Here is a 41,136-nt window from a genome sequence, read left to right as displayed (position 1 = left end):
GAAATACGAGTGGCTGCCATTCCAATCGTTTACACCTACCGAACTTGAGGAGGCTATCGATGAAATCGGCGCTGGTTTTGGCTCTCAATACCAATTTACTTTCTGCTAAGCACTTACACATGTCCGTCATTCCGGCATACACGCAGGACACATGGGGATCGCCGGAATCCGCGACCGCACGAATGCAGACGACCCGCTTCCCGGCGGGCATGACGGCCTTTATGTATAAAGGCATGCATTAAAGAGCGTTGATTGGGCTGAGCTACGAAGACTTGTAAGCACACACGGCGTATCTTTTGGGGCCTGAATTAACGGGTCGTTTTGAAAATGGCATGCGATGCGTGCGTATAAATATTGAGGAATCAATGATAAAGATCAGCATCCTTTACCCAAACACTCCAGATAGCCGGTTCGACATGCGTTATTATGTCGATACACATATGCCAATGTCTATTGAACTCTTGAGCGCTCATCCAGGTTTCAAAGGGGTTACCGTCGAACACGGTATCAGCGGCGCCATACCAGGTAGCGAACCCGCCTATATCGCAATGTGCCATTTCTTGTTCGACTCGCCGGAAGACTTCATGGACGCTTTCACTCCCCACGCCGCAGCGCTCCAGGGCGATATGCCAAACTACACCACTATCGAGCCGGTTATTCAATTTAATGAAGTCGTCATCTCGATAGCCGGATAAAGCAGCACGCGTACCTTACGGCCACTGATGCCGTGAACCGGCATCGGTACCGGCTTTCTCTTGCTTTTGTAAACAATAGGCATAGAACCGTTTCAGCAGCGCATTCGCCGACTCGGTATGATCGATCCCAGCCTTTATTGCGTCGACATACCTACCCTCTTGGCGCAACGCGTCCGCATGTTTTCTGACATATGCGTGCATGATGTCTGCCGTGAATTCGGGATGAAATTGGACGCCCCAGGCGCTGTCGCCCAGACGAAACGCATGATGGGCTTCATATGGATTTCCTGCCAGCCGGAGCGCACTTGCCGGCAGCCGGGTCACCGTTTGCGCATGGGTCACATGCGCGGTAAACGTTTCCGGCAAATGGCCCAAGAGAAAATCCTTCCTGCCCTCATCGGTCAAGTTGATCGCGACGGTGCCGATTTCACGCCCTTCGGGATGATAATCCACCCCTCCCCCCATCGCCTGCGCCAATAGTTGATGCCCGAAACACACACCCAGCAACGGAATATTGCGCTCAACGGCCTGCGCTATCCAGGAAGCCAACGACCGCATCCAGTCCGTTTGATCGGTGACCATGGCGGGCGACCCAGTAATGATCACGCCCGCTAAACTATGCAACGGAGGCAAAGTCTCTCCCGCCATCGCGTCGATGACGGGAACTTCGGCAGCGGTCAAGCCGCAGCCGTCGATCATCCAGTCTTCAAAGTCGCCAAATTGTTGTTGCACGGCAGGGAAGGTCGAGCCTGTTTTGATGATGACGAATGTTTTCATGAGAGGTTGGAGAGAATAAATTTCAATATACTTTGTCAGAATAAAGTAACGCATTGTAACTGTTCGCGGCAAAAGGGAGCCCCTCCGTAGATGGCTTTTGGCGTTTCGCGCTGAAGAAAAGTTACAACTTATTTCGCCTTATAATAAGCCTTGCCACGTGAATCAAGAACTCAAATGAAAGCGTTCAAATCTTTATATGGACTTCCAAAGATAATTATCCTGGCCTTGCTGTCGGCATTGCCGATAGGAAATTCCGGACTCGCTGCCGCCGATATGCAATCGACGACAGCTGAAATCACGGCATCTTCCGATAGGGTTCAGGCTGCCGTCGATCTCGAGGTATTCGTCCGCGAAGGCTGCCCCCATTGCGTTAAGGCCGAAGAGTTCCTGTCCGCTTTGTCGGCCGAACGGCCGGATGTGCGGATTTCGATGCGCGATGTCAGCCGGGATGCCCTCGCGCTCGAACGCCTAAAGCAATTGTCAACCGCTCAAGGCCTTAACAAATTAAGTGTGCCGGCCTTTTATATCAACGGACAGTTGATTATCGGCTTTTCGGAAGATGCTAACACGGGAAACCAGATCCGGGCCGAGCTGGATCGGGCTAAGCACGCAAAACAAGCCCCCGTTGCCACCCCCGAGAGCTGCATCGTTGATAAAAACCAGACTTGCGAAAGCGAAACGCCCTCACCTTCCGGGCCGGAAAAGTTTGAAGTCGCGCTATTCGGCCATACCCTTTCGCTCGAACAGGTTGGCCTGCCGATGTTTACGCTGGCGATGGGCTTGCTCGACGGCTTCAACCCATGTTCGATGTGGGTGCTGATTCTGATGATTTCGCTGCTCGCGCCGATGCAAAACCGCTGGCGCATGCTCGCGGTCGCCGGAACCTTTATCGCGGTGGAAGGTGTCGCCTATCTCGTGTTCATGGCGGCCTGGCTCAATCTGTTCCTGCTCGTCGGTCTTTCCCGCGCCTCGGAGATCATCATCGCGGCCCTTGCGATACTTGCCGGCGCGATCCATATCAAGGATTTCCCGGCCTATGGACGCGGGATTTCGCTGTCGATACCCCAAAAATCAAAACCCGGCATCTATGTCCAAATGCGCCATATACTGCAAGCCGAAAATCTGCTTGGCGCGATGATCGGCGCAGTGATTCTGGCCATCCTGGTGCAGATCGTCGAATTTCTCTGTACTTCGGGCTTTCCCGCGCTTTATACCCGCATCCTGACTTTGCAGCAACTGAGCGGTTTTAGCTACTACGGCTATCTGTTGCTGTACAATGCGGCCTACATGCTTGACGATGTCATCGTACTCGGCATCGGTGTTTTCACCCTCAGCCAAAGGCGGCTTCAGGAGAACGAAGGCCGTTGGCTCAAGCTGATCAGCGGCGCGGTCATGGTCGGCCTGGGCGTCTATTTGTTGGCAATACGGCATCCGGGTTAATCAACAATTAGACAACAGAAGGGACAATTTTAGCTACTCCCCTCCTTGCCCTCATGCTGTTTCAAAAATATATCTTGACACCACTGAATAAGAAGTCCATACTGCTCTCGGCTTGAAAAGAAGATTTACCCTCTGTTTACCATTTCGACGTTTCTCTCGTAGTTTCTCGTCCTGTTTTTCATTTAGTAAGTTCCAATTTTACCAGCTAGACCCGCCTCATAAAGGCTTTACAAACAATATTTAATATTTACAGGACTTACTATGTCTACACTGACTACCGGCACCGTTAAATGGTTTAACTCTGAAAAAGGCTTCGGCTTTATCGAACAGAGCTCAGGCCCCGATGTTTTCGTTCACTTCAGAAGCATCGTCAACGCAGGCGGCTACAAAAGCCTGGATGAAGGCCAAAAAGTCGAATTCAGCGTAACCCGCGGCCCTAAAGGCCCACAAGCGGAAAACGTAAAAGTCATCTAAGTTGACTTTACTGGCTGCGATCGCAATTGCGGCGCAGCCAGTCTTTTAATACCAATAAAATCCCGCCTTAAATATTAGTCAACTGATTTAATAGACTAATGAACTCCTCCTTCCATTAACGATCAGAGCTGTTGAACGTAATATAAACCAACGTTCACGTTCGAATCTCAGGTTTCACACCTAAGCTCGCCCTATAGAGCATAGGCATGCCCAACGGTTAACTTGGAGTCATGTGACAGATGAAAAAACTCAGATTCAGTGTCGAGAGAGAACTGCAACATCAGGGAATCTGTGATGCGTCAGGGGCCGTTGTCCTCGATGAACAGCATTTTGCAGTTGCGAATGATGAAGACAATATCCTGAAAATCTATCGCTCGGACCATTCGGGTAGGCCCGTTGCTGGAATTTCCGGCAGGGATCTTAACGACTACTTTGATAACAATCCCAAAATCAAGGAAGTCGATATCGAAGCCGCGACCCAAATGGACGGCATAATCTACTGGATGACTTCTCATGGCAGAAATAAAGACGGTCAACTGGAACCGGAACGCCGGCAATTCTTTGCCAATAAATTATCCAAAGACGATGGCGACCCGCGCTTCAAACAAATCGGGCATTCCTATACGCGGCTCGTCGAAGACATGTTGCGGGATGAACGCTTGCAACGCTATCACCTTGAAGCTGCAGAACAACTACCGCCTAAAGCAAAAGGCGGGCTAAACATAGAAGGACTCGCCGCAACCCCCAATAACAAAGCGCTATTGATTGGTTTTCGCAATCCCATTCCTGACGGCAAGGCCATTCTTTTGCCCCTGACCAATCCCCTGGAATTGATTAAAGAAAAAAATGCCCATGCCATTTTTGGCAATCCCATAGAACTGGATTTAAATGGCCTTGGCATCCGGAGCCTCGAATACTGGGAAAGTCAGAATCGCTTCATCATCGTTGCCGGCGCTTATGATGGCAGCGATCAATTTGCTCTTTACCAGTGGTCAGGGCTGGAAAATGAAAATCCCGAACGGATTGAAGTCACCGGCTGGCCATCCGATTTTCGCCCGGAAAGTGTTTTGTTTTATCCGCATCGAGACAATCAATTTCAGCTTCTGAGCGATGATGGCTCGATCAAGAGAAATGCAGGAACGCCTTGCAAGGACATCAAGGATAAAGATCACCCGCTGAAATATTTCAGGAGCCTTTGGATTCGCATTGATGAAATTTAGGCCATTTCCGTGAATGATTATCTCCACCCGCCGGTCGGGTTTTGCAAACCCGACCGTTACATTTCGTCTCCTTTGCCATCGCGCAAGGCACAAAACGTAAGCAACGGGGTTGGAAACCCCGTCGCGCCCATAGAACAGCCATTCCTGCCAAACCGGCGATATTGCCTATACATATAACTACAACCCATCAACTCCCTATCAACAAACGGTAAAACTTAAATATTTACCTGATCCTAGTTATAGTGGTTTTTATGATCTGGTGCTTTCGTGGCGTACAAATCACTGGGAAATGGATTGGTCTTACGGAATAGGCGGATGGCAAATGATATCTGGTAGCAAGTAGCCTTGATTCCGCTACGCTTCATCAAGCCCATAGGGCGGGTTAAACTCGCGCACGCATTGACTTTGAAATTACCCGGAGATTTCCGCGCGTTGGAACCCGCCTTCGGGAAAGCCAATTACTCCAAATCTCGTTCCTATGTACCCACTGGATCCACCCATTCCAAATGGATATTGCCCCAAGCAAGTAGCCTCGATGTAGCCATGCGGAATCGAGGAAAATCGAAGCCGCAAATCCCTCGATTCCGCTGCGCTTCATCGAGGCTACTCATTGGCCGGAGTCAACCTCGATGAAAATAAAACCGATGGAGACGATGAATTTCGTTGTTGATCAAGAATGGTGCAGTCGTTGGGTCAAGTTTTCATTGCAGCGCTTCCACTTGCACTATTGATCCGGCCCCATGAAGTTTCAAACTCCGTTCGGGCTGAGATTCGACGCCCCGGATGAACTGGCCTTTCGACAGGCTCAAGGCGAACGGCCTCAAACTTTTAAGGGCCGGATCAATAATGCTCGTCTGGGAATTGCGCCGTAGGGCAATTTTTTACTTTTCCATCGTTTTGATAAAAGCATTGGCTTCATTAATGGACTTTTCCATGGCGGCAATCAGGTTTGAAACATCCGTTTTTATTGAACCCAATTCGGTTTTCAGAGAAGCAATGGCCTGGGCATTGAGGTTATGCTTCATAAACATCACTTGATCCTTAAAAACCGCCAGAATCGGTTCGATTTTTGATTCGGCGCTCTTCATGGCCTTAATCAATTGCTGGTATTGGATTTTGGTTTCATTGAGCTTGTTTTGACTGCTGCGCTTGAGAGACGCGCTGCTGTATTGCGTGATTTCGTTTTCCCATTCACTGAACAAGGCCTCCGAGACATCTTCGATTTCACTGATGCGGTACCTGACTTCATCCGCTTTTTTAACGCTGGCCTCGTATTCGCTATTGAGTTTATTGTAAGTCGCCTCCAGATCGCCGCCCTTGAAATTGGTGACCGCTGTAAACTGCTCCAGGGCGGATTTGAATTGTTCCTTTGTTTCTTCCTGCGTATCGCGCGCCTTCTCAACCCGATGAACCATCACTTCCCGTTTAGGGATTCCTATTTTCTCCAGGCCGCTGTAATACAGGCTGGAACAGGCGCTCAGGCTAAAAATCAAAGAGAAAGATACGATCGGCAAGTAGTTCATTAATATCTCCGTTGGCGGTTTTGAGGCATTATAGAATAAACCCTTAGCGCCAAGGCAGGATCGGTACGGCGGAAATACTGTTTTTCGGCGAGCCTTTTAATACGCGGTCGCTATAGACCATGTAGACCAACGTATTGCGGTTTTTATCATAGAACCTGACCACCTGCATCGACTTGAAAACCAGCGAGGTGCGTTTCTTAAAGACATCTTCGCCATCGCGGGCGCCTGATTTAATTTTCGGATCAAGATTCACCGTCCCGGTTTGATGGCAGGACAAAGAAGCATCGGAAGTGTCTTCCGCGACGCCAACGGCCCCGGAAACGCCCCCGGTTTTTGCGCGGCTAATATAACAGGTCACGCCGGCCACATCCGGATCGTCAAAGGCCTCAATGACGATTTTATTATCGGGGCCAATGAGTTTGAATTCGGTATCGACGGAGCCGATCATGTCGGCCAAGGCGGGAGTAATGCAAGCCAGTAACAATAAGCCGATAAAAATATTATTTTTCATGGGGCTATCTCCGGAATAATCAGTGAAAAAAAACTCAGCTCCGTAGCGCTTTTTCCAGCTTTTTGCATTGCCCGGCATCCAGCCACCTCTCGCACCAGACATTCAACGCGGTCGCGCTGCCTTTCATCAAATCGAATTCCCTTTTGGCTTCGCCCGGTTGCTCCTTAGGCCACCAACTGTGCACAGCGAACTGTTGGGCAATGTAATCGCGGGCTTTGGATAATTCGGCTTCTGTGATGTTTATATTTTTCGAGGCCATTGGATTCACCAACCCAATAAAATAATAAAATAGGTAAAGGGATAGTTTACACGATACGCGGATCTGATTTTTCGTCAATAGTTGTTTTATATGGGTGGGTTAGACGCGCACACGCATTGACTTTGAATTTACCCGGAGATTACCGCGCGTTGTAAGCCGCCTTCGGGAAAGCCATTACTCCAAATCTCGTTCCTGTGTACCCACTGGATCCGCCCATTCCAAATGGATATTGCCCCAAGCGGACAAAATCGTGGAAACTCGAATAAGGCCAATCGGCGACACGTTTAACCAAGCCGTGTTTGACCGGATTGTAGTGGATGTCATCGAGCGGATGCCCGCTGGAGCAGGTCCTGCATGAGCCGACGGCCGATCATGCGGTTTTGCAATGCCGGATCGACCGTGACGGGTCCCAGGCCGACAATCATTGAACGGTCGGCATCGCCTGGGGTTGCCAGGCGTATCGTCAGGTTTATCATGTGCAAGGGTAATCGTCGGAATTGATAAATTGAATCAGCTCGGCCGCGATACTGATCGCGATTTCCGCCGGCGTATGACTCTTGATCGGCAAGCCGATGGGCGCATGCAGCTTTTGCAGTGTTTGCCCGGACAATGCCTCCTTGATCGAGGCAATTTTTTACGGCTGCCTAATAGGCCAAGGTAAGGAACATTCTTTTCGGCCAGCTTCGCCAAGACCTGTGCATCGGTTCGATGGCTGTGCGTCATGATGATGACAAAAACCTCCGGGCCTTCCGGAATCATTTTATCGATCTCAGCATAAGAGATGACGATTTTTTTCCAGGCGACGCCATTGCTTTTCATCGTTTCGAGGCCTGCCCGCTCGTCGATCACGACGCTATCGAAAGACAGTAGATCGAGCACTTTCGAAAGCATCAGACTGACATGCCCGCCTCCGATGATATAAGCGCATCTGCGCAGCCCGATCACTTCCTGGTAATGCCAGTCTTCGCCGGCCTCGTAATGTGCAGATAATCCCGTCGAGCCAGCGTCGATCAATTGCAGGCCATACCTTGAAATGACGAGGCGCCTTGGCGTTCTGAGGCGGCAGCATTCGTCCAACTGTTCGAAGAGGGGTAGGTCCTGAAGCCGGCAGGGATAGACTAAAACCGTTTGTTCGCCTCCGCAGATCATGCCGGAGCCGTTGCCCGTTTCAGACGCATGATGCACAATGGAATGAATCTTCGGCTCTGTTTGTCCCCAGGCCATCGATTCCCTGACCGACTCAATCAAGCCATTTTCAATGGTCCCCCCCCCAATCGTTCCGATCACCCCGCTTGCGGTGACCGCCATTTTGGCGCCGCGTCTGCCCGGAGAACTGCCGGCACTGTCCACCACAATCAACAGCATGACCTGAGCGCCCGAAGCCAGGGCGTCGCCAATCCATTGCCAGGGTTGCGCCGGATCAACCATACAACTCCTTGCTCGAGGCGTAATAGACCGCCATGACTGACGAAAAAAGCGCACTGGCCAAAAACCGCCAGTTGAGCGGTATCAGGTTTTGGATGACGTAATTGGCCAGAAGCGCAAACGGCATGGCGTACAGAAAGGAATCCAGACCGATCGCCAACAAGCCCCAGTTGATTTCCGAACCGCGACCCGAAACCAAGTTAATCAGCGCGATATGCCGCGCGATCCACAGCGGATTGAAAAACGCTTCCGCACAGAGCATGCGCTTTATCGCATGCCATCGACCGGCATGGTCAAACTGCCGATCTATCCAGGCGAAATACGCCGGTATCTCGATCGCATAAAGCGTTCCGCCGACAAGCATCATGCCCAGCGTCCGGCTAATCTGAAATTCGCCCTCGATCGCGGCGGCAATGGCATCGCCGCCCGCATAAACCACACTGCCGTGAACCACGTTGCGCCAGCTAAGCATCGGGATGTTGTTTCTGATAGAGCGCCAACAGCACTTTTTCCGGCGTCATCGGAGCGCGGAAATCGGGCTGCCAGGCGGGAATAAACGCCCGAATCGCCTTGCACAGCGCGAAATACGCCGCAATACCGTACATCAAGGGCGGTTCGCCGACTGCTTTTGAATGCATCAGCCCCGGCGGATTCGTCGCCGATGCTAAAAAATGCACGTCGATGTCGGGTGCAAAATGCATATCCGGAATTTTGTAAGCGGTCAGATTATCGGTCAACAAACGCCCGGAGTCATCGAAGAGGACCTCTTCCAGCGTCATCCAGCCCAGCCCTTGCACGATTCCGCCTTCAATCTGGCCGCAGTCGACCATCACATCCAGCGGTTGACCGTCGTCGTGTACGACTTTTACGCTATCGATGCGATAGCGGCCGCGCAGACAATCGAGGGTAACTTCGACCGCCGCACAGCCGTAAACATGATAGGCGAAGGGCTGTCCTTGCTCTTTGGTCCGGTCGAAAAACAGCTCGGGCGTCGCATAATGCACCTCCGCCGACAAGGCCGTCCGCGATAGATAGGCCAGACTGACCAGTCTGTTCCAGCTCAGCTCTGTGGGTTGGCCTTGTCGGCAAACCTGTTCCCTCTCGAAGGTAATCTCCGAGGCATCGACGCCGCCCAACCGAGCGGCGGCCAGATCGATCAGGCGCTGCTTGATCTGCAATGCCGCCAGGCGCGCCGCCTGGCCGTTCAGATCGGCGCCGGTGCTGGCGGCGGTCGGCGACATATTCGCGATGCGCGTGGTATTGGTGCTTTCAACCTTGACGCGTTGCTCGTCGATACCGAAAACGACGGAGACGACCTGGCCAATCTTCTGTTTAACGCCCTGCCCCATTTCAACCGCGCCGCAACTGACGCTGACGCTACCGTCGCCGTAAACATGCAGCAGCGCATCGGCCTGATTCAGAAAAGTCGAGGTAAAAGAAATGCCGAAACAGATCGGCATGATCGCGATGCCTTTCTTTTCGAGTTTATGGGCCGCATTGAACGCATCAATTTCCAGCTGCCGTTGCTGCAGGGCAAAACGGGACTGCGCCTCACGCCAGCATGCGGTCGCCATGCAACGCCGCGCCTGCATGCCGTAGTAAAAATGCTGGCCTTCCCGCAGCAGGTTGACTTCTTGGATTCGGCTCGCGTCGACCCCCATTTTATCTGCCGCCTTAAAAATCGCACTCTCCAGAACATACATCGCCTGCGGCCCGCCGAATCCACGAAAAGCGGTATTGGGCGGCAGATTCGTCCGGCAACTGACCGCGCTAACCTGCATATTCGGGATGAAATAACTGTTGCCGGCATGAAACAACGAGCGCTCCAGAATGGGCGGAGACAGGTCGGCTATCGCGCCGGCATTCTGGAAGAAATCGGCCCGGTAAGCCAGAATCTTGCCGGACCGATCCAGACCGATCTTAAAATCGGCCTCATAAGGGTGGCGCTTGCCGGTCAGCCGGTAGTCCTCATCCCGCCGCAGCGAGATTTTTACGATCCGTTGCAGGTGATGGGACGCCAGCGCCGCCATCACCGCAAATGCAGTCGCCTGTTCTTCCTTGCCGCCAAAACCGCCGCCGAGGCGCACCACATCGACTTCGACCGCATGCATCGGCAGGCCCAATACCCTCGCGATGCTGCGCTGCGTGCCCCCTGGGGACTGGGTCGCCGAAAAAACCCGAAGGCCGTTGTTTTCCAGAGGATAGGCGATCGCATTCTGGGTTTCGAGATACATGTGCTCCTGCGCGCCGGTCACAGCCGAGCCTTCGACGATCAGATCGCATCCGGCCCAGGCCGCTTCGACATCGCCGCAAGAAAACAGCCTTCTCGGCGCGATATGCAGACCCATTTTATCCGCTGTCCGGGCGTCGAATACGGCAGGCAACGACTGGTAATCGACCACGACCGACGCCGCCGCCTGCCGGGCAATCTCGCCGGTTTCGGCAACCACCAAGGCGATCGGCTGCCCCAGATACACAACTTCTTTTTCGGCCAGCAGCACTTCGTCGGCCGAAAAATTGCCGATTTGATTCACCCCCGGAATATCGGCCGCCGTAAAAACCGCAATCACCCCGACATGCGCGAAAGCAGGCTCGGTATCGATCTTTTCGATGATGCCGCGCGCAATAGAGGAGACCGCCGGATAAACCGCCAGCGTTCCCTCCGGATGCAGCAGATCGTCGGTGAATTGGGACGCGCCTTGCGCATGCAGTTCGGCATCACGCAGTTTCATGCAGCGCCTCCCAGCAGAGTTGCTCCGGAAACAGTTTCAGGAAATGGGCGAAAATCAGCTGCCTGAGCAGCAGGCCTTTATAGTCGGCGGTGCCGCGGATATCCGAAATCGGCGCAATTTCGCTTTGCGCGACCCTGGCCGCTTCAAGAACGACTTCCTCGCGCACCGCCTTGCCCAACAGAAACTCGCAGGTCGAGTTCAAATACAGTGGAATCGGCGCGACGCCGCCGGCGGACAAGCAAACCTTTTGAATCACTCCGTTCGATAGCTCGATCAGCAGCGCCGAATTGACGCTGGCGATATCCAGGTAGGTCCGTTTACTGACCTTTTCAAAGCTGAATCCGAAAGGCGGTTCGGGAAGCGCTAAACTGATTTCCCGGAGCAGTTCGTCCGGCCCGCAATCGATTTGTTTGTAGGCCTTGAAGAAATCCCGCAAGCGGACCGGGCGTTCCTGCATTGGCCCATCGATGTGAAGACGCGCATCCAACGCCAGAAAAAACACTGCCAGATCGGCGATCGGCGAAGCGTTGAATAGATTGCCTCCAACGGTCGCCCGCTGCCGAATCGGCGCGCAACAGATCCGCCTGAAATCTTCGTCGATCGCCGGAAACAGATTTTGCAGTGCTTGAGAGGTTCGCAGCTGCTCGATCGTCGTTGCTGCATCGATGATGCAGCGGCCGTCCTGCAGGCGGACACATTCGGCGCTGTTTTCTGGCCGCAGGAAATTCAGCGGAGCGGAACATAATATTTCCGGTTTTTGCACAAACAGGTCAGTGCCGCCGGCGACCCTGACGGCATCCGAATCTCCAGGTGCCGGCTTTATCCGGGGCAAAGAGGCCAGTTTTTCCGGAATCGACGCAAAGTAACGCGGCAGCAAATGCCAATCGATGCAATCCCGGATGCGGTTTTCCTGAGGCGAGCCGCTCAAATCGAAACGACTGCAAAGTGCTTGAATGGTCCGTTTGATGCCCGCATAGCCGGTGCAGCGACAAAGATTGCCCGCCACCGCATCCATCGCCGCGGCGGCATCGGAGTTTATGCTGTTCAGAAAAAAGGCGGTTAACGCGATCACGAATCCCGGCGTACAAAAGCCGCATTGAATGCCGCCCTGGGCCACCAGCATTTGTTGAATCGGATTCAGCTCCGGGCCGTTAATGCCCTCTATCGTGACCAGATGACAGCCGGCAACCGCGCCGAGCGGCAATAAACAGGAGTTGACCGGAACATAACGCATTCGTGATGACGCCTCGGGCGTGCCCAGCAAGACCATGCAGGCGCCGCAGTCGCCCTCGCGGCAGGCTTCCTTCGTGCCGGTCAGATGATGAACGCGGCGGATGATGTCCAGCAACACCACACCAGGCCCGGCCTTTTCCTCGATTTTGTCCCGGTTCAGCAGAAATGGGACCGCTTCGCTCGCAACAGACATGCGTTTATACCCCCAGGTCGGTGAATTGAAAGGTGCGACTGTCAAACAGCCCCCGATCGCTCAACTTCAGATCCGGGATCACCAGCAAAGCCATGAACGACAGGGTCATGAACGGAGTCCTCAGGGGCGAGCCGATCCGTTTGGCGATGCGGTCCAGTTCCGCGTAGCGATTTGCGACATAGTCGCCATCCCTGTCGCTGATCAAGCCGGCGATCGGCAGCGGCAAGCACTCGAAGCGGTCGTTTTCCACAACGGCGATGCCACCCTGTTGCTCGATAATACCATTCACGGCCCGGCAAATTGACTCCGCATCGGCCCCTACCGCGATAATGTTATGCGAATCGTGCGCCACGCTCGACGCCAGTGCGCCCTGCTTCAGGCCGAAACCCTGAATGAACGCGACGGCCGGCTTTTCGGGGCGATAGCGATTGACCACGGTCAACATCAGCACATCCCGTTCGATATCCGCGACGATGTTGCCACCGGAGACCTTAGGCGCCAGCACCCTTGCACGGGTCAGCAATTCGCCATCAAGCGCCTGAATCACGCGGATGGTTTGACTCGCCGATTTTATAATCAAGTCGGAAATCTGAATCCTGCGGGCGTTAAACCGATTGATCGGTTTCGGTTTCACGACCGGTAACAGGCTCTTGCCACGTTCGGCAGCCACACGGCCGGCCAGCCAGGTTTTCAGGGGCGTCAGCGTTTCAAGATCACTGACAAGCACCGCATCCATGCGGTCACCCGGCCTTAATTGTCCGATAGGCAGGCCATAGTGCCGGACCGGATTGATCGATGCGCATTGCAACACATCGAAAAGCGCATGGCCGTATTGCAACGCTCTCGCCGCCAGCCTATCGATATGCCCCGCCGCCAGTTCGTCCGGATGCTTGTCGTCGCTGCACAGCATCACTTTGTCCGGATGAAGGCTGATCAATGGATGCAGGGCCTCGAAATTGCGCGCTGCCGAGCCTTCGCGGATCAGGATATGCATGCCCGAGGCCAACTTTTCCTCGGCTTCTTTCAAGGTAGTGCATTCATGGTCGGTACTGATTCCTGCTTCCGCATAGCGGACAGCCTCCGAACCCGACAATCCCGGCGCATGGCCGTCGATCTTACAGCCGTAACGTCGGGCCAGATCCAGCTTGGCCAGAATATCGGGATCGCCCGCGAGGACGCCCGGATAATTCATCACTTCGGACAAATAGCTGGCCTCGCCTGTTTGAAACAGCATCTCCAGTTGCTCGCAATCGAGCCTGGCACCGGCCGTCTCAAACGACGTCGCCGGCACACAGGACGGCGCGCCAAAGCAGAATTTGAACGGGGTTTGCCGGGCACTATCGATCATGAAGCGCACGCCGTCGAGACCCAATACATTCGCAATCTCATGCGGGTCCGAAACCGCCGCCACCGTGCCATGGCGAGCCGCGATCCGGGCGAACTCCGCCGGCGTCAGCATCGAGCTTTCAATATGCACATGCGCGTCTACAAAGCCAGGCAAGAGATATGGCAGGCCCGAATCTTCGCCACCAAGTTCGGAGATGGCGGTGATCACACCATCGCGCCAGTAAATTTCGGCCGCAAAGATGCGTCGTGAAGAAACTTCGACAAGATTGGCCCTGAGCGAATCGCGGAGGCTTTCGATTAAAGGATAATATGGCATGCGTCTGCTCCAGCTCCAGCCCCAGCCCCAGTTTCAGTTCGCCGCGGATTTGCGCGCCGCCTGTTCGAACGCCTGTTCGAACGCCTGATCCTTCGCATGTTCGGACATCGCTTCCTCGAGCTGTTTGATTTACTTCGCCAGGGCCTTAGGGATGCGGCGGGAAACGAACCGCATCCTGCTAGCTGTTAAATAGTCATTGCAGCGCTTCCACTTGCACCAGATTGTCCGAAAACGACGGCGCATTGCCCATATTGACCAGTTCCGCCGTACTGATGCTGTTCACCGTCCCATCATTCAACTGCCGCCAATAACCCAGCGTCGCGACGATCAATCCCGGCTTCACATCCTCGGTGATCCTGGCAACGCCCGCAAAAGCGCCCCGCCCGTTAAACACCCTGACCTGATCGCCATGCTGGATGTCGCGCTGATCGGCGTCAGCTTGATTGATCAGTACGAATTGCTCGCCCTGCCCCTGAATTTTGTTTTCCATATTCGCGTAGCAGGAATTCAGGAAACAGTGACTCTTCGGAGAGACGATGTTCAGGGGATAGCGTTTGGCCAGATCGGGATTCGTTGCAGGCGTTTCCCTGGAAGGCACATAATCCGGCAGCGGGTCCAGCGCTTCGCCCGGTTGAAAGCCCTCGTACATCTGCCGGAAAGGTCCCGGTACAAAATTGGTGGCGCCCGGAGCGATCAGCTGGCACTTACCGGACGGCGTCGGGAAATTGCCTTCCTTGTGCGGCGCCCGATCGTCCTTGGTGCCGACGTTTAAACGCGCGAAGCCGTTTTGACGCAGAGTTTCCAGAGTGATGCCCTGGCACGCGGGCGCATTCCAGTCGACATAATGCTCCAGGCATTCGGAGTCGGACCACTTGAAATTATCTTCCTGAAAGCCGAACCTCGCGGCCAGACGCCGGAAAATCTCGTTATTCGGGATCGCCTCGCCGGGAGAATCGACGCATTTGGCATTGTAGGTCAGATACAGATGCCCCCAGGACAGGATGATGTCTTCCAGCTCCGCGCCCATCGACGCGGGCAGCAGAATATCGGCGTACAAGGCGGTGTCGGAGATGAAGTGTTCCGCCGAAACCAGGAATAGATCGTCGTTCTTCAAGCCTTCGACGATCTTGTCGGTTTCCGGCGCCTGGGTGACCGGGTTCGCGTTCCAGCACATGATCGATTTGATCGGCGGACCGGCGGGCGGATCGATGGTCAGGGCGCGGCCGATCCCCAAGGCGTTGATCACGCGCGCGCCTTCAGGGATCAGGTCAGGCCGGCAGATCACGTCGAACCTGTAAGGATGCTCCCAAACCGGAAATTGCAGAATGCCGCCGCCGACATGACGCCAGGCGCCGGTCAAGGCTGGCAGACAGGAAACAGCGCGAATGGTCTGGCCGCCGCCGTGATGCCGCTCCAGCGCGACGCCGATCCGGATCGCGGCGGGTTGCGTGACCGCATATTCGCGGGCCAGCTCGCGAATGTCGTCGGCCGGGATGCCGGTGATTTCTTCCGCCCATTCAGGCGTCCGCGATTTCGCCCGTTCCGCCAGCTCCGCAAAACCGGCCGTGTAGCGATCGACATAATCCTGATCGATCAAGCCCTCTTCGATGATCGTATGGATCATCGCCATCGCCAACGCGCCGTCCGTACCCGGCTTCGGCGCGAGATGCCAGTCGGCTTCCTTCGCCGTGCGGGAGGCATAGGCGTCGATCACGACGACCTTGGCGCCTTGCTTCTGCGTTTCCTTGACGATGTGCCAGTGATGCAGATTGGTGCTGACCGAATTGCAGGCCCAGATGATGATGTATTTGGCGTGAATGAAGCTTTCCGGATCGACCCCGGCGGTCGGCCCCAGCGTCAACAGCCAGGCGGTGCTCGAGCCTTCGCCGCAGAAGGTGCGCTCGGTCACGGTGGCGCCCATGCGGTTGAAGAAAGCATCGCCGCCGTTCAGCCCATGGACCAGGCCCTGATTGCCGAGGTAGCTGTAAGGCACGATCGCCTGTGGGCCGTGTTCGGCGATGATCGCCTGCCAGCGGCTGACGATTTCATCCAGCGCTTCATCCCAGCTGATCCGCGTGAACTGGCCGCTGCCTTTCGGGCCGCTGCGGCGCATCGGATAAAGCAGGCGACCCGGATGATAGTGACGTTTTTCGTAATCCTTCAGCTTGACGCAGAGCCCGCCCCGCGTCATCGGATGATCGGGGTTGCCTTTGACGCCGGTCAGCTTGCCGTCGGTCACCTCGAAGACCATCGCGCAGGTATCGGGACAATCGTGCGGGCAACCGCCGGGATGTGTTGTTTTGATCGGTTCGGCCATGTTGGATTTTGCGCTGGAAAAAAGCTGATCATAACTTATTCTGCGGGGGCGGTCATGTTTGATAAACCTCATCATGACTGCCGACATTGATCAAAATGATTTCCTTTTCGGTGATCAGCATTTCCAGGGTGATTCGATAACTGATATTGATCGATACCGAGTGCAAGGCAGCCAATTTGCCTTTCAAGGGATGCAAGCGGAGCGAGGGATGATGGGGATTTTGAGACAGCAACAGCAGGGTTTTGCGATATTGCTCCTTGAGCTCCGGATGCTGCCTGGCAAAGCGTTTGGCGCGTTTTTTATAGCTGTCGGTAAAAACTAAGGTGTAGCTCATTCGGTAAACAGATCAGCCACATGTTGATCCACAGACTCCTTGCTGAACCGGCCAGCGGCAATATCCTGTTGCGTCTCATACAGCGCGGCTTCCAGTTCCATTTCGCGCAGATAATGGTAATGCTCGATCTTCATCACCACATAACATTCTTTCCCGCGCACCGTGATAACGGCTTCCGGCTGATTGGCTAGGTTTTCTTCCAGACAGGCGATGCCTTTGGTTTTTAGTTCGTTTGCTGTAATCATGCTATGTCACCCGATTAATCGTACGATTAACTATATGATTAAATAAATACTTCGTCAAATAGTCGAGTTTCAACGCGTTCCAGCGTTCCCGCAAAGGCGCCTAAGGTCACAGAAATCAATTGGTCTCGACGAACGAGAACGGTTAGCGAGGCTTTAATCGCGACGTGGGCGTCGCTCCCACATGACCCGTCCTTCTCACGGTAACGGCAGTCGCGCGCATTCTGGTCGATTAAGCTGTATTTCATTTTGTGGCGATTCCCATTAGAATGCGCCCCCCTTTGATCATTCAAGATTCATACACAAGGAAAATCGCTTTTGGAAATTGTTTTCGTTTTTGGCCGCTTGTTTCTGTCGTCAATCTCCAACGTTATTCAAAAACAGCTATCGCATCAGGGCCTGCATCCGTTTTACATCGTCGCAACAACCTATGCCGTGCTGGCCGTTCTCGCCTTGCCGTTCTTTATCAACGGGGCCTTTTCCGAGCTGAGCACGTCATTCTGGATCAATGTGTTTCTGGCTTCCCTGCTCGACGTCGGCGGCTGGATGTTTATGGTGATGTCGCTATCGAAAACCGATTTGTCGGTGTTCGGGCCGCTGAATGCCTACAAGGTCGTCATTTCGATGCTGTTCGCGCTCGTTTTCCTGGACGAGATGCCGACACTGCAAGGCTTTGCGGGGGTCATCGTTATCGTCGCCGGCAGTTTTTTCCTGTTGCCGCCGGCGAACGGCGCGGCGCCGAACCGCTTCGCCACACTCCTGCAGGATCGAGGCGTGCAGGCAAGGTTTCTTTCGATCTTGCTGTTTTCGATCGGCACGGTGTTCCTGAAAGGCTCGCTCGAACATTCCACGCCTCTGGAGACCCTGATCTTCTGGTCATGGTTCGGCTTGCCCATGGTTTTGCTCGCGAACGCCTTGTTGAAAACGGAGAGTCTGACGGACAACGTCAAAAAATCGCAACCGCATCTGTTGCTGATGACGGCGGTCGGGTTGACGGTTTTCGTGATGCAATATCTGACGCTGGTGCTGCTGTCGCAAATGCTGATAGCCTACACCCTGGCCCTGTTTCAACTGGGCATGTTGTTACAGGTATTCCTCGGCCATCGGATATTCAACGAGCCGCATCTGGTGCGCAGGCTTATCGGCAGCCTTGTGATGGTGCTGGGGAGTCTGCTGGTATTGCAGGTGTACTAGCCGACGCGCGACAAATTATGCCGGGTGCCCCGGGTGAAAGCGTAAAATACTCCCTTTCCCCCCTGACGAATGAACCATGCCGAATAAGATTTGCAGCAAAGCCGGGTTAGCGCTGTTCGGCTTCGGGCTGCTTTCTCAGCTGGGCGCGCCCCAGGCCCATGCGGCTCAGCGCGAGCCCTGGCAGTCGCCGGGCCACCTGCTGAAAAGCTTCATCGAGATCGCGATGTTCAACGAATATTCGAAGCAGCCGGCGGGCATCCGCAAGTGGACGCGGCCGATCGACTATTTTTTTGTGCACCGGGTCGGCGACCAGGAACTGCATGAAAGGTTGGCGCGAATGCATATCGCGCAGCTGTCCGAGATTACCGGCTTGAGCATCAGGCCGGCGACAACGCAAGCATCGGCCAATCTGTTGATCATTTTTTCGACCGAGATGCGGCTGCGGAACGACTTATTGAGCGACTTCGGCATCCACTCGAAATCGCAGCGGGACAATCTGTTCCGCCGTAGCGTTTGTCTGGGGCATTTCGCGCTGGCAGGCGACGCCTCCATCGCGCGGGCGGTCGTTCTCATTCCGGTCGACCGCGCCACCGCGCACGCCAAGCTGGTCGATTGCATCGTCGAAGAAATCACCCAGGTGCTTGGGGTGCCGAATGATTCCGAGAAGGTGTTTCCCTCGATATTCAACGACAAGTCGGTCAACACGCTGCTGTCCGGCCTGGATTATCTGCTGCTGAAAATGCTCTACGATCCGCGCATCAAGGCCGGCATGAGCCTCCAGCAGGCGGCGCCGGTGCTGAAAACGATTGTCGATGAATTCGAACGGGATAAGCTGATCGAAACCGCCGAAGCGAAGGTCAGGACCGGGAAGTTGTACGAGTTGCTGTATTGAGGCGGCAAAAAAAAGGCCGGAGAGAATCCGGCCTTTTTTGATCCTTCGCTTAGTGCAGAAGTCCCTGCAACAAGCCGTTCAGCTTGTGCACGAACGCGGACGGATCGTCGAGCTGGCCGCCTTCGGCCAGGATCGCCTGGTCGAACAGGATATGCGTCAAATCGGCGAAGCGGCTGTCGTCCTGCTCGGCTTTCAGCCGCAGCACCAGGGCATGGTCCGGGTTGATTTCGAAGATCGGCTTCTTGCCGAAGCTCATCTTCTGGCCGGCTTCCTTCATGATCCGCTCCATGTTCAGGCTCATGCCGTAAACGTCGGAGACCAGACAGGCCGGAGATTCGGTCAGACGGTGGCTCAAGCGTACTTCGCTGACTTTGTCGGCCAGTACGTCCTTGATCTGGGTCAGCACCGATTCGAAATCCTTGCTGACTTCTTCCTGATGCTTTTTCTCTTCCTCGTCATCCAACTTGCCGAGGTCCAGCTGGCCCTTGGCGACCGATTGCAGGTGCTTGCCGTCGAATTCGTCGAGGCTCGATACCAGCCATTCGTCGACGCGGTCGGACAGCAGCAAGACTTCGATGTTCTTCTTGCGGAAGATTTCGAGATGCGGGCTGTTCTTCGCGGCCGCGTAGCTGTCCGCGGTCACGTAATAGATATGCTCCTGGCCCTCCTGCATCCGGCCAACATAGTCTTCCAGGCTGACCGACTGCTTGTCGCCGTCGCCATGCGTCGAGGCGAAGCGCAAGAGTTTCGCGATACGTTCCTTGTTCGCATGATCCTCGATCGGTCCTTCCTTGATCACCGCGCCGAATTCGCCCCAGAATTTTTCGTATTTTTCCGGTTCGTTCTTGGCCAGACCCTCCAGCGTGCCAAGCACCTTCTTGACCGCGCCGGACTTGATCGTGCTGATCTGCTTGCTTTGCTGCAGGATTTCGCGAGAGACGTTCAGCGGCAGCGAGTTCGCGTCGATGACGCCCTTGATGAAACGCAGATAGCGCGGCATCAGCTGTTCGGCGTCATCGGTGATGAACACCTTGCGGATGTACAGCTTGACGCCGTGCTTGTTGTCGCGGTCCCACAGATCGAACGGGGCACGCGACGGCACGTACAACAATAAGGTATATTCATTGGTGCCTTCGACCTTGCTGTGCACATAGGTCAGAGGATCCTGGAAGTCGTGGCCGACATGCTTGTAGAACTGGTTGTAGTCGTCCTCGCTGATGTCCTGGCGCGCCTTGGTCCATAAGGCCGATGCGCTATTGACGGTTTCTTCCTCGACTTGCGCGGCCGGCTTTTCGGCCTCTTCATTGCCTTCTTCGTCGTAGGACGGCAGGGCTTCCTTGTCCATCACGATCGGCAGGGAAATATGGTCGGAGAATTTCCGAACGATCGAACGGATGCGGTAGCCGTCCAAAAATTCGCTTTCGGATTCCTTCAAATGCAGCGTGATTTCGGTGCCGCGCGTGGCTTTTTCGACCGATTCGAGCGTATAGTCGCCCTCGCCCGCCGATTCCCAGCGCACGCCTTCGCTTGTCGGCGCGCCGGCCTTGCGGGTGACCAAGGTCACCTTGTCCGCGACGATGAAGGCCGAATAGAAGCCGACCCCGAACTGGCCGATCAGTTCGCTGTCCTTGGCCTGGTCGCCGGTCAAGGCTTCGAAGAACTGCTTGGTGCCGGATTTCGCAATCGTGCCGATATGCTCCTGCACTTCCGCGCGGGTCATGCCGATGCCGTTGTCGATCACCTTGATCGTGCGCTTGTCCTTGTCATATTCGAGGCGGATCTTCAGGTTGCTGTCGCCTTCGTACAGGTTCTCATTGGACAAGGCCAGGAAACGCAGCTTGTCGGACGCATCGGAGGCGTTCGATATCAGCTCGCGCAAAAAGATTTCCTTATTGCTGTACAAGGAATGGATCATCAAATGCAACAGATGTTTGACTTCGGTTTCAAAGCCCAGGGTTTGTTTTTTTGCTTCTACTGTCATGTATACTCGTTCCGGTTAGAAAGAATGGATGAGCACTGAAGTGGGGGCCGGGGATTTATTTTTCAAGCCTAGGTTTGGGAAACGAGTGTTCCGATACTCAGTTCAGCAAGCTCTTCGTTTCCACTTTGCCGATTTTGTTTTTTTGCTGATGCAAAAGATCGGTCATTTTGTTGCCGGGCAACGGCGGGCTAAAGAAATAACCCTGGATGATGTCGCACTTGCGACCGACGAGATAACGCAGTTGTTCCTCGGTTTCGACCCCTTCCGCAACAATCTTCTGTCCCAGCGAATGCCCCATCTCGATGATGGCGCGGGCAATATTCCTGTCCCGTGAATCACATGTCATCTCCCGAATAAACGACTGGTCGATTTTGAGCACATCGACCGGAAAATTCTTCAGGTAAGACAGCGACGAGTAGCCGGTGCCGAAATCGTCCAGCGCCACACGGATACCCATTTTTTTCAGGCGCTTCAGTTGCAGTTCGATCCGTTTGACGTCGCCGATCAGCATCGACTCGGTAATTTCGATCTCCAGGTGTTCGGGCGCAAGGGCACTGTCGCTAAGCGCTTCTTCGACGATTTGTAAAAAATCAGGATCGGTAAATTGCCGCGCCGAAATATTGACAGAAACCTGCGGCAACGGAATGCCGTCCTCCTGCCAGAGTTTGATCTGCCCACAGGCCGACCTTAGAATCCATTTGCCGATCTCGAAGATCAGACCCGATTCTTCAGCAAGCGGAATGAAAAAATCCGGCGGCACCATCTTAGTCTCTCCGTTGTCGCAATGAAACCAACGAATCAACACTTCCGCGCCGCACAGCAGTCTGTCCTGCGCAAGATATTGCGGCTGATAATATAACTGCAATTCGTTGCGCGCTATCGCCTTGCGTAAACCCATCTCCATCGTCAAACGGTCCTTCCTCGCGTCGTTGCAATCATTGCGGTAAAATTGGTAGTTGTTGCGACCGCTGTTTTTCGCTTCATGCATTGCGAAATCCGCATTTTTCAGCAATGTCTCGGGAGTTGAGGCGTCCTCGGGAAACATCGCGATCCCGATACTGACGCCGATAAACACTTCCTTGCGCTGTATGTAGAACGCTTCTGATAAGCTCTGTATGATCTTCTTCGCTACCATCGATGCGGCATAGACGGTCCGCTCATGATCCTTGTCATTCAGCATCAGCAAAGCAAATTCGTCGCCGCTCAAACGGGCCGCCACATCGCCCTTGCGCGTCATCTTACTCAATCTTGTCCCGGCCAACTTCAGCAACTCGTCGCCCGCATCGTGGCCCAGCGACTCGTTGATCGATTTGAAGCGGTCGAGATCGATGTGCAAAACTACCGCGTGTAATCGATAACGACCCGATGTCGACAGAAACTGCCCTAACCGTTCAAAAAGCAATGGCCGATTGCAGAGACCGGTCAGATCGTCATGCTGCGAGAGTTGCTTGATCCGGCTTTCGAGCCGTTTTTGTTCGGAAATGTCGGTCAGGCTGGCGAAATAATGAAGGTTATGTTCGTCGGTTTTTATCGCGGTCATTTCGATTTGGGCGGGAAAAACATGGCCCTGTTTATGGCGGCACTCGAACTCCCGTAACCAGTGCTTAGGGTTGGCCGCATCGAATAATCCGTCAGGCTGAGGTAGCGTTTTCTCCGTTTTGGAACCACCGACAATCATCGCAAGACTTCTATCGGTTAATTCTCCGGGCTGATAGCCGGTCAATTCGCCGAAAGCAGAGTTGCTTTCGAGCAGATGAAAATCCTGATCAAGCAGCGCATAAGCGATATGCGAACGGAGCAAGGCCTGTTCGAACCATTCGAGACGGGTCCTTTTTTTATCGAACTCGCTTGCCGGCCTGCCGGTGACGATCAGCCGAAAACGCTTTTGCTCGAGATCGAATACCGGCGTGCGGGTTTCTTCGATCGTCAATTCAGATGAAATTGTCCTAAGCGTCTGGATAGGCGCGCCTAGCTCCCAGCACTTTTTATCCGCCCCCGCGCCGGCTTTCAACGCAGCGACACTACAACCGGCTTCCTGGGCCAATTCAAAATCGGTTTTCCCGACATAGTCCGCTTCCGACAATCCGACATCGGCCAGATAACTTGGTGCTGCGGTCAGCCAGCGACCATCCTTGTCTTTTAAACATAAAAGTCCGGGGAAATACCGGGTTAGCAGTTGATCGGAAAATTGTAATGTAGGTGCTTCTACATTGACCCGAAGAGGCAGCTTATCGGAGAATTGCAGGCTTTTACCCGTCAGAAGGCAGGTTGCGGCCGCGTAGAGACAGAATAAGCCGTTGACCGCCAGCAGCGGCAATGCGTAATCGAGCCGCGGCTCATATTGATCGGCGAGAAGGTATAGAATATCCGCGAATGCGAGCGTTATGGACAGGTACAGAAATACCTTATGTTTCATATTGCCCCAGAATGATCGAATGGGTCCGGCAAAGTACTCATGGCTCTTCCACGCTGCGGGAAACGGCAAATAATTATAGCTTCACGGCGGTAATTGAAGTAAACAACAAGCAAATCTGCAACAAGGTCTGCCAGGGGTCACCCGGCTGTTGACCCTTGATCTCGCGGTCGGCTTTGGCGCTGATGACCAGGATGCGGTGCAACGCGGCTTCGGTCAATCTATCCAGCGCCTGAGCCACCAGCGCCTTGCGTTTGTCCCATATTTGCTGGGTCTGCATCGCCGCGTCACGGTTTTTGCCGCCCGCCATGTCCTGCCTGATTTTGCAGAGCGTGCGCGCTTCGCGGGTGATTGCCCAAAGCACGACCGGCGCGGCCATACCCTCGTCCTTCAGCCCCGCCATAATCTTCGTAATTCTGCCCGGATTGCCGGCCAACAGGCTGTCGGCCAGTTTGAAAACATCGTACCGCGAACTATCCGCAACCGCATCGACGATCTTTGCGGTATCCAGAAAGCCCGCTCCGTGGAGGATATAGAGCTTTTCGATTTCCTGAGCGGCAGCCAGCAAGTTGCCCTCGATTCTAGCAGCCAGCAGTTTGAGGCCTTCATTGTCGGCACTCATGCCGCGCCGCTGCAGCCGTTGTTGCAACCAGCGCCGCAAATCCTCGCCCTCGAGCGGCCAAACCTGAATAAATACGCCCACGCGCTCCAGGGCTTGAAACCAGCGGGTTTTGAGGGAGGCGGCCGCGAGCTTGCCAGTCGTGATTAATAATAGGGTATCTTCGGGCAAACGCTCGCAATAGGCGGTCAGGACTTTTGCGCCTTCGGTACCCGGCGATGCGGAAGGCAGCCTCATATCAATGACTTTCCTGTCCGCAAACAGCGAGGTCGAGTATGCGACTGCCGGCAAATCATTCCAGGAAAAACTGCTATCCTGCGAAAAAATCTCCCGTTCCAGATAGCCGGCTTCCTGAGCCGCCTTGCGGATCGCGTCGGTGATTTCGGCGATTTGCTGTGGCTCATCGCCGCTGACCAGATAGACCGGCGCGAGCTTTTTACTTTGTAAATGTTGTGCCGTTTGTTCCGGCTTCAGGCGCATCGTTATTTGGAGCTCGCCTGAATTCGAGCCTGGGCGCGTTCGAGGATCGTGCGTGCCGCCTGTTGGTAAATTTCTCTGCGTATCACATTCTGTTCGTTACTTTTCGCGAGAATGTCTTGTTGGTCGCTGAAATATTCACGAATGATCTGAAGGGGATCGCCCGCCGACAACTCGGCTTTTCCGGAACCGGCCAATTGGAATTCCAACCGGTAATTCAATTCACTCTCGTTGCTCCGGCCGCTGAAATTCAGCGATACGGAACGGGTATTGAATTTTTCCTTAGACACCACAACCTGCAAATCCGCCTCTTTCGCGTTTTTGGCCAAGCGAGCGGACGACATCTTCAATACTTCGTCGAAACCGTCGCGCAAAGAGCCCGACGCCCCTACCAAATAGACTTTCTTGAATTTGACCGTCGTCTGACCGGCACCGCGTAAATGGTAACCGCAAGCGCTCAGCCAACAAACCAGGAAGACAATAAATAACTTCTTCATCAAATGACGATATTCACCAGTTTTTTAGGAACCACGATGATTTTTTTGACGGTTTGCCCTTCCAGCAAATGCGCGATATGTTCATCGCCGAGCGCCAACGCTTCGACGTCTTGATTCGAAGCCGTTGCGGCTACTGAAATCTTGCCGCGCAATTTGCCGTTGATTTGCACGACCAGCTCCAGCGTGTCCTGCGTCAATGCCGATTGATCGACGGCCGGCCAGGCTGCGTTGATCAAAGCATCGGCGCGGCCCAAATCCTGCCAGAGCTGATGGCAGACATGCGGCACGATCGGAGACAGCATCAACACGACCGCCTCGAGCGCTTCCTGAAGCAGCGCGCGCGCATTGTCCGAGTCGTCGCCGAACTTGTACAAATGGTTGACCAGTTCCATGTTCGCCGCGATCGCGGTATTGAACGTAAAGCGACGGCCGAAATCATCCGAGACTTTCAGGATCGTTTGATGTAACTGGCGGCGCACATCCGCCTGTTCCTTGGTCAAATTGGCCTTGTCGAGCGGTTTAGCCGGGAGGCCGGATTCGACATGCTGATAGACCAGCTTCCAGAGCCGTTTCAAAAAGCGAAACGCGCCTTCAACGCCGCTGTCGGACCATTCGAGCGACTGCTCGGGCGGCGCCGCGAACATGATGAACAGGCGCACGGTATCCGCGCCGTATTGATCGATCAGCGCCTGCGGATCGACCGTGTTGCCTTTCGACTTGGACATCTTGCTGCCGTCTTTCAGCACCATGCCCTGCGTCAGCAGATTCTTGAACGGCTCATCGACCGCGATCAGTCCTTCATCGCGCAGCAATTTGGTATAGAAACGCGCATAGAGCAAATGCAGAATCGCGTGTTCGATGCCGCCGATGTAATGATCGACCGGCAGCCAGTGATTCGCGCGCGCATCGAGCATCGACTCGCCGTCGTTGCAGGTGAATTTCGCGAAATACCAGGACGATTCCATGAATGTGTCGAAGGTATCGGTTTCGCGCCGCGCCGCTTTGCCGCAGCGTGGACAGGTCGTCTGCGAGAAGGTCGGATGCGCGACCAGCGGCGACTGCGAACCGTCCAGCACCACATCGCGCGGCAGTTCGACCGGCAGGTCCTTTTCGGGCACCGGCACTGTACCGCAATCGTCGCAATAGATCACCGGAATCGGCGCGCCCCAGTAACGCTGGCGCGAAACGCCCCAGTCGCGGAGCCGGAAGCGCACGTGCTTGTCGCCGAGGTCCTGCACTTTCAAATCGGCTGCGATCGCATCGATCGCCTGTTTGTGCGTCAGTCCGTCGTATTTGCCGCTGTTAATCAGCACCATCGACGCGTCTTTCGCCGCATACCACTCCTGCCAGCCGGCGATATCGAACGGCTTGTCGTCTTTGCCCGGCGCTTTATTTTCCAACACCTGGATGGTCGGTAGAGCGTATTTTTGCGCGAAATGAAAATCGCGCTCGTCATGCGCCGGCACCGCCATCACCGCGCCTTCGCCGTAACTCATCAGCACATAATTGCCGACCCAAACCGGAACCTGAATGCCGGTCAACGGATGCGTGACAAAGATGCCGGTCGGCATGCCTTTCTTTTCAATCGTCGCCAGATCGGCTTCGGCGGTACCGGTCTGCTCGCATTCGTGGATGAACGCGGCGAGTTCCGGATTGTTCTTGGCAGCGCGGGCCGCCAGAGGATGTTCGGGGGCGACCGCGCAGAAAGTCACGCCCATGATCGTGTCGGCGCGGGTTGTGAACACCCACAGCAACTCCTGTTTGCCGTCCAGTTCGTAAGGAAACGCGAAACGCACGCCGTAGCTCTTGCCGATCCAGTTCGCCTGCATGGTTTTGACTTGCTCCGGCCAGCCGTCGAGCGTATCCAAGGCTTGTAGCAGTTCATCGGCATAGTCGGTGATTTTCAAAAACCACTGCGCGATTTCCTTGCGTTCGACCTGCGTATCGCAGCGCCAGCAGCAGCCGTAGATCACTTGCTCGTTCGCGAGCACGGTCATGTCGTTCGGGCACCAGTTGACCGGTGCGGTCTTCTTGTAAACCAGGCCTTTTTCGAGAAGTTTCAGGAAAAACCATTGCTCCCAACGGTAGTAGGAAGAATCGCAGGTCGCGATTTCGCGCTTCCAGTCGTAACCGAAACCGAGCCGCTTCAACTGGCCCTTCATATACTCGATGTTGTCGTAGGTCCAGTCGGCCGGATGCACGCCGTGCTGCATTGCCGCATTTTCGGCCGGCAGGCCGAATGCGTCCCAGCCCATCGGCTGCAACACGTTTTTTCCAAGCATGCGTTGATAACGACTAATCACGTCGCCGATGGTATAGTTGCGGACATGCCCCATGTGTAATTTACCGCTGGGATAGGGGAACATCGACAGGCAATAGTATTTATCTCCCTGGGACGTTTCGGACACGTTGAACACGCCCTTTTCTTCCCAGATTTGTTGCACTTCTTGCTCTATAACCAACGGCTTGTAATTTTCTTGCATCCTTCTCGTCTTTTGTCGGTCAAAAGCGTTAGAATACCACAGTTGCTCGAATCAAGAGTGCCATTTTCAGGAGATGTAAGTATGAATAAAAACAAATGGGTCGCCGCTTATAACGACATCGTCAAGCACCTTTACGAAACGATGGACGACGCCTTGCACACGCTCGGCGAAGCGCTCGAGATCTCGACCGAAAAAGCCGGTAAAACCAGCGATTTGAGCAAGGAAGACCTGGACAAGGTATCGGGCTACGTCAAGCGCGATGTCGAAAGCGCGGCCCATGGTTTACATGCCGGGCAGGATGACGAGTCGCTATCAGAGTGGTTCAAGTTTGATATTGAGTTGATCGAGAATTTCACGCTTGACGCGTTCTTGAGCGTTGCGGACAAAACCCGCATCCAGCTTGCCGAAATCGAGGAACGCGCGAAAGTCCACAAATACAAAAGCGGCGAAATCACATTCCCCGGCACCTTCATCTGCGACAGCTGCGGAAAGGAAATCGCATTTAAAACCACCAGCGAGATCCCGGTTTGCCCAGCTTGCAAGGCAACCACATTTGTGCGCATGTAAGCCAGCAAAATCCTTAATTTTTGTATTATAATGATATTTTTAAGCCAGCGGCTATGATGAGGTACAAGTAAAGATGCGCAGAGTCATTTTCAATCAAAAAGGCGGCGTCGGTAAATCAACGATCACCTGCAATCTTGCCGCGATCAGCGCCGTCGAAGGCAAACGGACCTTGGTGATAGACCTCGACGTTCAGGGCAATTCGACGCAATATCTGATGGGGCAAAAGGTTGCCGAAAGCGAAAAGACGCTCTCGCAGTTCTTCAAGGAAACCCTGAGCCTGTCGCTGTTCGGCGGCGGTTCCAATTCCGGCCTCGAAAACTACATTCACGAAACGCCGTTTCCGAATCTGTATGTGGTGCCTTCGCATCCCGAACTGGAATCCCTGCAAAGCAAACTCGAATCGCGCTTCAAGATCTTCAAATTGAAAGAGGCGTTGGACGCTCTGCAAGGTTTCGATCAGGTCTATATGGACACGCCGCCGGTACTGAATTTCTTTAGCCAGTCCGCGCTGATCGCGGCGGACAAATGCCTGATTCCGTTCGACTGCGACACCTTCTCGCGCGAGTCGCTGTTGACCTTGATGCAAACGATCCGCGAAGTGAAGGCCGACCACAATCAGCGCCTCGAAATCGAAGGTATCGTAGTCAACCAGTTCCAGAAACAGGCGAACCTGCCGCGCCAACTGGTCGATCAATTGATCGCCGAGGGCTTGCCGGTCCTCGCCGCGATGATTTCACCTTCGATCAAGGTCAGGGAATCGCACAGCCAGGCGCAGCCTTTGATTCATTATGTCCCGAGCCACAAACTGACCGAGGAATTCCGGGCATTGCATTCGGAGATTCAAGGGGAGTAGTCATTCCAAAACCGATATAGGCGGGGTTTAATCCCGCCTGCCGGCTCACCCTCGGTGCAGAAACCCGTACAACTCCTTCCTGATCGGCGCGTGCGCCAATTTGACAAAGCAACTATACCCGGAAAGGCAATACCCGACTTAGCTGCGAATCTTCTTCGGCATCAACGTCTCCCCGCGATTTCGCTCCCTTTTTTGTGCATGGCCCCGTAGTTCCCCGCCTCCCTGTAACAACGGCTCTATATCGGAGCCCGCTTCGGCAATTTCTTTTCCGCTCGATCTGCGTGACCTTGCGGTCATACATAACGATTTCGATCGAACTAAACCGGACGCATTTCAACACCCGAACCATCTGACTCGCCATTTCCCCGTATAGATGTTTGCGCCGACTGCTTTCGACGTGGCTGAGCATGCGGGCATTCCATGCAAATTTTTTTTTGCGATAGCCGCAAATGTGATACATTTAAAAGCTAACTTTATTAGTTAGAATCAACGCTGGTAAACAGGCCATTGTCAGAGATTGTGCAAAATGACGCCCCACGGCCGACAACCAACATATTCCATCACGTTCATACGAGGTCAGCCATGAGCCAAATTCCAGGACCAGAGGAAATTTTGGGGAGCCAGGGTCTCACCCGGGAAGATCAGGACTATCAAGGTTCTCGTTTCAGCGACGTTAAAGCCGCGCTATTCGCCAATCCTTATCAAAAAGTCTGGGGCGGTCCGAACGAGCCGGCGCTGCCCTATTATAAAACCACCAACAAGAGCACCTACGCCGGCATCCTGCCGGGCGGACAACCGCCGCAATTCACCTTGGCAGCCATCAGAGCTCTGGAATCCTCGGCGGACTTGCGCTGGGGGGAGGACGGACGAGGCTTTCGAAGATTGTTGCGTCCGAACGGCGTTTGCGCGCTCGGAACCTGGCAAATCGACGAAGACAACCCCTATACCGGTTATTTCAAAAAAGGCAGCCAGGGTTTGGCGGTCGCCCGGATCAGCGCGGGCGTGACGAAGACATGCGGCGGGATCAGACGAAGCTATGGTCTGTTTTTGAAGATTTTCCCGACTCTTAACGAAAACCATAAAGAATTGTTGTCGACGGCCAATGTGATTCTCGCGGATGATTTGGGCGGAACGACGACTACCCGGATCAATGGCGTCGAACTGACCAATGCCCCGCATGTGACCGGCCTGAATCGAGGCAATGAGTTGCCGACTATACTGCAAGAAGGCGTACTGTTTCTGTTTCTTGACCTGATGCCCTCGGTCCGCCAGGTCTATCCGATCGCCGAACTCGGCAAACCGGCGGGCATCGCAACTCATGCGCCGGAATTCATGCGGCTGCGAATGGCACCCGGAATCCCGCTTTCCGGCGAAAACGATTTACGCGATGAAGTGATGAGTTATATCTTCGACAAGGGCAATCCGCTTCCCCTGCGCACTCTCAGCTTTGACATCTCAGCCTCCGATACGGGCAAACGCTCCGGCTTTGCTTTGTTACCCAAAGGCGAAAGACAATCGATCACCAACTGGCAAACCATCGGCAAAGTCAATTTCAACAATGCGGTGGTTTCGTACAACGGCGATTTCGTGATCAATTTCCGTCACCCTTTGTGGCGGAAAGACCGAAACGATCCTGACAGCGCCTTGCGGAAAGGCGGTAAAAGGGTACGGTGGTAAGCGAGGTATACAGGCGGCGGGACTGCCGCCGAGAAGCTTTAAAAATTTCGCCTGCGGGCGCTTTCCCGCCTACGCCGTTTTTTTGCAACCAAGCATTCATTCCGAAGCTGTAACGTAAAGTCGCAACGGCGTCTCGATACGGAACGCCGGCAATTCCAAGCGTGCGATGCGTCCATCTATCATCAAAAAAGCCCTTGTTGCATTGTCCATATTTTATCCGCGTTAACATGGTGTTAATATAATCATGTCAGACTTGCCCTGGCTTTTCTTGATTCTTCAAGGCATTACTTTTAACTCTTCATGTGGTTTGGAAATATCATGAAAAAATTCGATTCGATCAGATGTTTGTTATTCGGATTGTGTATCGTTCTCGTTCTGTCGCTCACGGGTTGTGCTGGCGGCAAGCTGCACGAAAGCACGGGAGAGTATTTCGACGATGTGGCGTTAACCAGCAAGGTCAAAACATCGATTCTTGGCGATGCCAAAGTCAAATTTCTGCAGATCCATGTCGAAACCTTCAAGGGCGTCGTCCAGTTGAGCGGTTTTGTCGACTCCCAGGCATCTGCAGATCAGGCTGTGCATCTGGCGCGCACCGTCAAAGGAGTCAAGCAGGTCAATAATAGCCTGATAGTCAAATAAATTTGGCTTTTACCGGTTATTCTTGTTATTACGTATCATTTTTATGTCTTGTGGAAATATCATGAAAAAATTCAGTTCATTCCTGCGTTTTTTATTGGGGCTGCTGATCATTGCCTCGCTGGCTGGCTGCGCGGGCACCCATAAAACGGAAAGCACCGGCGAATATCTTGATGATTCGGTGCTGACCACCAAGGTCAAAACGTCGATTCTCGGCGATTCCAAGCTCAAAGTCATGCAGATCGATGTCGAAAGCTTCAAGGGCATCGTCCAGTTGAGCGGCTTTGTTGATTCACAGGAAGCCGCAGAGAGAGCCGTACGCTTGGCGCGTACGGTCAAAGGCGTCAAGCAGGTCAATAATAGCTTGATCGTGAAGTAAAACACGACAGTGACGCATTGCCTGTCTGCCGAACTGTATGTCTGCTCCTCGCATCGAGAAATTAGGCGATGCGCGCGCTGCCGGGATCAAGCCGTTTCTTTGGCTTTAAGTGTGGAGGTCAGGCTGCGTAGCGCCTGACCTCGATGACTCAAGGCGTTTTTGACCTCAGGCTGCAACTCCGCCGAGGCACAGTGGTGTGTGGGCACCCAGAATACCGGGTCATAGCCGAAGCCATTACTGCCGGCCGGCCGGGTCAAAATTCTTCCTTCCCAAATCCCCTCCGCGATGACCGGCGTAGGGTCGTCGGCATTCAGCATGAATACCAAAACGCAAATGAAGCGGGCGCTGCGCTGCGCTTCCGGTACGCCGTCAAGCTCTTTCAGCAACTTTCGCAGATTGTCCAGGTCGCTGCTGCCGAGCCCGGCATAGCGTGCGGAATAAACGCCTGGCGCGCCGTCGAGCGCATCGACGACTAACCCGGAGTCATCCGCAATCGCCGGCAGACCGCTATGCCTCGCCGCATGCCGAGCCTTTATGATTGCGTTCTCGACGAAGGTCGTACCGGTTTCTTCCGCGTCGCTTATCGAGAAGTCGGATTGCGGCACGATCGGATGATCGGCCAGTATCGCCTGAATTTCCCGAATTTTTCCCGGATTGCCGCTGGCAAGCACGATTTTTTGGTGTTTTGAGAAACGCATAAGTCGGGTGAAAAGCGAAAACTATCTCGTTAAATTCAATATTGAAAGTTTTTTTAATGGTTCGGCACGCGCATTATTTCAACATTTTTCCAATGCTTCCCGCTGCTTTTCGATCAATTGTTTGATGCCGCGGCCCGCCAGGTCGAGCATGGCGTCTAGCTCGTCCTTTCTGAACGCATGCCCTTCGGCGGTGCCCTGGACTTCGATAAATGCCGCCGCATCGTTCATCACCACATTCATGTCGGTTTCGGCATTGCTGTCTTCTTTATAGTCCAGATCCAGTACCGGAACGCCGTTGTATATGCCGACCGACACCGAAGCAACCTGGCCGTGCAGAGGATTGGTCTTGATCTGCTTTTGTTTGAGCATCTGTTTGACCGCCAGCGACAACGCGACAAAACCGCCGGTGATCGCGGCGGTGCGAGTGCCGCCGTCGGCCTGCAACACGTCGCAGTCAATCGTGATCGTGTTTTCACCGAGCGCCTTCAAATCGACCGCGGCGCGCAGGGACCGACCGATCAAACGCTGAATTTCCATCGTGCGCCCGCCCTGTTTGCCGGAGCTGGCCTCGCGCCCCATCCGGCTGTGCGTGGAGCGCGGCAACATGCCATATTCCGCAGTGATCCAGCCTTCACCCTTGCCCTTGAGGAAACGCGGCACCTGGCTGTCGACGCTGGCGGTGCAGAGTACACGGGTATCGCCAAACTCGACCAGTACGGAGCCTTCCGCATGTTTGGTATAGCCACAGGTAAATTTGATTTCTCTCAGTTGATCGGGTTGTCTTCCGCTCGGTCTCATGTGTGTTATGCCAAAATTAAAATCCGCACAGTATACCCGAACTGCCGTTCATTCGAAGGCTTCAATTTATCCCCAGCTTGATAACAAGATACCTATCACTCCGTTCGCAAGGCCTCCAGCGGCTCGAGCCGCGCCGCCTTAATCGCCGGCGCAACGCCGGAGGCGATACCGATCACTAACGACACGGCAAAGGCGGAAATGATATAGCCCCAGGCAAGTTCAACCGGCAATTCCGGCAACGTATAGCCGATGGCCTGAATGGCCAGAATTCCGAACAGCACACCGGCCAAGCCTCCAGCCAGACTCAATGCGAGCGCTTCGCCGAGAAACAGCCGGAAAATGACCCGGCGTTCCGCGCCGACCGCGCGCAAAAGGCCGATCTCGGAGACCCGTTCGGATACTGCGATCGTCATGATGGTCAAGATACCGACAGAGCCGACCAACAAAGAAATGCCGCCCAACGCAGCGACGCCCATCGTCAAGATAGTCAATACCGAGTCCATGGTTTCGAGCATCTGGTTTTGGGTAATGATCGTGAAATCTTCAAGCCCGTGCCTCGCAATCATCAAGCTTTTGACCGCTTTCTGTACGGATGCGACCGAAACCGAGCTTTTATAGAGTACATTGATTTCCACCAGACTTTCCCGGTCGAATAATTCCAACGCCTTCGCGGCCGGAATATAGAGCGTGTCATCCATATCGAAACCGACCATCTGCCCCTTTTTTTCCATCACGCCGATCACCCGGTAACGATCGGTGCCGATCCGAATGCGTTGTCCCAAGGGATTTGCCGAGCCGAACAATTCCGCCGCCATTTTGTGTCCCAAGACCGCCAATGGGCGGGGATTGCCTTCCTCTGCGGGCAAAAATCGGCCGACTGCCGTTTTGACTCGCCAGACCTCCGGCACCGCGCTGCCCACCCCCAACACATTGGTGCGCCGCTGTTTGGCCCCGGCCTCGACCCGCACATTGCCCTGCACGACCGGCACCACCGCGATCACCGACGGCAGCTTACCCAGCGCGGCCGCATCGTCGAGCGACAAGGGCCGCACCGTGCTGATCGTCGCCCCGGAGATTCCAAAGGTGCTTTTTTTGCCGGGATTGACCGATAGCAGATGCGTGCCGAACTGGGTAAATTCGGCCAGCACGAAGGTATGGATGCCTCGCCCGATCGAGGTCAGAATCACCACCGCGGCGATGCCGATCACGAGCCCCAAGGCGGTCAGGAACGAACGCAGCTTGTGGCTAATAATAGACCGGTAGGAAAATTGCAGTAAATCCAGAATCCTCATACTCAGCGCTTGGCCAGGGCGGCGATCGGGTTCAGTTTGGCGGCTTTGCGGGCGGGCAGGAAACCGAAAATCAGCCCGTTCAGCAACGCTACGCCTAGCGCTGCGAAAAATGCCCAAGATGGAAGTTCGAAAGGAAATTTCGGATAAATCATCTGCAGACCGATCAGGGCGAGCTGCCCGACCAGAGCGCCAACCGTTGCTCCGGCCAGCGACAGCATTGCAGCTTCGGTCAAAAACAAAGCATGCAGTTGCCCGCGGGTCGCGCCCAGGGCCTTCAGAAGACCGATTTCGGCGGTGCGCTGGGTCACGCTGACCAGCATCACGTTCATCACTAACACACCGGCGACCGCCAGGCTGATCGCGGCGATGCTTGCCACGGTCAGCGTCAACGCGGTCAAAATCTTGTCGAAGGTGTTGACTACGCTGTCCTGGGTGATGATCGTAACGTCGTCCTCGCCTTCATGGCGCGCCCTGATGATGTTTCTGACATCATCGACGGCTTTATGCATCGCCTGCTCGGATTTGGTCTCGGACAAAATCCTGAACAGCGACTCCGTATCGAACAAAGCCTGCGCGGACGCAACCGGAATGATCACCATTTCATCGAAATCGACGCCGATCGACTCGCCTTCGGAGGCCAAGATGCCGATCACCCGAAATCGCCGGTCGTTGATCCTGAGCCACTGGCCGATCGCCTGCCGATTCGAGAACAATTCCTTGCGGATGGTCTGGCCGATCACACAGACCGATAGCGCTTGATCGGCCGGCATTTTGGGCAGAAAACTGCCCTGCGCCATGTTGAGGTGTCTGACCCTAAGCAGTGCTTGAGTCGAGCCGAAAATATTCGTTTCTCGCTCCAGTCCATGTGCCGAAACCGGTGCGGAGCCGATCGTCAGCGGTGCGATCGCGGCGATATGCGGACTGACCGCCAGCGCCTCGGCATCGCCAAGCGTCAGATCGCGCGGCGTTTCACCGAAAATAGGCGGCGGACCGCCGGTCGTTTCATTACGACCTGGCAACACGATGACCAGATGCGTGCCGAGCGACTCGAACTCGTGCACAATATAACCGCGAGCACTTTCGCCCAGCGCGACCAAAACCGAAACCGAGGCGACGCCGATGCTCATCGATAGAATTATCAAGGCCGCCCTGAACGGCTGGGATTTGATCGCGAGCAGGGCTTGACGGAAAAGGTCGATGGGGAGCATGGCCGGTAGGGTCCGCTGTGCGTGCCTTGAGTAAAGTTATCCGATTAATAATGTAAAGGCACGCGCACCGTACCCTACCTTGTCATGCTTGCGCCTTATTGTATTGAATCGAAGAATACACCGAAAGCGCAATCAAAATCGCGCCGCTCAGGCCGGTGACCACTTCCGAAATATGTGTGGTCATGCTCATCAGCATGATGCCCGCCAACACGCCGATCGCATAGTGCGCGCCGTGCTCCAGAAACACATATTGGTCGAGAGTGCCCTGGCGCACCAGGTACACGGTCAGGCTCCGCACGAACATCGCGCCGATCGCCAGGCCGAGCATGATGATGATGACGTCCTGGGTAATCGCAAACGCGCCAATCACGCCGTCGAAAGAGAACGAGGCGTCGAGCACTTCCAGATACAAAAAACTCATCATGCCGGCCCGTTTCAGCGCCTCGGCCGTTTGCTCGCCTTCCTCTTCGTCTTCAAATAACGCCGACGCACTATCGACCATCACGAACAAGATCACGCCGGATACGCCCGCGACCATCGCCTCGAGCCGGATTTCGGCCGGCAGCCAGTGCTGGATGAACAACAGCAAACACAGCGCCACGATCAGCTCGATCGATTCGAGCTTGCCCCAGCCGGCTAGCTTTTTTTCGATAGTCCCGAGCCAGTGCAGTTCTTTGGCGTCATCAAAAATGAAACCGAAAAACACCATCAGCAAAAACATTCCTCCGAAAGCCGCAATCTGGACATGTGATTCGCTCAGATGCTGCGCATAAGTCGTCGGATCGTGCAGCGCCATGTCGGCCACGCCGAATAAACCGATGCCGGTCGCCAACGAGACGATCAGCACCGGAAACAACAGCCGCATGCCGAATACCGCGATCAAGATGCCCCACGTCAGAAAGTAAAATTGCCAGCGTTCATCCATGCGCTTCAATACCGAGGCGTTGACGACCGCGTTGTCGAATGACAGGCTGACTTCCAACACGCCCAGAATCAGCGCGATAAAAGCGCCGGTCAGTCCGCCCCAGTAAAGCGCGATCGCGAGACTCAAGACGGTCACGATGATAGAAAGACGAAAATGCTGCATGCAAAACTCCTCAATGTGTTTTATAGAGCTCTAACTATAAGTCGATTTGGCTTAAAATCAATAGTTTTCGCGGCAATTATAACGTTTAGGCATCAATAAACCGGCTTGGCTTTTTCTTTTAAGCATATTTCATTCCAGTGCGATTTTTATCGCTTATAATGGCTTGCTCAATTCTCGTTCAGCGAATCGCCAAATCGGCATTTGGCTCGATTGCCCGGCAAAATCTCACTGCATTTTGACTCTGTGACGTTATGGACTCCACTAACCAACTCAGCCCTGCACAGTTTTTACAGCACCAGCTCCAGGAGGTAATCTCGTTGCTCGAAAAGCAGCAGCTGGAAAAATCGCTGCTCGATAGAAGTCCCGGCGCGCACCACGAACTGCTCGAAACCGTCTTGCGTAAACAGCAGGAAACCCGCCTTCACGAGAAACTGGCCGCGCTGCATCCGGCCGACATCGCCTACATCCTCGAATCGCTACCGCTCGATGAACGCAAGATTGTCTGGAATGCGATCGAGGCCAGCCATCATGGTCAGGTGCTTGTCGAAATGTCCGATGCAGTAAGGCAAACGCTGATTTCGGGCATGGAGTCCGAAGATCTGGCCAGCGTGGCCGAAAATCTGGATGCCGACGAGATCGCCGATCTGGCCGACGGCCTGCCGAAAAACGCGATGCTGAAAATCCTGCGTTCGTTGAACAGCGAGGAACGCAAGCATGTCAATGCGGTATTGGCTTATGAGGATGATCAGGTCGGCGCCTTCATGGATTTCGGCATGATCACGATCCGCGAAGACCTGACCCTGAAAGCGATCGCGGACTACATCCGCAAACTCGGCAAACTGCCCGGCCATACCGATAAACTGTTCGTGGTCGATCAACAGGATGTCGTGAAAGGCGTGCTGCCGCTGTCGCGCCTGTTGACCCATGCCCCTTTCCTGTTTGTCGCCGACGCGATGGTGACCGATTTCGTGCAGTTTCAGGTCGACCAGGACGTCTCCGAAGCCTCGCGCGCGTTCGAGCGCTACGATCTGATTTCGGCGCCGGTCGTCGATAACGGAGGCCGCCTGCAGGGACGGCTGTGCGTCGACAGCATTCTCGACTATATCCGCGAGGAAAACGACGAAGACCGGCTGATCCAGGCCGGCGTGTCCGAAGAGGAAGACCTGTTCTCCAGCGTCTGGAAGAGCGCCCGGAACCGCTGGTCATGGCTGTTGATCAATGTCACGACTGCCTTCATCTCGACCCGCATCATCGGTTTGTTCGAAGACGCGATCCTGCAACTGGTCGCTTTGGCTTCGCTGACGCCGATCATCGCCGCGACCGGCGGCAATACCGGCAATCAGACCAGCATCCTGATCATCCGCTCGCTGGCCCTGGGACAGATCACCCCGCTCAACGTCGGTCGGCTGATCAAAAAAGAGCTGTCCCTCGCCTTGCTGAACGGCACGTTCATCGGCCTGGTGGTCGGTTCGGTCGCCTATTTCCTTTACCGGGACAAGGCGCTGGCCGGCGTAATGGCGCTCGCGATGTTCTTGAATCTCCTGGTCGCGGTCGTGGCAGGCCTCGCAATTCCGCTGCTTCGGCATAAGTTCGACAAGGACCCAGCAGCCGGCGCGACCGTGATGCTGACCTCGATTACCGATGCGATGGGATTTTTTATCTTCTTGGGACTGGCGAGTGTGTTTTTGTTGTGAAAGCCGGCGCGCATCTGATCTGACAGAATCCAACTTCATTTTGGATTGAACGTGACACTGACGGTCTTAGTTCGGCCCTTTGCCGACTATCGAGTCTTTCAAGTCAATAGCGGGTGAAGCCCCAGATCGGTCGTTCAACGTGGAGCTAACAGGGCGCAACCCGGAAAGCTGAAAAAATTAATCCGTAGCATATCCACGCTCCGGTTGAGCGCCATGTAAAGCCGGATGCTTGATTGCAAGACTTGACCCCGTTTTTGTGGTTGGGACGGGGTTGCAAACCCCGTCCCGCTTAGGGTGCCCGACATGCCGCAGCGTGCAGGTGCGAGCTTTTTAGGCCGATTCGATCAGGCTTGGGTCGTAATCTTGCGGCGCTTCGAAGCCGAGTAGATTCAACACGGTCGCGGCCAGATTCGACAGGCCGGGTGCCGGCACATCCTGGCGCAATTTATAGCCCGGATTCGCCGCCCCGGAAATCAATACGAACGGCACCGGATTCAGGGTGTGCGAGGTCTTAGCTTTGGTGCGGCCTTCCGCATCGCGTTTCACGCTGCCTTTTTTATCGAGTTCGTACATTTCGTCGGCGTTGCCGTGGTCGGCGGTAATGATCGCCGTGCCTTGCGCGGCCAGAATGGCCGGAATCAAACGCGCCAACTGCAAGTCCAGACCCTGCATCGCAGTGACCGCCGCATCGAAATTGCCGGTATGGCCAACCATGTCGCCGTTGGCGTAATTGACCCGCAGGTAGCGGTATTTGCCGCTGCGAACCGCTTTAATCAGGTCGTCGGTGATCTCGGCGCATTTCATCCATGGGCGTTGTTCGAACGGCACATTGTCGCTCGGAATTTCGACATAGGTCTCCAACGCGTCGTCGAATTTGCCGGAGCGGTTGCCGTTCCAGAAATAAGTGACGTGGCCGAATTTTTGGGTTTCGCTGATCGCATATTGAGAAATGCCGTTTTTGGCCAGGTATTCGCCCATGGTCCGCTCGATGGCGGGAGGTTGCACCAGAAAGCGCGGCGGCAGATGGGTGTCGCCGTCGTACTGCATCATGCCGGCATAGGTGACTTTCGGCAAAGGGCCGCGGGCGAATGGGGTGAAATGCTCTTCGGTGAAGGCGCGCGAAATTTCGATGGCGCGGTCGCCGCGGAAATTGAAGAACACCACCGCATCGCCGTCCTCGATCGGTCCCACCGGTTCGCCGTCCTTGACGATCACGAAGCCGGGCAAATCCTGGTCGATCACGCTCAGTTCGTCGCGGTAGGCGACGATAGCCTCATGGGCGCTGGTGAATGGTCGGCCTTTGCCCTGTACGTGGATGTCCCAGCCGCGCTGCACCATCGTCCAATCCGCCTCGTAACGGTCCATCGTGATGGTCATGCGGCCGCCGCCGGACGCGATCTGCACGTCGAAGCCGGGGCCGCGCAGTTGCTCCAGATAGGTCTCGAACGGATCGACATAGTCGAGCGCGGAGGTCTCGCCCACGTCGCGGCCGTCCAACAGAATGTGAATCCGCACTTTCGATACGCCTTCTTTCTTGGCTTGTTCCAGCATCGCACGCAGATGGTCGATATGGGAATGGACGTTGCCGTCGGAGAACAGGCCGAGAAAATGCAGAGTGCCGCCGTGTTTGGCGGCCGCCACGACTTCGTGCCACGCATGGCCTTGCCACAAGTGGCCTGTGGCGATCGACTCCGCCACCAGTTTGGCGCCTTGGGCAAACACGCGCCCCGCGCCGATCGCGTTGTGGCCGACTTCGCTATTGCCCATGTCCTCGTCGCTGGGCATGCCGACCGCGGTGCCGTGCGCGAGCAGAGTGGTCATCGGATAGGTCGCCATCAGACGGTCCAGCGTCGGGGTGCGCGCGGTTTTGACCGCGTCGCCGTCCTCGCGCGGAGAAATGCCCACGCCGTCGAGCACAATAGTGACGACGGGACCGGGACAAGCGGAAAAGCGGGAAGATTTTTCTAATTTCATAGGGTTTCGAGAGAGTAAAAAATAAGCTGAATGAATAAAAGTGGGCCGTTGCGGCGAAAAACGCTTATTTTACCATGTGTTGGCCGTAGAGCGGCTTCGCATCACGACAGTATGGACGCAGAAGGTAGGGAGCCGACAGTAGGCGCTTTAGGCGACGCAGGAACCGTTGCCGAGCAAACCGCCATTGGCGAAGTTGCAAAGAAGGGAAAAAGATGGAAAACAGTCGTTCGTCTTGAGCTGTGAAAAATTCGGATTTATTGGCCTCGATGACGGTCGATTGCTGGCGCGAAGAGCCGTCCTGCAATTGATGGGTTTCGCTGCCGCTCTGCCCATCTGGCCCTGACAAAATCAAACTTTGGTTTGTGGATTGAACGTGACGCTGGCGGTCTCAGTTCGGCCAAAACCCGCCATAGCACAAACATTGAGGAATGACCGCAAACTGGCAGATTGCCGCCGATGGTTTTGCTTCATAAATCCAGTGGGCTTTTCACTTCTTTGATCGTCCGACTGGGCACGGTATGCGTGTAAATCTTGCTCGGATATACTATGTGAGACAGTATTTATAAGTGCTTAGCAGAAAGTAAATTGGTATTGAGAGCCAAAACCAGCGCCGATTTCATCGATAGCCTCCTCAAGTTCGGTAGGTGTAAACGATTGGAATGGCAGCCACTCGTATTTC

At 54.7% G+C, this 41,136-nt stretch carries 37 protein-coding genes and 2 pseudogenes; 13 read left to right on the top strand and 26 right to left on the bottom strand.

Going from position 1 to position 41,136, the window contains the following annotated elements; genetic code table 11:
- Positions 1 to 59 precede the first annotated feature (59 nt).
- Both U2W12_RS12590 and U2W12_RS12585 read left to right on the top strand, forming a co-directional pair.
- On the top strand, positions 60 to 242 hold the full coding sequence (locus U2W12_RS12590; protein ID WP_326501041.1) for a hypothetical protein: 183 nt from the start codon (positions 60 to 62) through the stop codon (positions 240 to 242).
- Positions 243 to 365: 123 nt separating this feature from the next.
- Positions 366 to 695: an EthD family reductase gene (locus U2W12_RS12585; RefSeq protein ID WP_326501040.1), complete on the top strand. Its 330-nt coding sequence runs from the start codon at positions 366 to 368 to the stop codon at positions 693 to 695.
- A 15-nt stretch (positions 696 to 710) separates the two neighbouring features.
- Here the strand turns inward: U2W12_RS12585 and U2W12_RS12580 are convergent, their stop codons facing one another.
- Positions 711 to 1,472 (bottom strand): glutamine amidotransferase, encoded by a 762-nt coding sequence (locus tag U2W12_RS12580; RefSeq protein ID WP_326501039.1) that lies wholly within the window; start codon positions 1,470 to 1,472, stop codon positions 711 to 713.
- Between the two features lie 174 nt (positions 1,473 to 1,646).
- Here U2W12_RS12580 and U2W12_RS12575 point away from each other — a divergent pair, with 174 nt between their 5' ends.
- The 3 genes from U2W12_RS12575 (at position 1,647) to U2W12_RS12565 (ending at position 4,606) form a co-directional block, all read left to right on the top strand.
- Positions 1,647 to 2,912 carry a glutaredoxin gene (locus tag U2W12_RS12575; RefSeq protein ID WP_326501038.1) on the top strand — a complete coding sequence of 422 codons (1,266 nt, stop codon included), beginning with the start codon at positions 1,647 to 1,649 and terminating at the stop codon, positions 2,910 to 2,912.
- Between the two features lie 261 nt (positions 2,913 to 3,173).
- The gene (locus U2W12_RS12570) at positions 3,174 to 3,386 is read left to right on the top strand and encodes a cold-shock protein (RefSeq protein WP_326501037.1); all 213 of its coding nucleotides are present in this window, start codon (positions 3,174 to 3,176) and stop codon (positions 3,384 to 3,386) included.
- A 239-nt stretch (positions 3,387 to 3,625) separates the two neighbouring features.
- A complete protein-coding gene (locus tag U2W12_RS12565; protein WP_326501036.1) occupies positions 3,626 to 4,606 on the top strand; it encodes a DUF3616 domain-containing protein in 981 nt (326 codons plus the stop codon).
- Positions 4,607 to 5,487: 881 nt separating this feature from the next.
- On the opposite strand, the gene U2W12_RS12560 is transcribed toward U2W12_RS12565, so the two are convergent.
- The 14 genes and pseudogenes from U2W12_RS12560 to U2W12_RS12495 all read right to left on the bottom strand — a co-directional run bounded on the left by U2W12_RS12560 (position 5,488) and on the right by U2W12_RS12495 (position 17,286).
- Positions 5,488 to 6,129: a DUF2959 domain-containing protein gene (locus U2W12_RS12560; RefSeq protein ID WP_326501035.1), complete on the bottom strand. Its 642-nt coding sequence runs from the start codon at positions 6,127 to 6,129 to the stop codon at positions 5,488 to 5,490.
- Positions 6,130 to 6,172: 43 nt separating this feature from the next.
- Complete coding sequence (gene creA / locus U2W12_RS12555) at positions 6,173 to 6,640, bottom strand: protein CreA (RefSeq protein ID WP_326501034.1); 468 nt, start codon at positions 6,638 to 6,640, stop codon at positions 6,173 to 6,175.
- Between the two features lie 34 nt (positions 6,641 to 6,674).
- Positions 6,675 to 6,899: a hypothetical protein gene (locus U2W12_RS12550; protein WP_326501033.1), complete on the bottom strand. Its 225-nt coding sequence runs from the start codon at positions 6,897 to 6,899 to the stop codon at positions 6,675 to 6,677.
- Positions 6,900 to 7,038: 139 nt separating this feature from the next.
- Positions 7,039 to 7,224, bottom strand: a pseudogene (locus tag U2W12_RS12545) (hypothetical protein); the annotation flags it as partial.
- Entirely contained in the window at positions 7,220 to 7,381 is a 162-nt protein-coding gene (locus tag U2W12_RS12540) for a hypothetical protein (protein ID WP_326501032.1), read from the bottom strand. The pseudogene U2W12_RS12545 and the gene U2W12_RS12540, both read right to left, overlap by 5 nt.
- A pseudogene (locus tag U2W12_RS12535) lies at positions 7,372 to 8,264 on the bottom strand (XdhC family protein). The gene U2W12_RS12540 and the pseudogene U2W12_RS12535 overlap by 10 nt, the downstream one beginning before the upstream one ends.
- A gap of 55 nt (positions 8,265 to 8,319) precedes the next feature.
- Positions 8,320 to 8,796: a hypothetical protein gene (locus U2W12_RS12530; protein ID WP_326501031.1), complete on the bottom strand. Its 477-nt coding sequence runs from the start codon at positions 8,794 to 8,796 to the stop codon at positions 8,320 to 8,322.
- Positions 8,789 to 11,056 carry a molybdopterin cofactor-binding domain-containing protein gene (locus U2W12_RS12525; protein ID WP_326501030.1) on the bottom strand — a complete coding sequence of 756 codons (2,268 nt, stop codon included), beginning with the start codon at positions 11,054 to 11,056 and terminating at the stop codon, positions 8,789 to 8,791. Before U2W12_RS12525 ends, U2W12_RS12530 begins: the two co-directional genes overlap by 8 nt.
- Positions 11,043 to 12,482: an FAD binding domain-containing protein gene (locus U2W12_RS12520; RefSeq protein ID WP_326501029.1), complete on the bottom strand. Its 1,440-nt coding sequence runs from the start codon at positions 12,480 to 12,482 to the stop codon at positions 11,043 to 11,045. Before U2W12_RS12520 ends, U2W12_RS12525 begins: the two co-directional genes overlap by 14 nt.
- Before the next feature lie 4 nt (positions 12,483 to 12,486).
- Positions 12,487 to 14,145 (bottom strand): adenine deaminase, encoded by a 1,659-nt coding sequence (ade, locus tag U2W12_RS12515; RefSeq protein ID WP_326501028.1) that lies wholly within the window; start codon positions 14,143 to 14,145, stop codon positions 12,487 to 12,489.
- 193 nt (positions 14,146 to 14,338) lie between these two features.
- Positions 14,339 to 16,462, bottom strand: coding sequence for a molybdopterin oxidoreductase family protein (locus U2W12_RS12510; RefSeq protein WP_326501027.1), 2,124 nt, complete (start codon positions 16,460 to 16,462; stop codon positions 14,339 to 14,341).
- A 52-nt stretch (positions 16,463 to 16,514) separates the two neighbouring features.
- Positions 16,515 to 16,796, bottom strand: a complete 282-nt coding sequence (locus U2W12_RS12505) for a type II toxin-antitoxin system mRNA interferase toxin, RelE/StbE family (RefSeq protein WP_326501026.1) — start codon at positions 16,794 to 16,796, stop codon at positions 16,515 to 16,517.
- Entirely contained in the window at positions 16,793 to 17,041 is a 249-nt protein-coding gene (locus U2W12_RS12500) for a type II toxin-antitoxin system Phd/YefM family antitoxin (RefSeq protein WP_326501025.1), read from the bottom strand. Before U2W12_RS12500 ends, U2W12_RS12505 begins: the two co-directional genes overlap by 4 nt.
- Positions 17,042 to 17,079: 38 nt before the next feature.
- The gene (locus U2W12_RS12495; protein WP_326501024.1) at positions 17,080 to 17,286 is read right to left on the bottom strand and encodes a hypothetical protein; all 207 of its coding nucleotides are present in this window, start codon (positions 17,284 to 17,286) and stop codon (positions 17,080 to 17,082) included.
- Positions 17,287 to 17,356: 70 nt separating this feature from the next.
- On the opposite strand from U2W12_RS12495, the gene U2W12_RS12490 reads away from it, so the two are divergent.
- Both U2W12_RS12490 and U2W12_RS12485 read left to right on the top strand, forming a co-directional pair.
- Positions 17,357 to 18,232, top strand: a complete 876-nt coding sequence (locus U2W12_RS12490; protein WP_326501023.1) for an EamA family transporter — start codon at positions 17,357 to 17,359, stop codon at positions 18,230 to 18,232.
- Between the two features lie 76 nt (positions 18,233 to 18,308).
- Positions 18,309 to 19,124 (top strand): DUF2927 domain-containing protein, encoded by an 816-nt coding sequence (locus tag U2W12_RS12485; protein ID WP_326501022.1) that lies wholly within the window; start codon positions 18,309 to 18,311, stop codon positions 19,122 to 19,124.
- A gap of 49 nt (positions 19,125 to 19,173) precedes the next feature.
- Here U2W12_RS12485 and htpG read toward each other — a convergent pair whose 3' ends face one another.
- The 5 genes from htpG to leuS all read right to left on the bottom strand — a co-directional run bounded on the left by htpG (position 19,174) and on the right by leuS (position 27,594).
- Positions 19,174 to 21,105: a molecular chaperone HtpG gene (gene htpG / locus U2W12_RS12480; RefSeq protein WP_326501021.1), complete on the bottom strand. Its 1,932-nt coding sequence runs from the start codon at positions 21,103 to 21,105 to the stop codon at positions 19,174 to 19,176.
- A gap of 97 nt (positions 21,106 to 21,202) precedes the next feature.
- Complete coding sequence (locus U2W12_RS12475; protein WP_326501020.1) at positions 21,203 to 23,521, bottom strand: EAL domain-containing protein; 2,319 nt, start codon at positions 23,519 to 23,521, stop codon at positions 21,203 to 21,205.
- A 73-nt stretch (positions 23,522 to 23,594) separates the two neighbouring features.
- Positions 23,595 to 24,617, bottom strand: a complete 1,023-nt coding sequence (holA, locus tag U2W12_RS12470; RefSeq protein ID WP_326501019.1) for a DNA polymerase III subunit delta — start codon at positions 24,615 to 24,617, stop codon at positions 23,595 to 23,597.
- A gap of 2 nt (positions 24,618 to 24,619) precedes the next feature.
- Complete coding sequence (gene lptE, locus U2W12_RS12465) at positions 24,620 to 25,111, bottom strand: LPS assembly lipoprotein LptE (RefSeq protein ID WP_326501018.1); 492 nt, start codon at positions 25,109 to 25,111, stop codon at positions 24,620 to 24,622.
- Positions 25,111 to 27,594, bottom strand: coding sequence for a leucine--tRNA ligase (gene leuS / locus U2W12_RS12460; RefSeq protein ID WP_326501017.1), 2,484 nt, complete (start codon positions 27,592 to 27,594; stop codon positions 25,111 to 25,113). Before leuS ends, lptE begins: the two co-directional genes overlap by 1 nt.
- Positions 27,595 to 27,675: 81 nt before the next feature.
- Between leuS and U2W12_RS12455 the strand changes: the two genes are divergently transcribed.
- From U2W12_RS12455 to U2W12_RS12435, 5 genes are all read left to right on the top strand, one after another.
- A complete protein-coding gene (locus tag U2W12_RS12455; protein WP_326501016.1) occupies positions 27,676 to 28,161 on the top strand; it encodes a zinc ribbon-containing protein in 486 nt (161 codons plus the stop codon).
- Between the two features lie 73 nt (positions 28,162 to 28,234).
- Positions 28,235 to 29,014: a ParA family protein gene (locus tag U2W12_RS12450; protein ID WP_326501015.1), complete on the top strand. Its 780-nt coding sequence runs from the start codon at positions 28,235 to 28,237 to the stop codon at positions 29,012 to 29,014.
- Positions 29,015 to 29,596: 582 nt separating this feature from the next.
- Entirely contained in the window at positions 29,597 to 30,691 is a 1,095-nt protein-coding gene (locus tag U2W12_RS12445) for a hypothetical protein (protein ID WP_326501014.1), read from the top strand.
- Positions 30,692 to 31,009: 318 nt separating this feature from the next.
- Positions 31,010 to 31,330: a BON domain-containing protein gene (locus tag U2W12_RS12440; protein ID WP_326501013.1), complete on the top strand. Its 321-nt coding sequence runs from the start codon at positions 31,010 to 31,012 to the stop codon at positions 31,328 to 31,330.
- Between the two features lie 61 nt (positions 31,331 to 31,391).
- Complete coding sequence (locus tag U2W12_RS12435; protein ID WP_326501012.1) at positions 31,392 to 31,706, top strand: BON domain-containing protein; 315 nt, start codon at positions 31,392 to 31,394, stop codon at positions 31,704 to 31,706.
- Positions 31,707 to 31,792: 86 nt separating this feature from the next.
- Here U2W12_RS12435 and rdgB read toward each other — a convergent pair whose 3' ends face one another.
- The 5 genes from rdgB to U2W12_RS12410 form a co-directional block, all read right to left on the bottom strand.
- Positions 31,793 to 32,404, bottom strand: a complete 612-nt coding sequence (rdgB, locus tag U2W12_RS12430) for an RdgB/HAM1 family non-canonical purine NTP pyrophosphatase (protein ID WP_326501011.1) — start codon at positions 32,402 to 32,404, stop codon at positions 31,793 to 31,795.
- A gap of 78 nt (positions 32,405 to 32,482) precedes the next feature.
- The gene (gene rph / locus U2W12_RS12425) at positions 32,483 to 33,202 is read right to left on the bottom strand and encodes a ribonuclease PH (RefSeq protein WP_326501010.1); all 720 of its coding nucleotides are present in this window, start codon (positions 33,200 to 33,202) and stop codon (positions 32,483 to 32,485) included.
- A 95-nt stretch (positions 33,203 to 33,297) separates the two neighbouring features.
- Complete coding sequence (locus U2W12_RS12420) at positions 33,298 to 34,494, bottom strand: ABC transporter permease (protein WP_326501009.1); 1,197 nt, start codon at positions 34,492 to 34,494, stop codon at positions 33,298 to 33,300.
- 2 nt (positions 34,495 to 34,496) lie between these two features.
- Positions 34,497 to 35,702, bottom strand: coding sequence for an ABC transporter permease (locus tag U2W12_RS12415; protein WP_326501008.1), 1,206 nt, complete (start codon positions 35,700 to 35,702; stop codon positions 34,497 to 34,499).
- 82 nt (positions 35,703 to 35,784) lie between these two features.
- Positions 35,785 to 36,789, bottom strand: coding sequence for a DUF475 domain-containing protein (locus U2W12_RS12410; protein ID WP_326501007.1), 1,005 nt, complete (start codon positions 36,787 to 36,789; stop codon positions 35,785 to 35,787).
- A gap of 251 nt (positions 36,790 to 37,040) precedes the next feature.
- Here U2W12_RS12410 and mgtE point away from each other — a divergent pair, with 251 nt between their 5' ends.
- The gene (mgtE, locus tag U2W12_RS12405; RefSeq protein WP_326501006.1) at positions 37,041 to 38,483 is read left to right on the top strand and encodes a magnesium transporter; all 1,443 of its coding nucleotides are present in this window, start codon (positions 37,041 to 37,043) and stop codon (positions 38,481 to 38,483) included.
- A 330-nt stretch (positions 38,484 to 38,813) separates the two neighbouring features.
- Here the strand turns inward: mgtE and gpmI are convergent, their stop codons facing one another.
- A complete protein-coding gene (gene gpmI / locus U2W12_RS12400; RefSeq protein ID WP_326501005.1) occupies positions 38,814 to 40,457 on the bottom strand; it encodes a 2,3-bisphosphoglycerate-independent phosphoglycerate mutase in 1,644 nt (547 codons plus the stop codon).
- Positions 40,458 to 41,136: the final 679 nt, after the last annotated feature.

Source organism: Methylomicrobium sp. Wu6 (genome assembly GCF_035916875.1).
Classification (GTDB): Bacteria; Pseudomonadota; Gammaproteobacteria; order Methylococcales; family Methylomonadaceae; genus Methylomicrobium.
This window is presented reverse-complemented; position numbering and strand designations above follow the sequence as displayed.

Coding starts and splice junctions, on each gene's coding strand:
- U2W12_RS12590 (WP_326501041.1), top strand. CDS start 60: ATGAAATCGGCGCTGGTTTTGGCTCTCAATACCAATTTACTTTCTGCT.
- U2W12_RS12585 (WP_326501040.1), top strand. CDS start 366: ATGATAAAGATCAGCATCCTTTACCCAAACACTCCAGATAGCCGGTTC.
- U2W12_RS12580 (WP_326501039.1), bottom strand. CDS start 1,472: ATGAAAACATTCGTCATCATCAAAACAGGCTCGACCTTCCCTGCCGTG.
- U2W12_RS12575 (WP_326501038.1), top strand. CDS start 1,647: ATGAAAGCGTTCAAATCTTTATATGGACTTCCAAAGATAATTATCCTG.
- U2W12_RS12570 (WP_326501037.1), top strand. CDS start 3,174: ATGTCTACACTGACTACCGGCACCGTTAAATGGTTTAACTCTGAAAAA.
- U2W12_RS12565 (WP_326501036.1), top strand. CDS start 3,626: ATGAAAAAACTCAGATTCAGTGTCGAGAGAGAACTGCAACATCAGGGA.
- U2W12_RS12560 (WP_326501035.1), bottom strand. CDS start 6,129: ATGAACTACTTGCCGATCGTATCTTTCTCTTTGATTTTTAGCCTGAGC.
- creA (WP_326501034.1), bottom strand. CDS start 6,640: ATGAAAAATAATATTTTTATCGGCTTATTGTTACTGGCTTGCATTACT.
- U2W12_RS12550 (WP_326501033.1), bottom strand. CDS start 6,899: ATGGCCTCGAAAAATATAAACATCACAGAAGCCGAATTATCCAAAGCC.
- U2W12_RS12530 (WP_326501031.1), bottom strand. CDS start 8,796: ATGCTTAGCTGGCGCAACGTGGTTCACGGCAGTGTGGTTTATGCGGGC.
- U2W12_RS12525 (WP_326501030.1), bottom strand. CDS start 11,056: ATGAAACTGCGTGATGCCGAACTGCATGCGCAAGGCGCGTCCCAATTC.
- U2W12_RS12520 (WP_326501029.1), bottom strand. CDS start 12,482: ATGTCTGTTGCGAGCGAAGCGGTCCCATTTCTGCTGAACCGGGACAAA.
- ade (WP_326501028.1), bottom strand. CDS start 14,145: ATGCCATATTATCCTTTAATCGAAAGCCTCCGCGATTCGCTCAGGGCC.
- U2W12_RS12510 (WP_326501027.1), bottom strand. CDS start 16,462: ATGGCCGAACCGATCAAAACAACACATCCCGGCGGTTGCCCGCACGAT.
- U2W12_RS12505 (WP_326501026.1), bottom strand. CDS start 16,796: ATGAGCTACACCTTAGTTTTTACCGACAGCTATAAAAAACGCGCCAAA.
- U2W12_RS12500 (WP_326501025.1), bottom strand. CDS start 17,041: ATGATTACAGCAAACGAACTAAAAACCAAAGGCATCGCCTGTCTGGAA.
- U2W12_RS12495 (WP_326501024.1), bottom strand. CDS start 17,286: ATGAAATACAGCTTAATCGACCAGAATGCGCGCGACTGCCGTTACCGT.
- U2W12_RS12485 (WP_326501022.1), top strand. CDS start 18,309: ATGCCGAATAAGATTTGCAGCAAAGCCGGGTTAGCGCTGTTCGGCTTC.
- htpG (WP_326501021.1), bottom strand. CDS start 21,105: ATGACAGTAGAAGCAAAAAAACAAACCCTGGGCTTTGAAACCGAAGTC.
- U2W12_RS12475 (WP_326501020.1), bottom strand. CDS start 23,521: ATGAAACATAAGGTATTTCTGTACCTGTCCATAACGCTCGCATTCGCG.
- holA (WP_326501019.1), bottom strand. CDS start 24,617: ATGCGCCTGAAGCCGGAACAAACGGCACAACATTTACAAAGTAAAAAG.
- lptE (WP_326501018.1), bottom strand. CDS start 25,111: ATGAAGAAGTTATTTATTGTCTTCCTGGTTTGTTGGCTGAGCGCTTGC.
- leuS (WP_326501017.1), bottom strand. CDS start 27,594: ATGCAAGAAAATTACAAGCCGTTGGTTATAGAGCAAGAAGTGCAACAA.
- U2W12_RS12455 (WP_326501016.1), top strand. CDS start 27,676: ATGAATAAAAACAAATGGGTCGCCGCTTATAACGACATCGTCAAGCAC.
- U2W12_RS12450 (WP_326501015.1), top strand. CDS start 28,235: ATGCGCAGAGTCATTTTCAATCAAAAAGGCGGCGTCGGTAAATCAACG.
- U2W12_RS12445 (WP_326501014.1), top strand. CDS start 29,597: ATGAGCCAAATTCCAGGACCAGAGGAAATTTTGGGGAGCCAGGGTCTC.
- U2W12_RS12440 (WP_326501013.1), top strand. CDS start 31,010: ATGAAAAAATTCGATTCGATCAGATGTTTGTTATTCGGATTGTGTATC.
- U2W12_RS12435 (WP_326501012.1), top strand. CDS start 31,392: ATGAAAAAATTCAGTTCATTCCTGCGTTTTTTATTGGGGCTGCTGATC.
- rdgB (WP_326501011.1), bottom strand. CDS start 32,404: ATGCGTTTCTCAAAACACCAAAAAATCGTGCTTGCCAGCGGCAATCCG.
- rph (WP_326501010.1), bottom strand. CDS start 33,202: ATGAGACCGAGCGGAAGACAACCCGATCAACTGAGAGAAATCAAATTT.
- U2W12_RS12420 (WP_326501009.1), bottom strand. CDS start 34,494: ATGAGGATTCTGGATTTACTGCAATTTTCCTACCGGTCTATTATTAGC.
- U2W12_RS12415 (WP_326501008.1), bottom strand. CDS start 35,702: ATGCTCCCCATCGACCTTTTCCGTCAAGCCCTGCTCGCGATCAAATCC.
- U2W12_RS12410 (WP_326501007.1), bottom strand. CDS start 36,789: ATGCAGCATTTTCGTCTTTCTATCATCGTGACCGTCTTGAGTCTCGCG.
- mgtE (WP_326501006.1), top strand. CDS start 37,041: ATGGACTCCACTAACCAACTCAGCCCTGCACAGTTTTTACAGCACCAG.
- gpmI (WP_326501005.1), bottom strand. CDS start 40,457: ATGAAATTAGAAAAATCTTCCCGCTTTTCCGCTTGTCCCGGTCCCGTC.